A 56,506-nucleotide genomic window follows, 5' to 3' on the forward strand; every position below is an offset into this window, starting at 1 on the left:
CGGCGGTGTAAACGGGCTTGAGGAGCTTGACGATCTTGTCCCAGTCCTGGCGGGCGGCATAGCGGAAGGAGTTCCGCAGCAGGTGGACCACACAGATCTGTCCAGTCGTACCCTGCAGCACCTCTCCGGTCTCCTCGCAGGTAACCGCCGTCGGATCGGCTCCCGGTGGCGTCGCCTGACCTGCGGTCGACAGGCCCTGCTGGTTATGGCACACCTGCGCTGCGGCGACACCTACGCCCGCCTCGCAGCAGGTTTCCGCGTCGGGATCGCGACGGTCTACCGCTACATACGCGAGGCCGTCGATCTCCTGGCCGCTCTGGCGCCCACGCCGGAACAGGCCATGACGACCGTGCCGCTCCAGCTTCTCTTACTGGCGGGCGACGGCCGCGGACCGGGACGCCCGGCAGGCGGCCCGGCGTCGTCCAGGGCCTGCCGCAGCCGCTCCTCGGCGAGCTGCTGGTGAGGGGATGGGGGTGTAGGTCTCGGACGCAGGGCGGCCGGCGTCCTCCCAGCCCGTCAGCCAGTCGCGCAGGACGGCGAGGGACGGGGAGCCGGGGCGGTCGGCCCCGGTGCCGCCACCCTACGGGGTGAGGGCGATCCTCGGGGCGCAGGCTCAGGAGCGTGCGGACGTCTGAGCCAGGTCATCAATTCCGTGCGGTGAGCACCGGGGGCCCGAGTCCGAGCCGGCCTAGAGATGGTCTTCTCTACTTCTCGGTCTCAGCACCGTGCGTCTGAGGGGTGATAGGGGCATTGGGCGTGCGCCCGACGGCAGGCGGCGGAGGCGTTCCAGGCAGGGCAGGTCGGCCCAGGATGCGCCCTGGCGGCCGGGAGGATCTGGGGTGAGGGGGTGGCGGGTCCGGGGTCCGGCTACTGTCTTCGAGCCGCAGGGTGAGCAGCGGGCCGCTGAGGGTGCCCGTGTCGAGTACGGCCCCGGTATGGTGGACTACCGCTTCCAGCAAGGGAACCAGGCCGGGGTACTCCTCACCCGTTGCGTCGAGCCGTTCCTGGACTGCATCCCACCAGGGGTGCGGGGGCTTCGGTTTGGTGTGGGTGAAGCCAGGCTCGAACCGCTCGGTGCACTGTCCGTCACGCCAGTGAGCGAAGCCGTTCGTGCCGTCCCCTCCTCGCAGGACGCTGAAGGTTTCCCTGCCTTGAGACAGCGCGGACAGAGGGCCTGGCATCGCCCCCATCACCCCGTAGTCCTCAAAGCAGAACGACCAGGCACCCAGCGCCCCGACACGCAGCACCGAGCCCTCTGCCAAGCTGCTGTCATTCAGACGACCGGCTTGTTGTCGGGTGAGGAACTGAGCGGCTCGTGCATCAGCCCCGTACCGGGCGAGTACGTCTTCCGGTGTGATGCCGCGCGTAAAAGTTACGCACCACATCACGGCGCGCGGATCTTCGGCCCATGCCCACGGCCTGGTTGTGGAGTCTTGCACGTGCATCTCCTTTGGCTGGTACGGGCCGGGGCCCCGGGGATCGTCCTCGGGGCCCCACCGTGGTGGTGCTGTGATGTGCGTCAGGCGACGATGTTGACGTTGTACTTTTCGGTGTCGAGGACGCGCTGGTTCTTCACGAACGCACCGTACTTGCCGCCGGCGGACTCGTTGGAGTCCAGGGCGACGTGGCCGCGCACGCACGGCTCGTTGTAGGTGACCGGTTTGTCGGTGCGGGCCTCGTAGATCATCCACTGGCCGTTTTCGTACAGGGGGAGGATGTCTGCGCACTGGGCACCGTCGGTTCCCCCCTCGAACGAGCCGGCGAAGGGGAACTCATCGCACGAGTCGTTCGGAACGTAGTTGGGCATGGGTACGAACGGGTCGCTGCTCTGAGAACCGCACGTGCGTGCACGGTTGGCAGCAGAGAGGCCGTCTGCCCGGCTCAGCGGGGCCCAGTCACGCAGGTAGCCCTGGGCGAAGCTGTAGGCGGCGGCAGCCGAACCGTGCTTGGGGTCGGAAAGCGAGTACTCCAGGGTGGCCCGCCGCTCGGGAATGACGCAGCCGGGCGTTGCCAACTCGGCGTCGCAACGAAGCTTCGCCTCGCCCGGACTGTCCCAGTTCACGTTCGGTTGCGTGGGGATACTGCCGGTGGTGGTGACGTACATGTGGTACTTGGTCTGGAAGCTGTCCCGAGCGCCTGATGCCACGTTGCTCTTGTAGGTCACGGAGCCCGACGCTTGGGCACCGAGCCCCAGCGTCTTCGCCCCGGACCAAGGGCGGTTGGTGGTCGGAGAGCAGGCCGAGGTGCAGTTCACGTCGAAGGCGATGTTGAGGTTCTTCACCTGTCCGGTCACCGCGGTCACCTTGACGGTGATCAGCTCGTTCCAGGTGGTGCTGGTAGAACTGAGGTCCATGCTGCTCTTGACGTCCATCCGGCCGGTGCCAAGGACTGCGCCCTTGTCGCTGTAGAGCGTGTACGTGGTCTGCATGCCGTTCAGACAGATCCCGCCGGTCCGGGTCCAGCCCCAGTAGCCCGGCTGGGTAATGGCGCAGGCTTCAGCAGCGGCGACCTGCTCGGCAGTCCGCGCGGTGACGGTGCTGGCGCTCTCCAGCGGTTTGGTCTCGACGCATGCTTTGACCGCACCGCCCAGCGCGGCCTGTGCGGAGGAGGCGATGGGGGAGCATGACTCGCCGGTGCCGATCTTAACCTGGTTCTGTTCAGGCTCCGCCGGCGGGAGTTCAACGGGCTTGATGGTGCCGAGTGCCTGCTGTCTGTTCTCGGGCTGCTGCCCCTTGTCGGCGGCCGTGGCGCTACCGGTCACGGCGAGAGAGGTTACTGCTGCCAGCGACGCGGCTGCCGAGAGTATTCGCCGAGTGTGGCGATTCATCAGTTTCCTTCCGCAGAGCAATGATTCACGATGCCCGCACGAATGTGCGGAGACCGTGAGGGACCCTACGGATGGAAGTCGCATACGGGCGGGGCCTGGCTGAAGGTTGGCGCTCGACCTTCGATTCTTGGCCTATGCAACGGCCTTGCGGACAGGCGGATCTCGTGCTTGCGAGCCCGTCTCGGCCTGGCTGAACGTGCGGAGGTCCGCGCCCTCGGGGAGGTACTGCCGTAGCAGTCGGTTGGTGTTCTCGTTGGTTCCGCACTGCCACGGGCTGCGCGGTTTGCAGAGGTGATCGGCATGCCGTCGCGGTGGTGATGGCCTGGTGCTCGGCCATCTCGCGACCCCGGTCCCAAGTGAGCGTCCGTCGCAGCTGGAGCGGGATGCCGAGGAGGCTTCGGGTGAGGTGTGGGGCAACCTGCTCGGCCCTGAGGCCGTCCGGCAGCGCGACGATGGTGGTGTAGCGGCTGGTGCGTTCGACGAGCGTCGCCACACCGCCGAGGGTCGTGTGCCCATCACGGTCACGCCGTGGTCGAGCGCGGCCCGCTCGGCGGGCTCCAGCTCGGTAGTGCGGAGGAAGTCGGCGACCTTGCCCGGCATGTCGAGGGTGACCGGTAGCTCCGGGGCCGGGGCGTCGTGCTGGGTGGGTGTGGTGTGCTCGGGCAGGAGGTCGGCGACAGCGGTGCGGATGGCGCCACGACTGACGCCGTGTTCGCGGGCCGAGGCGGCGATGGACCGGCCGTCCAGGTACGCCGTCCGGACGGCATCAGTCTTCCCAGGCGTGATGGCAGGGCGGCGGCCGCCCCTGCTGCCGTTGGTCTCGGCGGCCCGCAGCCCGTCGTAGGTCAGCTCTCGCTGGAGATCGCCGGCGGCGGCGAGGGTCTGCACCATGAACTTCACGGTGGACAGCAGCTCGCCGGTGCGCGGGTGGCGGGCGGTGAGTTCCATCGCGGAGAACGCGCCGTCGTGGATGCGCAGGGCGAGGCGGTCGCGGTGGAGGACATCGAGCACGTCGAGGACGTACCCAGTGCCGGCTACAGGGCGGAACATCTCGGAGATGTGCACGGTGTCGCCCGGACGCGCGTACGCCAGCAGCTCGCCGAACTTCGGCCGCTGGAGGAGATGGAGGCGGCTGGAGGTGCCCGGGTCCTCCTTGAAGACGACTGGGTCCTCGAACCCTGCCTCGTCAAGGACAAGGTTCTGCCGGGCGGTCGACTGCTGGTCGGTCGCGACCCGCTTGTAGACCAGGTTCGCCAGTCGTGGGCCCCTTCGCGTTCATACAGCTTCTCCTTGGCCGAGCGGGCTCGCGTGAGCCGGTCGCACAGGCGGGACAGACGAGGCCAGTCGTCGGACGCGGCACCGCGGTCGATCGGGTCTGATGCAGGTTCGGGTGACAGGTTCGGTCACGCGGCCTGGAGGGCCGGCGTGGTCATGACGGTCTCGAATTCGGTGGGGGTCAGCCGGCCGAGTGAGGCTTGTCTGCGGCGCCGGTGGTAGGTCCGCTCGATCCAGGTCACGATCGCGATCCGGATTTCCACGCGGGTTGTCCAGACACGGCGGTCGAGGACGTTCTTCTGCAGCAGGCTGAAGAAGGACGACTCCATGGCCGCGTTGTCGCCGGCAGCTCCGACCCTCCCTATCGATCCGGCCGTCCGGTGGCGGTCAAGCGTCCGGACGAACTTCCGGGAGCGGAACTGGGCGAGTTCAACTTCAGGTAGGCCCCCGACACTGGTCGTCGACCCGAAGTCCCTGCCGGCTGCTCCCGCCCGGATCAGCCGGCAGGCCACATCTGGACCAGCCAGAACTCCAGCGGGTCGTGCGGCCCCTGCGGCGGGAAGACTCGAGCGCCAGGGTCCCTTCCAGGTGTTCCCGACCCCGGCACAAGACACGCAGGCAGTAGGTGCCGGACGGGACCCGGACGATGCCGTGCGAGACACCGCCCAGGTCCACGACCATCATGTGCTCCCTCAACGGCGCCCGAAAGTGGCGCTCGTGGTCCCAGTCGTCAGGGGTCCTGGACGCGGGACCGTCCCAGACCTCCAGGCGGACCAGGGGGTAGAAGTCGTTGTCGCTGGAGTTCAGCCTCAGACCGTCATCCGGGCGCAGAAGAGCATGGACGGAGCCCTTGTCTTTTCGGGGGTTCTCATGCGTCTGCCTCCGCCCGGCGCAGTTTTGAGCGGTCGCTGACCTGCCCACCTGTCCCCCTGGTGCGCCGGCCGGCTGATCAGCCTGCGCCCCGAAGCCCGACCCCCTGACCGCCATGCGGTCGTCTCGCGATATGCACCCATTCGGCCTGCCGTAATGGCGAGGCGTAGGGAGTCTGGTGAGGGTGGGGACCGGATCGGCGTCTGCCTCGTCCAGGTCAACCAACCTCCCGCGAAGGGGTCACCATGTCTGAACGCAATACCGCCATCCGCAGCCTGCACGATCTCGGTCTAGCTGCCTGGTTCGGAGGCTCGCTGATGGGGGCGATCGGCCTCAACGGCGCGGCCCGGGCCGAAGGCGGCACGGAGACGGCCCGAGACCGGATCGCTTCGGCGGGCTGGGCGAAGTGGACGCCGGTGAACGCGGCCGCGATCGGTGCGCACCTGTTCGGCGGCGGCGGGCTGCTCGCCATGAACGCCCACCGTGTCGCCACCCAGCAAGGCGTGGCCGCCTCCACTACGGCCAAGACCGTCGTCACGGCCGCCGCCCTGGCCGCCACCGCCTACGCCCGCATTCTCGGCAAGAAGGTCGAGCTGGCCTCGTCCTCCGACCCCGCCGACGCCGAGAAAGCGGACAAGCACCCGATCGACCTCGACAAGACCCGGCAGCAGTTGGCATACGCGCAGTGGGCGGTACCGGCCCTGACCGGATGCCTGGTGATCCTCAACGCCCTGCACGGCGAACAGCAGCGCCCGAGCGAGCAGATTCACGGCATGTGGGAGCGGGCGCGCTCGGCCACCCACCTGGTGTCATCGCACCACCCGGCGCACTGGGGCGGATGCGGCCGCCGTCGGCCGTAGCTCGACGCGGGCACGGTGCGGTGGTGACCTGTCGGCCAGAAATCATCAGTCGGCCCTCGTGCTCGCTGTGCCTGTCGAGCTGTTCAGGCGTAGCGGCGGGGACGTCGCCGGGGCGGCGGGCCTCAAGACCCTGCCACCGTGCGTGTCACGGCGGTGGGGCACCGCGAGAGCGTTGTAGGTGGCGTTGACGGCACACCGGGCACTCCCGGCTCCGGATGTTTCCTCCGCCGAGCAGCTTGGCCGCGAGGTTCATACGGCCAGACAGCATCGAACCCGCCGTGTCGGGCGGGGCCGATTGGCTGGGTGGTCGTGAAGGGCGGTCGCCTACGCGGCGAAGGGCTCCATGAGGCTTCAGCCGAACGATCGTCCTCATGGGCAATAGGTGAGGCCCGGGGACACTGTCCCCTCCACAACCACGCCTCCTGCAACCACACCCGGCGCCTGGTTGTTCCCCGGCTCTTGGGCTGCGGCAGTGCGGGAGCGAGAAGTGGCTCTGCGTCCCGGCTCGGGGGGAATCACAGGACGCAGAGCCGGGCACGGGAGGGCGGCAAGTCGGCCGACGGTGTGGATGCCGTACTCGTGCAGGGCTTCGGCCTGACGCGGGCCGATATCGTGCAAGGCCTCCACTGGTAGCGGGGCGAGCCAGTCGGCCACGTGGCCGAGCGTGACGGCGAGGACGCCGCCTGGCTCAGGAAGCTGGGCGGAAGCAGTGGCCGCGACGGTGATCGACGGGCCGATCCCGATACGGACGTCGACACCGAGGCGGGAGATCGTGCGGACCCGCAGCATCTCCCCCAGCCGCCGGGTGTCCGTGCCGTGGTAGCGCAGGGCGCCCTTCAGCTCCACCAGCGCAGCCGACGGCGGCAGCGCCTGCACCACCGGCGACAGCTCGGTGAGCGCCTCGAGAACCTGCCGGTAGGTCTCTACGGGCAGCCGGTCCGGGCAGCGCACATGCATCACCGTCGGCACCACACCCGCTGACGCGTGTCACCGTAGCGGGCAAGAGCGGCGACCGACGAAGATTCCCGGCATGGCCACCGAGCAAACCATCGCTCAGCCGCGCTCGACGCACTCCCTGCCCGTCGTGTTCGGCGCCGGGGCGGCCATCGGCGTGCTGGGAGGGACGATCGGCCTGGGCGGCGCGGAGTTCCGCGTGCCCCTGCTGATCAGCCTCTTCGGCTTTGCCGAGGATGTGGGTCAGGGGACGACAATCAGCTTTCCTACGTGCCTGCGCCGGGCGAGTTGTGCCTGGGATTCGCCTACCTGCCCGAGTGGGAAGGTTGCGGCGACGACCGGTCGGACGTCGCCGCGTCGGGCAATCTCCACCAGGTGGTCGAAGATCCGCGGCGTGTGCATGGTTGAGCCCACCAGCGAGAGATTGGCTAGGTAGAGTCGCCGCACGTCGATGTTGACAGCCCAGCCGTCGAGGGCCCCGGCAACCACCCAGCGTCCCCCGGCCCGCAGCAATCCGAGGCCGGGGCCGAGGACCGCGCCGGCAACGACGTCGACAACCGCGTCGTATCCCTCCGGTGCTGCCGCGACCGCGTCGGCGAGCACCTCATCCCGTCGCCGGTCCACCACAGCGTCGGCACCCGCGCTGCGAACGGCTTCCCCCTTGTCACCTCGCCCGGCCCCGGGCGGGGCACGGGCACCTCGCGCTCGGCGAGGAGTTTGAGGCGTCCTCGGAGGTGCTGCCCGGTTCGGCGGTGCAGAGGCTCAGGTTGTGAACGGCCCGCTGGGAGACGGGAGGTCCACCGACTGGTAGGTGAGTTCCAGTTCGCCCGCTCGGGGTGCTGGAGCCGTTGACGCCGTCGTGGCGGATGTGGACTTCGTGGGCCGCTTACAGGGTACGGAAGTCGCGGCTGAAGGTGGACAGCTCACCGATCAGCTCGCGCAGGGTCCGGTCGTGGGGTTCACGCCCGGCCTCGGGCGCGCAGCAGAGCGACGGTGGCCCCAGCGGCCGGCGTCCCAGTCGACGAAGAAGTCGCGGGGGTGTCGTCGAGGAAGTGGTATCGGGCTAAGTTGGGACGGCCGCTCTTGTCGGTGGTGGGGCTGTCGAACATCGGCGCGTGCAGGCGGCCGAGTGCGTAGTGGGCGATGATGTCCAGGCGGCCGTTGCGGATGAAGGCGGCGGACATCGTGATGGAGTCGAGCAGCCAGTGGATGCGTGGCGGGACGTCGACGTCGCGGCGCCGTGAGGGTGTGCGGCGTGCGGGCGGGCCAGGGCGAAGAGGTACGTTCTTCGTCCTCGTCGTGCTGGAGGGCTTTGGGCGACCGCCGCCGCGAGGACGTCTTCGGAGACGCCGCCGATGTGGCCCTTCTCCAGGCGGGTGTACGTCGCCCCGGCGTGAGCAGCGTCCGAAGAAAGCAAGAGCCCGCTCCCCAGCACCTCGCCTGACGGGAAGTCCCCCGGCAGGCCAGTACGGCCACCGGTCTGCCGGGGCTCCACAGCGAAAGTCGACTCATCCCTTCTTCCTGCGCAGCAGCCACAGCACGACACCGGCCCCGGCGGCCGCCAACAGCAGGGTGCGGTGGTCCCGCGCCAACTGCGCGCCCTGAGCCACCTGGGCGCGAACCGGCTCGGGGGCCCTGTCCTGGATCAGCTGACCGGCCTGGGCCGCCTTTTCGCGGACCTGCCCCGCCGCCTGGGTCGCCTTGTCCTTCACCGGGTCCGGCAGCTTGTCCTTCACCCGGGAGGCGGCCTCGGCCCCCTTTGCCTTCAACTCCCCGGCCCTGACAGCGGCTTGTTCCTTGACCTCGGCCGCCTTGTCCTGCGCGCGGGCCTTCACATCGGCCTTGTCCGTCAGAGCCTCGACCGTCTGCCCCAGCTCCTGACGGGTCTGCTCGGCCTGCTCACGCAGCTCCCTCGGGGTGGGGGCCGGGGAAGCGGCGGTCTCGTCGTGCGGCTGGGTCATCGCTGTGCACTCTCCTTGATCTCGGCCACGTCGGCCTTCACACTGTCGATCGTCTTCTCCGGGGTGGGCGGGGTGCCCTGCTCCACCTGCTTCTTGCCGCTCAGGGCCATGACCGCGCCGATCACACCCAGCACCGCGGTCACGATCAAAGCGGCAGCCCACACCGGCAGCGGCACCGCCAGGGCGGCGATCGCGGTGGCGACCAGCGCCTGCAGCGTCAAGAAGCCCACTACGCCGGCGGCGCCGAACAGTCCGCCGCCTTTGCCGTAGCGCTTGCCCTTCTCCTTCATCTCCGCCTGCGCCAGTCTCATTTCGCCGCGCACCAGCTCCGTCAGCTGCTGGGACGCCCGCTGCACCAGCTCACCCACCGGCTCGTCGCCGCTGTGGCTGCCTCTGCTCCCGGCGGAGGACGGCTGCATGGTCGACACGACGATCACCTCCCGTCTTTGTTCGTCTGGTCCATCCCGATGACCCTGGGCCCTCGGGGTGGTGCGCACGCGAGTACCCAAAAGGACCAGTTCAGGCCACCCAGTTGTTGCGGCGGTCTTGAGCGGAAAGCGTGGAAGAAGGGCCGACGGGTTTCAGGGACCCTGGGCCTTGGGGCGTCGCGGTGACTGCCTGGCCGCTGTGTCCGCGCCTGACCGGCAATCAGACATCGAAGGAACAGCTCCGGCCCACTCGTGCGGGTCCGAGTGAGCCGGGGCGTACGGGAGCGACCGGCCGGCGGTCGTACCGGTCCTCGTCGACGTCTTCGATGTCGATGTCTTCTCCGTACGGAGGCAGTACTCGTCAGTCGGCCCGAAGACCGACCGCCAGCGTCAGTTCGAGGACCCGGTGGGGTGATGCGAGATCCGGAAACAGCTCCCGCAGCTGCGACATCCGGTACCGGACCGTCTGGGGATGGATGAACAGCGCCGCCGCCACCTCCTCCCGTCTGCCCTGGTGCAGCAGCCACGCCCGCAACGTCTCCTCCAGCCGCCGTGCGGTCGCGACAGGCAAGGCCCGCAACGGTGCGAGGGCTCGGGCACGCAAGTCCCCGAACGCGTCCATGTCGGCGCTCAGCACCAGCTCGGGCAGGTGGTCCTCGGTGTCGCGAATATCGGAGGAGAGGGAGCGCGCGCGTACGGCGCGCGCGTACGAGGCGGATGCACGAGTCCATGGCCGGGCCGGACCGACCACGGCGGAGCGGTCGGTCAGCTGCCTCAAGAGATGTGATCGGTTCGCATCGGGGACGAGCAGCACGCCGGTGGCGTCGGGCAGATCGTCGAGGACCAGGGTGCTCGAGTCGAGCGCGCGGTAGGCAGGCCGGGCCTGGGCGGCGGGCAGCAGGACCGCGGTCAGCGAAACCGGAGGCTGCCACCCGGCCCGTTGGACAGAGGCGAGCAGCACGTCCGGGCTCGCGCCGGCGAGGAGGTCGCGGGCCAGGTGTTCCAGGTGGCGCTCCTGGTCCCTGCCCCGGGCGGCCAGTTCGTCGGCGTGGCCCGCGGCACTCGCGGCGGAGAGCTCGTCGATGTAGGCGAAGGTCAGCTCGGCGAACTTGGCGACCTCGGCGGCGGGCAGACCCGCGGGTACGGCACCCGCTGCCAGGCAACGCCAGGCCACGCGGGCGCCGACGCGGTAGGCGCTGAGCAGGGCGTCCATCGAACGGCCGTCGCGCACCTCGCCGCGGCCCAGCTCGTAGGCTGCGTCACCGCCGTCGCCGCCGGTGGCGTTGCCGCTGGCGAGGTCCAGGTAGTGCCCGAGGGCGGTGCGGACGGCTCGACGGATGGTGGCGCCCATGTGGCCCGAGAGGGCGTTGGCGTAGGGAGGGACCTCGTCGATGATCGCCTGGACGACCTCGTCGGCGGTGGTCTTCAGTGCGGCCCGAAGTGCGGTGACCGTCGTCTCATCCAGGGCCAGTTCGCCGGCCCTCCGGATTGCATGACTCACGTTTCTGTTCCCTGCGAACAATTTGGCCGATCAGATTTACGTCCTGCGGTCAGGACTTTACGCCCTGAGGCCAGCAAGCTGGAGTCATGACGAGTACAGCCCTGCGCAGCAGGGCGTGGAAACTGCTGGAGATGGTCACGACGCCGCTGCTGCCGTCGGACTACCTCGACCTGGTCAGCCCGCTGCGTGCGGGCGCCGATCTGCGCGGGCGCATCGAGGCCGTGCACCCCGAGACGGGTGACGCCGCGACTGTCGTGATCAGGCCGGGACGGGGCTGGCGCGGCCACACAGCCGGTCAGTACGTGCGGATCGGGGTCGACGTCGACGGGGTGCGCCTGTGGCGTGCCTACTCCCTCACCTCGCCGACGAGCCGCCAGGACGGCCGCGTCACGATCACCGTGAAGGCGATCCCGGACGGCAAGGTGAGCAACCACCTGGTCCGCAGGGCGAAACCGGGCACGCTGATCCAGCTCGACCAGGCGACCGGTGACTTCGTGCTGCCGCAGGCCAGGCCCGCCAACGTGCTCTACCTGACGGCCGGCAGCGGCATCACACCCGTGATGGGCATGCTGCGCGACACCGAGTTCAAGGATGTCGTCATGGTCCACTGCGCGCCACGGCCGCAAGACGTGATCTTCCGCAGCGAACTGCACGACCTGGTCGCGGACAGAAAGCTGCGGCTCACCGAGGTGCACACCGACACGGACGGCATGCTCGACATCACCCGTCTCGACGAACTCGTGCCCGACTGGGCCGAGCGCGAGACCTGGGCCTGCGGTCCGGCCGGCCTGCTCGACGCCGCCGAAGAGCACTGGAGCGAGCACGGCGTACAGGAGCGCCTGCACACCGAACGCTTCCGCCCCGGCATCGTCGTAGCCGGCGACGGCGGCGAGGTCACCTTCAGCGCCACCGGCAAGACCCTCGACGCGGACGGCGCCACGCCGCTGCTGGACGTCGGCGAGGAGGCCGGCGTGCTCATGCCCTCCGGATGCCGCATGGGCATCTGCTTCGGCTGCGTCACACCGCTCAAGGCGGGCGCCGTCCGCGACCTGCGCACCGGCGAGATCACCGAGGCCGAGCCGGGCGTCCTCATCCAGACCTGCGTGTCCGCCGCGGCGGGCCCCTGCGACATCGAACGGTAGGAACAGCTTGACCGCCATCGACCCCACCGGCCACCTGACCGCGGAGCAGATCGAGGAGCTCGGCCGCGAGCTGGACGCGATCCGCGACGAGGTGATCGCCAGCCGCGGCGAGAAAGACGCCGCCTACATCCGCAAGGTCATCTCGGCGCAGCGCAAGCTCGAGCTGGTCAGCAGGGGCGTGCTGCTGTTCTCGATCTTCCCGCCCGCGTGGCTGCTCGGCACCGCCGGTCTGTCCGTGGCGAAGATCATGGACAACATGGAGATCGGCCACAACGTCCTGCACGGCCAGTGGGACTGGATGCGAGACCCGAAGATTCACTCCACCACGTGGGAGTGGGATCACGTCTCGCCGGCCGAGCAGTGGAGGCACTCGCACAACGAGCTGCACCACACGTACACCAACGTGATCGGCAAGGACAACGACCTCGGCTACGGCATCATGCGCGTCGACGAGGACCAGAAGTGGCACCCGTTCCACCTCGGTCAGCCGCTGTGGAACTTCATCAACGCCTGCTTCTTCGAGTACGGCATCGCAGCGTACGACCTGGAACTCGGCAAGAACCTGCACAAGCGCCGCCGCAAGAACCCGGAGTTCCGCGCGCGGGCCAAGGCCGTGGGCCGCAAGATCCGCAAGCAGGTGCTCAAGGACTACGTGGTCCACCCGCTGCTGTCGGGCCCGTCGTTTCTCACCACGCTCGCCGCCACGTTCACCGCGAACCTGGTCCGCAACCTCTGGTCCCACTCGGTGATCATGTGCGGGCACTTCCCCGAGGGCGTGCAGGTCTTCGAGCGCCGGTCGATCAAGGGCGAGACGCGCGGCCAGTGGTACCTGCGCCAGATGATGGGCTCGGCGAACATCAGCGGCAGCAGGGCCATGCATGTCATGACCGGCAACCTGTCACACCAGATCGAGCACCACCTGTTCCCGGATCTGCCGAGCAACCGGTACGCCGAGGTCGCGGTGAAGGTGCGCGCGCTGTTCGAGAAATACGAGCTGCAATACGTCACGGGGCCGCTGCCCAGGCAGGTGTTCTCCGCGTGGCGCAAGGTCTTCCGGCTCTCGCTGCCGAACAAGAAGCCCAAGGTCAAGACACCGGACCGCGAGCAGGAACTCCTCGCGGCCTGATTCCCGGTATTGCGCTCCACGGTCGTGTACCGGGAGAGTTCCCGCCAGGCGCGCGTGCACTGGCCCGAAGAACTCGCGGCGGAGCTGCGCCGGACGGGGGTCTGGCGCGGCCGGCCGATCGGTGACTTGCTGCACGAGTCGTGCCGACGCAACGCCGAGCGGGCGGCGGTGTGTGCGGCGAGCGCCGGACGACCCACGCGGAGCTGTCCCGGCGGGCGGACGGACTGGCGGGCAGCCTGATCCAGCTGGGCATCAAGCCCCTGGACCGGGTGGTGGTGCACCCCCCAATGAAGCTTCCCCTTGATCGTGGACACCTGGAGGATCGGCAGGCCCTCAATCGCTCAGGGTCAACCGGGTCACATCCGGCATCTCCCAGATCGCCTCCCTGTCGTCGGCCGTAGCCAGGCCGCTTTCCACGAGGAGCCGGAGCCATCTGTCCCGATAGCGACCGCGCCGGTCACGTTCTGTGACAATGCCCGGCCCGATCATGGCTGCGACAAGCTGGGGATAGGCCGGACCGAGAACGAAGCGGTCGAAGAACGTGACGATGTCGTTCGCGAACACCAGGACATCGATCGTTTCGTCCGGGTGCTTGTACAGGTGGATGTAGTCGTCGATATCGCAGTAATAGACGTCCCCGTCGTCGAGGTCCAGCCATATACGGGAGGCGCACTCGATGTCCTCCGGGGCGCGGTGACGCTCGCAGCCGATGGCCAGGGGACTGCCCAGCGGGCAATACGGAACGATCGCCCAGGTGGCCCACACGGCTGCGCTCTGGATCTCGTCGGGCTGGAAGAAGCGGAAGTGGTTGGCGCCCAGCCGCGAGAAGAGGCCGAACACTTCGGTGACCCCCTGCGGCAGCTCCGCAACGGGCTCCGGGTTCGTTGTCCCCTCGATGATCACCCCGAAGCCGTGCTCGGCCTCCACCTGCCCGATCAGCTGAAGCTTGGAGCGAATCCGCTCCAGCCCTTCCCGGCGCCCCTCGTCCATCGGGCATCCCCTGTTCTCTTGGTCTCGGCGTGAGGAGTACGGCGGAATGGGGAGCATGCTGAGCCGGGTCGAACGCCGCACCCAGTTCCTCTCGGGGGCCCTGGCTCATCCAACAGTTCAGTCGCAGCAGTCACAACAACACTTGCACGGGTTGCAGCAGCCACCGCCACCACAGCAGCCGTCACCCGAGCCACCGCCCGAGCCACCAGAGCCAGCGGACCCGCGATCGCCTCCGCCCGAACCTCCCGACGAGCCCGAGTTGCCACCGCCCCGGCCACCGAACCATCCGTCGCCTCCGGAACCGTGCTGGCCTGAGCCGCCGTTGCTGCTGCCGTCGTCGAACTGCCAGGGCTCTCCGTCCTCGATGCAGATGCAGCAGTTGCGGCACACCCCACAGCCGTTGCACAAAGGGCGCCACTGGCCACACCGCCGGCACAGCCCCTCCGACGGCCGACCCGACGCCATCGAGGCACCCTCCGGGGCCGCGCTCGCCGGCGCCCCTGTACCGCAGGCCGTGCCGGTCTCCGGAGGTGTTTTCCTCGCCGTACGGCGTCCCAGCCAAGGCAGCATGCGTGAGCCCTGTACCCGGTGGCGCTGCTGGTGGTGACGATGCCGGGGGTTGAAGACGCGCTCGACGGCACGCTGCAACTCATCGTCCAGAAGGGCACGTACCAGTTGCCCGTCGACGAACTCGACTTCGGCCAGGGCGAGTCGGATCCCGCGAACGGCGTCGTTACACAACCGACGCACTTCGGCGCGGTCCGTGCCGGTCACGGCGATCGGGTTCCACGCGTCTGACGCCTCGTCCGCGTCCAGGTCCTCCATCGCGTCCAGCATGTGCGCCAGCCGGCCGAAGAGACGACCGGCCTCCGCCAGCGGTTCGGCATTGCCTGGGCGGTCGGCGAGTACAGCGGTGTGCGCGAAGGCGGCGGCGGTCGCCGTCTCCGTGGGCTCGGTGATCGTCAGCAGCGAGCTGCCGAGGCCGGCCAACCGTTCGATCTCCAGTTGACGTTCGACCGCGCCGAGCAGCACCGCGGTGTCGAAGCCGAGCCGTTCACCGCCCGCGGTGCTCGCACGGTCCCAACTCTGGGCGATCCGACGTGCCGCCAGCGTCACCGGGCGACGTCCCAACAGGCCGTCCCCGTCAGCCACATGGTCACGTATCCTCGCCGTGGCCAGTACCAGCGACACCGTCGCCGCCAACCGCGCTCCTTCACCCTGTGCCACGTCCGCCGACCGCATCCCACGGAGCGGGCACGGACCGGCACCTCGCCGCCAGCCGCCGGTACGCTCCGACTGCGCTTCGGTCAGCACAGAGATGATCAGGCCGTCGTAGTTGGTGGCCACCCGTGCGAACTGCCCGTACTCGCCGCGCAGCGCCAGGCACAGCCCACACAGATGCGCCATCCACTCGGTACGCATGCCCTCGCCCAGGCGATGACGGCATGGCCTGATGATTCCGAACACCGAACTTCTCCCCCGCAGACACAGCTACTCGGGCAAAGCCCGGTGAGCTGCTCATGGACACACGACCGCGCGTGGCGCACGACCCCGATGTGACGTCTGTGCGCGGCGACATCCTAGACGCAATGCCCCTGACTGTGCAGGTGGTTCGAACCCCTGACATGCGCAAATGCTGTCGCTCGAGCGCGCCCGTGGTCTGTGATGCGGCCGGCCTGAAGCTGGTTCCGTGATGGCGGGCACCTCGCCAAGGCCGGCGCCGCACAGGACTCCGGACGGGGATCTGTGCCGGGCGGGCAGGCCGCCCGGCACAGCCTGCTTCAATCCTCCGCCTGGTCAGCCTTCCCGGTGGAAGACCACCTCCGGGAACGCGGCAGTCGGCCCGTCCATTGACATCCTCTCCCGCCTGACGGGGAGAGATTCCCGCCTACCGTGCCGTTGAAGGCTGTGACGGCGACGACCATCGTCGGCGATCTCGACCTGCCGCCGACCACAACGGCTCGCCGGGCCATCGCGAGGCTCGTGACCGACGCCCATGCGCTGGCCCAGGACGCGACCGATCCGGAAAACGCGGTGGACGACGTCCTCGGATGATCAAGGCGGCCTGGGAGGTCACCCGTCCCTCGTGACGCGTACAAGGAACCGCTCCACGGACAGGACAGAAGCGAGCCGGTGAGGTCTCACCGGTCTCCGGCGAGGGCGGCGCTCGTCCGCGTGCCCTGACGGGCCCGCCACACGCAAGGCCTCGCCCTGTCACTCAGGGAAATGCACCCCAATGGCCCCCTTCTCGTCCTTCTGCTGAGCACGTCGCCACGACCGCCATTAGCGTTTCCGACAGACGGAGGGCCCGTCATGAATGAACTCGGACGAGATGGCGTCACCACCAGGGTGAGCGTGGCGAGGATTCCCGGTGATGCCACCGCGGGGCGTTTCGCACCTTCTCGTCCACGGCCCCGGGAACCGCCCGGGTGCCCCTCCCTCCGTCAACCGACCCGACACGGCACCGTCCGGCTGCGTCGACTTCGGACGAAGTCTGGCGGCACTGACCCTGTTCATTCCCACAAACACGGAGGCGACCATGGGCTTCGCCGGCCGACCCTTCATATTCTTCGCCGTTGCGGTGCTCGGCTGTTCTGCCGGGCTCACCCTCATCGGGCCCGCGTCGGCCGACGTGGTCCCCTCGGAGACACCTCCGGCCGCGGCACCGCGCCCTGACGACGGCTCCTCGGCGAACAGCCGCGCCATCCACGTAGAAGCTCGACTGAACGTCGGCGAAGAGCTCGATCTGGGGGCGGCGGGCCGCAGTGTCGGCGACCAGTTCGTCTTCAGCGGGAACCTGACGTCGACCGAGGGACGCAAGGAACGCGTCGTCGGGCGCATCGGTGGGTTCTGCGTCATCACCGACCTCGAACGCAACGCGGGACAGTGCGCGTCGACCGCGGTGCTGCCGGAAGGTCAGATCACCGTTCAGGGCCAGCAAGTCGGAATTCCCGCACCGGTTCCGGTCGTCAACGCGATCACCGGAGGCACCGGGGAGTTCCATCGGGCTCGTGGTCAGGTGATGCAGCGGGTGTTGACGCCGGCGACCTGGCAACTCACCTTCGAACTCTCCGACGTGCGGCCTCACCGGCCCGAGGACGGTCGCCTTCCGGCCGAGGCTCCGACGCCCGTGCGTCCGTCCTTCCCCGGCAAGTAGCCGCGTCGAGCAGTACCGACGCCGCCCGCGACGCGGCGACGGGAACAACCGTTCCGACCCGCACCCGGCATCGGACAGTCCCGTCACAGGCCCTTCCTGGTCGTCTTTCCCTGAGCCACCAGGCGGAGAGGCGTCATTCGGACCGGTGCCAGCACAGCCCCGGTCGACCCTGAGGCGCGCCGGTTCGATGACGGTGCGCAGCACCTCGGGAACACGCAAGCCATCACCACACGTGGAGACGTCGTGATCAAGAACTTCCGTACGCTCACAGGTTGGGGTGTCGTCGTGGCGGCCACCGCCACGGCCGTCACGGCCACGATCGGCGCAACCGCCGGTGGCCCTCCGAACCCGTCGCCGACCGACCCGCAAGCCCGCCCCACGGCCGGTCAGGGGAAGGAAACGCGGACCGAGTCCCAGCCAGCGACGCGCCGGCGGATCGCCTCATCGGTCCTGGACGAGGACCTCAAGTTCACACTCACCGCTCTGAGGTCGCGGACCGACCCGCTCGCGGCATCCCTGCGCCTCCAGGTCTTCACCTTCGAGAACGGCGCGTGGAGGGAATCGGACCGTGCTCTGGTCGGCAAGGCGGATTCCTGGTTCTGGTTCCCGCTCACCGGCCGTCACGCGGTGTGTGAGTTCTCCACCTCCGGTGCGGAACCCGCACCGGTTGCCGTCAGCGTGCTGATCACGCCATCGATCGGCTGTTCACCGACCGAGAACTTCCGCATCGACAACGGCCGGATCGTCCCTGTCCAACAACCGCCTCGGCAGGCGACTACTCACCCGCGAAAGGCGCTGGAGGGGCTCGCCTCCATGCCGACCCACGCCACGGAGACCAAGCCGGCCCGTTGATCCCTGCGGAAGTCTGTGCAGCAAATGGTGGAACTCCGTCGGCTTTCTTCAGCGGCGGCCGGCGGTGAGTCGGACGGAGCCTCATGATCATACGTTCAGCGGACCACTCCGGTCTCTCGGAGACCATCTCGTCGTAGTACGACCGCCAGCGCCTGCCCGTCAGGCGGCAGCCGGGTCCGACAGCAGGGGGTTCGACGGCCTCGGAGAGCAGGACCTTGGTGCGTCAGGCCGAGGTGACGGCGGCACGAGCGAGAGCCGCCGTCTCCTGCGGCGTACCGTCGATCGGGATGGCCGCGCCTGTTTCGTCGTCGCCCAGTGGTTCACAGTCGGCGAACTGTGTACGGAGCAGCTCGGGCGGCATGAAGTGGCCCTGTCGTGCGGTGATCCGCCCGGCGATCAGCTCGGGCGAGCCATCGAGGTGGAGAAAGAAGACGCGTGACGCGGCGGAAGCCAGCCGATCACGGTAGCGGCGCTTGAGCGCCGAGCATGTCACCACGCCTCCGCCTTCCACATGGCCGGCCAGCCATCGTGCGATCTCCTCCAGCCAGGGGCGACGGTCCTGGTCATCGAGCGGGTGCACTGGTCGTCGGCGGCATGCTTGCGGACCATCCCGAACGCGCCCCCAGGAAGTCCTGGAAGGTGCGGTGGCAGAAGTCGATTGTCTCAGCGGTCGGGGCGCGCAGTAGACCACTGCGATTGAGCAGGTGGGCCAGGACCGTCTCGGGGTCACCCAGAGCCGCCATCTCGGGCAGGGCGGGCAGTGCCTTACGGATCTCGGCGACCGCGCGGTCCCGGGTCATCTCCGTTCGGCCGTCCTTGATCAACCAGTAGGCGAGCCGTTGGAGGATCTGGAGTTGTGGCTCCTCCCTGAGCTCGGGCCTCGTCACCCCGCGCTCGGGGTCACGGCGGGTGAGGAGCATGCCGAGCGCGGCCTGGTACAGCTCCTTGCGGCCGATCGGCAGGAAGCCGTGGCGGTCCCGGTGCAGGGCGCAAATCGGGGCGCACATCAGTGGGTTGGTGGCGAGTCGTCCCAGATCGGGTTTGGTCCGGATGGCGTCGAGGAGCTGGCTCTCGTAGGAGGCCAGTGCCTCGTCCTCCTCGGACACGCCCGTGCGCGCGGCCTCGTGGTCTTTCCGGATCCGGCCTCGCCGCGCAGAAGAACGCGGTCGTGACCGGCGAGGGCTTCGTCCACGGGCTGGTGTCCCTGCCGGAACCGGGGGTGTCGGCGCAGGAAGTCCTCGTACGCGTCCACGGGCGACGTGGCCTCCAGACGCATGTACGCCACGTCCAGCGGCCACTTGCCGGGTGAGTTGAGCAGGTCGATGCCGTAGATCTGCAATCGGCCGTGCTTCTTGGTGATGTACGAAAGGAAACGTCGCTCGAAGCGGCGTCACGGCCGTCCGGACGTGGGGTGCGCGTGATCAGCACGTCCAGTTTGGCGATGAGTTCGGCCTGATCCCGGCTCTGCTCCACGAGCGTGCGGGCCACGAAAGTCGAGCGCTGCGTGAAGAAGTTGATGATGTGAAGGCAGGCCCACTCCGTGAGGGAGTCCAGGAACAGCGAGGCGTCCGCGGACAGGCACCGGGTGGCGGCCTGAAGGTGAAGTGTGCGGGCCAGTTCCCGGTAGCCGAGCCGTACCGCCTGCACGTCGTCCATCTCGAGCTCGCCCAGCACAAGCAGCCTGGCCGTCAGCGCATCCGTGACCGCCGTCTCCTCGTCCCGGGGGAAGGGCGCCTCTCCCGGCGACTCCGCCGCCTGGCGGACCAGGCGTGCCGCGAGCACGCGCTCGTCCTTCTCGGTCAGGCTCCGCTTCTCGCCACGGAAGGAGACGAGGCTTGACAGTCTCACCGGTCTGTCGACCAGCCCGGCGCCCGGCCCCTCCTTCACGAGCAGCTTCTGCACCAGCGGAGCGACCACGCTGGAAGCCAGGCGTGTGCCGATGACTGCGGGATCCATCCGACGCCCCCCCCCAAGCCTGTGAACCGCTTCGGTCAGGGTAGTCGGCGTCGCGTGGCGGCGGACCCTGATCGGGAGATCATCGGCGGGCGAGCCGCGGCTCCACCGGTCACCTGGGCCGCATTCTCTTCGCCGCGGGTGCCCGCCGGGTCTTACGTCTCGGGCGCTGTGCCGGACGCCCGCGGTGGCTACAACGCCTGGACCGGACCCCAGCCGCGCCCCGGGCACCTCGTGTTTCCAGGGCACGCACCGTCAAGGACCCGCGCGTGCGCTAGCGGCGCCCGCCGCATACGGCCTTGTCGATCAGGCGGATCGTCGCAGCGACCTGATCCGTGAAGCGCTCCTTGTCGCCGTAGCGGGTGGTGAAGACCGCAGCGGCGGCCGACGCCCGGCCGTCCGGGGTGACGGCGGCCTCGGACACCGTTCCGAAGGAGGTGCCACCGTGGTACCAGACGCCGTGGTCGCAGCCCTCGGCCGGACGCCACGCGATACCGAGTCCGTAACGCGCCTTGTCACTGCCCGCCATGCCGGGCGCGGGCACGGTGGTGCGCATCTGCTTCAGCTGATCGGCAGGCAGCAGGTCGCCGGTCATCAGCGCACGCAGGAAGGTGTTCATGTCGGCGGTCGTGCTGACGATGCCGCCGTCCGCACCGCCGTCCACCGAGACCGTGGTATCGGTCAGATCGTCCCGTCCGGGGAACTGTGTGTAGGCGGTGGCCGTGGGCCGGGGAACGTAGGCGGAGGTGCCCAGTGTCAGGGTGTGGCGGAGACCGAGGGGTTCGATGATGCGCTCGTGGACCTCCTGCGCCCAGGGGCTGCCCGTGACGCGCTCGATGATCAGGCCGGTCAGCACGTAGTTGGTGTTGGAGTAGGCCCAGCGGGTCTCCTTCTCAGGCTTCTTCGACGCGTCGGCCTCCGGCAGCCAAGCCGGGTGGGCGTGACATGGCCAACGCCACCTGCTGTTCGGGGGTTCGCGCCGTGAAGCGCTGCGAACGGAAGCGTTCGGGCGTCAGGTCGGCGGGATCGCCGAACAGCACGTCCGTGTAATCTGCCAAACCGCTCGTGTGCTGAAGCAGGTCGCGCACCGTGATGCGGCTTCCGTCGTTGCCGTGGCCGGCGACCATTCCCGGAAGCCACTTCTCAACCGTGTCGTCGAGACGCAACGTGCCCTCGGACACCAACTGCAGGGCGACGACCGCCACGAAGGTCTTGGTGTCGCTGCCGATCCTGTAGTAGGCGTCGAAGGGGATCCTTCCGCCCTCGTCCAGGTCGGCCACCCCGGACCACGCCTGGCGGACGCGCCCCGCACCGTCTTCCGTCCGCACCACGAGGCCGGAGGCACCTGTGTCGCGTACCGCATCAGCGTCCCGCTGCAAGCGGGGGGCGTCCGCCGTATCCGTCTCGCCGTCCTGGGCCCAGGCTCCTGGGCCGGGGACGGTGGCCACTCCCAGGGCACCCACAGCGGCCATGACCAGCGCCACACCTGCGCGCGCCTGACGACGGCACTTCTTTCGTACCTTGATTGCCATGACTCAGACGCTACGCAGCGTCACCTCACCGGGAACATCCGGCAGCCTCGAGTCCTCAGCCTCGGGTTAACCCGAACGCGGGGTCAGCCTGCGCCGGCGATGTCCGCCCAGAGGGGCGGTGTGCCGCTCTTGCGGTCGCATGAGGTGCAGGTCATCGCCCCATGCGTCCAGCACCGCCCCGAGTCCGGCTTCTTGGACCGCGTACTCAACGCGGGCGAAGAGGTGTCGTTGCAAGGACACGTCACCCGTGGCCGAGATGCGGTCCACGGCACGGAGCACCGGGCCGGGCCGGCGGTGGCCGCCGGTGGGCAGCCCCGTCCGTGCCCGGCCCGGGCGCTACGGTCGCCCGCGAACCGGGTGAGATCGGTGCGGGCGTCGTCGGCGAGGACCACGTACAGGTCGTGGTCGGAGTACGCGGTCGCCACGCGGTCGTGGGCTTGGGAGCCTCTCAGGACGAGGCCGACGACGGATGGATCGGCGCAAGCGAGTTCCACGAAGGCGTCGTAGGTGAGGGGTTGCTGAGTAGCCATGGTGCGGGTCTCCGGTGACGTTTCGACGGGTATGCCTGATGGGGCGCCCCGTTGTGGGGCGTCCGGCACCGTTCGCGACTGCACGCGGCAGTCGCACCGAAGATCAACGCACCTGTTGACCTTATGGTCCAAGGGGGGCCTGCGGAGGGTTGGGGGTGTCCCGTCAGACGCCGGGGTCAACTTCTGGGTGCGTGAACCGTACGGGCTTTCCCAGCGACCGGGCGTAGGCGATCTCGGCTCGGGTGCTGTCTCCGATGTAGTCGCCGACTACGAGCACCTCATCAGCGAGTCGGATCTTCGCCCGGTGCAGATCGTCGAGTCGAAGCTTCAGCTCAGCGGCCTTGACAGGATCTGACCAGAGTTCGTGCGGCGACTTCATGTCGCACCCCGGCTTGACGACGATCCTTCCCGCTTCGGTCTCCCTCACATCGGCCTCGGTCATCTCGGGCATGAAACGGGTGGAGCCACAGATCACGACGATAGGCGGGAGGCTCAACTGCTCCTTCGCGTCGGCGAGTTTCTCTTCGGGGGTGAACGGTTGCGGGTGGGACACTGGTCCTCCTGGTGGTGTTTGTCGAAGGGGTGCCTGCGGAGACGAGAACGAGGATGTCCAAGATCGCGCCTACTCTGTCGTCACCACAAACCGACATCGGCCGCTTCGACGCCGATATCGACGTCATCGGCCCACCCGAGCTCGCCACCGCCTTCGCGGACCTCGCCGCCCGCTACGCCAAGGCCGCCCGCACCAAAGGTCCACACGACGGTCGAAAGCGGTGAGAACGGCACCCACCACGGAGGTCCCGCCGGCAACTCAGCGCGACATCCCGCAGCAGTTTCTCCAGGTCGCGTCCGGCGTCGGTGGGGTGGGGGACGGCTGATCTCTGTGGGGCGGGAGGCACTGCACCCCTGCCCTCAAGGCCCGCGAACGCATGTGTCATACTCGAGCGCCGATCATGGCAGGAAACGACCGGGGGGCCGTGTGTACGCCGTCTCTCTGGACGCCCCTTATCTGGACACGGATGCGGATCAACTCTGCTTCTCGCTGGGCCTCACGGAGCGTCCAGCGCTAGCAGAACGTGTGGTGTCGCTCAGTGGGCTGGACGTGCGTTTGCGGCTGCTCGGGGCCTCGCACCAGGTGTTCGCCGGTCCCGTGCGGGAGACGGTGGCCTGTCTGCAGGGCGCGGTGAGGGGGCTGCCCGAGGAATGCATCCGACAGCTGCCGGGCTGGGTCTACGACTTCGGCGCCACCACGCGCCGGCTCGCCCCCGAGGAGTTCAGCGCCGAGGTGGCACGGGTCCTCGGCCGGGCCGCCGACGCCGAGCACAGTTTGTGCGGGGTCTTCCCGGGTTCGCCGGAGGCGGTCACGGCCGTGGTCGTCGAGTCGGTCGAGGGACCGCACGGCCCCGGGCTTGTATGGCGCACCTGGCACACGTATCCGCAGAACGGCCAGATCGTATCGACGCACAGCCGGCTGGAGGCCCGATGAAGAGCGCCCGACTCGTTCGCGCAGCGGTGGCGGCCGTGCTGGCCGCGCCCCTGCTCACCGCCTGCTCCAGTGACGCGGACAACAACGCGGTCCCACGCGAGTGGATCAGGGACACGTATACCGCCACCGGGGGGAACTGGCTCGACCCGGACAGCGCCCCGCGCGAGGTCGCCCAGGCGATCCACAACGAGCGGGCAGAACTGGATCGTGCCTCCGGGGACCGCATGGAGTTCCTGCGCTACGGCGACGACATGGTCACCGTCTCGCCGTACCGGAGCGGCAGCCTGATCCAGATCGAGGACTACCGCAACGGCTACCACCGCCATCAGCGGCACCTCACCTACTGGCCGGACCCGGACGGCGGGAGCTTCCGCGGCGGCGGCCCCGGTGAGGGGAAGTAACACCCGCTGACCGGCAGGTTCACCCGCTGACGCATCCGACGTTCCTCCCGCACACCACCACCGGATCACGCCCCAACCCCGCCTCCAAGAAAGGCAATGCAGTGACCGAGATTTTCGAGTCGACCGGCCAGGCCCTGCTCTACGGAGTCGTGGGCCTCGTCGTGATGGCCGTCGGCTTCATCGCGCTCGACCTCGTCACGCCGGGCAAGCTGTACCACGTGGTATGGACCGACCGGAACCGCGGCGCGGCCGTCCTGCTGGGCAGCCAGTCCGTCGCCGTGGGTCTGGTCATCATGAAGGCCATCGAGGCGAGCGAGTCCGAACAGGGCCTCGGCTACGGCCTGGTGAGCACGCTGCTGTACGGCCTGGCCGGGGTGCTGGTGATGACCGTCGTCGGCATCGTGATCGGCGTGTTCACGCCGGGCCAGATGGGCGCGGTCGTCTTCGACGACCAGGACAGCCGTCCGCACCCCGCCGCCTGGGTCCAGGCCGGCATGTACCTGGGCACCGGGTTCATGGTCGGCGCGGCGATCTCGTAACGGCGCCACTCGATGAGCGCTCCCACCGTGCAAGACCGCGACACCACCGCGACACCCTCCCGCCCCCCGGTCGTCGGGCCCACCCGGGGGGCACGTTTCCTTTTGCTGTTCGCCGTCTTCCTCTGCGCGGCCTGCGGTCTCGTGTACGAGCTGGCCCTGACCGCGCTGGGCAGCTATCTCATCGGCAACTCGGTGCTCCAGACCTCCGTGGTGATCTCCGTGATGGTGTTCGCCATGGGGCTCGGTTCCCTCGCCGCGAAACCCCTGCGCCGGCGCGCGGTGGGCGCGTTCGCGCTGGTGGAGGGTGTGCTCGCGCTGGTCGGCGGGCTGTCGGTGCTGGTGCTGTACGCGGCGTTCGCCTGGCTTCAGCTGTACATGCCCGCGATGATCGTGGTCGCGGTCGCCGTCGGCCTGCTGATCGGTGCCGAGATTCCGCTGCTGATGACCCTGCTCCAGCGGATCCGGCGGCAGGAGGCGGGCAGTGCGGTCGCCGACATGTTCGCCGTCGACTACATCGGAGCGCTTGTCGGCGGCCTGTGCTTCCCGCTGTGGCTCCTGCCGACGTTCGGACAGCTCAAGGGCGCGCTGGTGATCGGCGGGGTGAACGCGGTGGCCGGGGTCATCGTGGTGGTGTTCATCTTCCGCCGGCAGATCCGGCGCTGGGTGCGCAACGCCCTGCTGGCCGGGGTGACGGCGGTGCTGGTCGTGCTCGGTACGGCGTACGTGTTCGCGGACGATCTGGAGGTGAGCGCGCGCCAGCAGATGTACCGGGACCCGATCGTCCACGCGGAGACGACGCCGTACCAGGAGATCGTCATCACGCGCTCCACGGCCTTCACCGGCGAACCGGACATGCGGCTCTTCCTCAACGGTGATCTCCAGTTCAGCTCCGTCGACGAGTACCGGTACCACGAGTCCCTGGTCCACCCTGCGCTCGCGGGCTCCCGCGCCAACGTGCTGATCATGGGCGGCGGTGACGGGCTCGCCCTGCGCGAGGTGCTGCGCTACGACGACGTACGGCACGTCACTCTCGTCGAACTGGACCCGGCGATGACGCGGCTCGCGCGCGACTACGAGCCCCTGCGCGACCTCAACGACGAGGCGTTGAGCGACCCGAGGGTCGAGGTCGTCAACGCCGACGCCTTCAACTGGCTGCGCAGCGCCCGGCAGCCTTACGACGCGGTCGTCATCGACTTCCCCGACCCGGACACAGCGGCACTGGCCAAGCTGTACTCGGTGGAGTTCTACCACCTGCTCGGGCAGGTCCTGACACCGCAGAGCAGGGTGATGGTGCAGAGCGGGTCGCCATTCTTCGCGCCGAAGACGTACTGGTCGATCGCGAAGACGATCGAGACGGCCGGCTACTCGACCGCCCAGTTCCAGGTCGACGTACCGAGCTTCGGGAACTGGGGCTTCGTCCTGGCCACCCCGGGCGACGGTGCGCCCCCACCGCTGCGGCTGGCGCCGGACAGCCCGCGACTGCACTATCTGGACGAGGCGGTCCTCCAAGCGGCCAGTGTGTTCCCCGTGGACCGCCGCCGCCAGGACGCACGGCCGAGCACGCTGATGGATCCGGCCGTACTTGAGTACGTGCTGGACGAGTGGCGGAACTACTGACGCTCGTCCGCGACATGCCTGGTGGGCAAGGACGGGTTCGCGACTGCTTCTACGACGCTCCGGGCGTCGGCGGGCTCACATGCTGGGGGGTGCGGCCGACCTGGCGGCCTGTTCGATCTTCGCGCGGTGGGCTGCGCGGGCCTTCTCGTCGACCGGCTTCTCGTATTCCGGGCGCAAGCCGGTCCGGCCGTCGAGGCCCTCGCGCAGGATGTCGGCGTGCCCGGCGTGCCGGATCGACTCGCCGAGGACATGGATCATGACGGCGAACAGGTTCGTGTCGGCATGAGGCTCCGGCCACCACGGCGCATGGCCGGGGGCGTCGAGAGGAAGCTCGTTGATCGTCGCGTCGGAGTGTTCCCATGTGCGCCGGTAGAACTCGATGATCTGATCACGGGTCTCGTTCTCGGTCGCCCACAGATCGCTGCCGTCGGAGTCCTGCCACCGGGGCAGAGGTTCCGCGGACGGGCGGTCGAAGACCTCACCGAAGTACCTGGCCTCGACGGTGGCCACGTGCTTGACCAGGCCGAGGAGGTTGGTTCCGGTCGCTGTCAGGGGTCGGCGGGCGTCGTATTCGGACAAGCCGTCGAGTTTCCAGAGCAGCGCCTCACGGTCCCGCCGCAGTCGTCCGTGCAGGTTGTCCTTGGCAAATTCCTCGATCATGCGGGAGGAGCCTGCCATCTGCTGCTCGTGGTCTCAAGATCTGGTAGGTGGCCCGCAGCGGTCTACTTGGGGCGAGGCCCGGAGGAGTAGGAGTGGGGCTACAGCACCTCCAAGGTCCCGGTCTCCGTGTCAAAGCTGCGCAGAGTGACGAGCCGGGCCGACAACGGGGGCGCCGGAAGCAGTTCGGGAATGCGCCGACCCGCGAAGGCTCCTGCGCGTCGGGTACGGCCGAGGGTGATGTGCGGACTCCAGCGCCCGGGTTGGTGGAACGGGCTGAGGCTCCCGGGCGGGCTGTCCGAGACCACCGCCTCCCACACCTTGCGCTGCAGACCGGCCATCGCGGGGTCGGGGTCCAGCGACCAGGCCAGCACCGAGGTGGGCCGCTCGAAGCGGACCAGGCCGGTGAAGCGCACCGGCAGCGGCAGAGCGGCCGCCACCTCGGCGAGCTCCCAACGGATGGGAGCGGTCAGTTCCGGGCATGCCGCCAGGGTCAGGTGCGGACGGTTGGTCGGCGAGCGGTGGCGTGCCTGACTGGGCAGCCCCGCGTCCGCGAGCCGCCGCCAAGCCTCCAGAACCGTCAGCTCTGCCGCCTCGTCCAACAGAAGCTCGACCGTGCGCACCACCCCAGCCTACCGGCGAAGTGGACTAGTCCCCGTCGGCGCCGGGATGGCCGGAATGGGGAGCGGCGCGGTGTCGTATGCGCAAGGGCAGCACGTACCAGCAGAGGCCGAACCACAGCATGACCCCGACGACGAGCACTTCGGCGAGGACGCCGGGCACCACGAAACGCAGGATGAGGAGCAGCGTGCAGCCGATGGTCAGCGCGAGCAGGACCATGCCGCACATCATCAGGCGGCAGGCGGCCTCCACCACTTCGTTCTTCATCCGCTGGCCGGACAGGAAGCGGTGGATGGAGACGGGCGCTATGAGGGCTCCGGTGGCCGAAGCGCCGAGTACCACGGTGGTGACGTAGATGACGTGGTCCACCGTTCCGAGTTGCCGGAAGAGTGGAGTGAAGGCCACGCTCAGCAGGAAGCCGAAGAGGATCTGCACGCCGGTCTGCGTGACCCGTGTCTCCTGCAGCACCTCGTTCCAGCGGCGGTTGACCCGCTCACGCGGGGACTCGGGTTCTTCGGCACCGGTTCTCGGTCCGTGGCTGTCGTGGTGTGCGCAACGCGCGGTTTCCTCCTTCGCCGACGTGGCCGACTGTTCCGTCATTGTCATGACACCCTCCCGTTCAACAGGTCGACCGTCTGCCCCGTCTTCGCCGGTTTCATGCTTCAGTTCGTTCCCGGCCCGAACCGCTCCTTGTATGCCGACGGAGTGATGCCGGTCTCGCGGCGCATCAGGGTGCGGAGGCTGGCGGCGGTGCCGAGCCCGCTGCCCCGGGCCGCCACCTCGAAGCGGTGCTCACCCCGTTCGATCAACCGGCAGGCTAGGGCGAGCCGTTCGCCCCTGAGCCATGTCAACGGTGTCGTGCCCAGCTGTGCCCGGAAGCGGCGATGCAGCGTCGCCGCACTGACCGCCGCACGTGCCGCGAGGTCGGAGACCGTGAGGGGTGAGTCCAATCGTTCCTGGGCCCGGGCCAGGACGGGCGCCAGGGACTCGTCCGGCACGTCGGGCATGGGGCGCTCCACGAACTGTCGCTGTCCGCCGTCCCGGTGCGCGGCAAAGACCAGGCGTCGGCTCACGGAATTGGCGACCTCCGCGCCGTAGTCGCGGCGGACCACGTGCAGCCCCAGGTCGAGCGCTGCCGCGCTCCCCGCAGCGGTGAGGATGTCGCCGTCGTCCACGAACAGGACGTCCGCTTCCAACCGGACGGAGGGGAAGCGGGCCCGGAAGAAGCCCGCCCACTTCCAGTGCGCCGTGGCCCGCCGGCCGTCGAGGACTCCGGCCTCCGCCAGGGTGAAGGCGCCGCTGCAGAATCCGATCAGGCGCGCACCGCGGGCATGCGCCTGTCGGATGGCATCGAGGACGGCGGGGCGGCGGGACTCCTCGACATCCGGGTGGTTGGGGACGATCAAGGTGTCCGCCGTGTCGGCCGCCGTCAGGTCGGCGACGCCGGTGAGGGTGAAGAACCCGTCTCGCATCAGGGTGCGGGGCTCGGGGGGTGTGCACCGTCTGCGCCGTCCGCGTCGACGGCGTGCAAGGATTCTTTCGCTGTGTGAACATGTCGCTCGCCAAGGCCACTTCGACGTCGTGCTCAGTCCGGGGCGGATACCGGCGGCCAGCGCCTCGTCGACGGCAGGGGACGGCGGTCTCCAGGCCGATCTGGGCGTCGGAGGTGGGTGCGAGCGACACCGTGGTCCCCGTCTCCCCCATCGCCTGCCATGCCAACAGCCGTCGGGCCTTAGAGGTCATCTCATTTGGCGAGTCGACGGAAGCAGATGAGGGTGCAGGCGATGCTCGTGAAGGCCAGGAAGTGGTCGGCTTTGCGCTCGTAGCGGCGGTGGAGGCGGCGGCAGCCGGCGAGCCAGGCCATGGTGCGTTCGATGGTCCACCGGTGCCGTCCGAGCCGCTGCGAGGTCTCGACGCCCTTGCGGGCGACGCGGTGCCGGATGCCCCGCTGGGCCAGCCATTGCCGCAGGTGGGCGTAGTCGTAGCCCTTGTCGGCGTGGAGCTTTCGGAGCCTGCGCCGACGGGGTCCCCGGCGGGAGCGGACGGGCGGGATGCCCTTGACGAGCGGGATCAGGGCCTGGCTGTCGTGGACGTTGGCACCGGAGATCCCGACGGACAGGGGCAGACCGGTTCGCTCGGTGATCAGCTGTCTGGCGCGGCCCCGGTGCGCTTCCGGGCGCACCACTCTTATGCAGTAGTGGCGTCGTGTAGTGATAGCGCCTGGTCCGCGGACCCTGCGCTCATGCTCTATGAGCTGGCCTGGCCTTGCCGCTCAGCCCTCGAGTGGTGCAGTCGAGTCCATGTCGAGTGGCACGCCGCCCGTCAATGTCGGAAGCTGAGGCGGGACGTTGTCCTGGTGGTGGCATAAATGTGCGCTCGTGCAATCGGCCGCATCGTAAATGCTGATCACATCAATCGCGAGGAGCTGGCATGCTGGAGAACCCTGCCGAGTCCCTGACGTCCGTTTCGGCTGAATCCAAGGTCACGCAGCGCATGAAGAGCGCCTCGTCGGTCGAAGACCGGACTTTGACGGATCACGAACGGATACTCGCCGAGATACTCGCTGGCGTTCTGAGCATTGAAGAGGTGCCGGTCGACAGCAACTTCTTCGATGACCTCGGTGCCAACTCAATGGTGATGACACAGTTTTGTGCTCGCGTCCGAAAAAGGGCAGACTTGCCTCCGGTTTCCATTAAAGACATCTACCGCAATCCGACGATCCGCAGTCTGGTGTCAGCGCTCCCCGATACCACAGCACAGAAGTCGATTTCCGTAGTTGCACCCGCTTCGGAGAATTCAGCGACCCCAACGTTGCCGGAAGGAGTTAATCCTCTCGGCACGCTCGCCTACACACTCTGCGGACTGCTACAGTTCCTGCTTTTCCTGGGGTATTCAGTCCTCGCTGGACTTGTCATCGCCCGCGGCTACGCTTGGGTTTCTGCCGGCTCGGGTGTGACGGAGCTCTACCTGAGGTCGGTCGCTTTTGGTGGGGCTGCCTTCGTCGGTGCATGCACTTTCCCCCTCATGGCCAAGTGGATTCTTATCGGACGATGGAAGTCATGCGAATTCCCGGTCTGGGGTTTCGCCTACATCCGCTTCTGGACCGTCAAGGTTCTGCTCCACGCCAACCCAATCCTCTTCCTCGTCGGTAATCCTCTTTACGTGCTTTATCTCCGTGCCCTAGGTGCACGAATCGGCAAAGGCGTCACGATCCTCTCACGCAGCGTTCCAGTCTGCACCGACTTGCTGACGATCGGTGCCGGCACGGTGATCCGCAAGGAATCATTCTTCCTCTGCTACCGGGCTCATGCCGGCCGTATTCAGACAGGTTCGGTTACTCTGGGTCAGGATGTCTTCGTCGGTGAGAAGACCGTGCTCGATATCGACACAATAATGGGCGACGGGGCACAGCTTGGCCATACGTCCTCCTTGCACAGCGGCCAGTCGGTTCCGCACGGTCAGCGGTGGCACGGGTCTCCGGCGCAGCCCACGGAGGTGGACTACGTGAGAGTGCCTCCCGCCCCGTGCGGCAGACTGCGGCGGGTCGCTTTCGGCCTCACCACGGTAGGTCAGTTGTTCTTCCTCGCCGCGCCACTGGCCGTCGGGGGTCCGTACATGCTGGTGACGCAGGTGCCGGCGGTGGATTACTGGCTTGGCCTGGGCGCGGCGGAGTCTGGATCTGCCGGCCTTTTCGTCAATGCGCTGACCGTGTCCTCCGTTCTATTCTTCGGCTTCGTTCTTCTTGGCCTTGTGGTGTTGTTCACCGTTCCACGCTTGCTGAATCTGGTGATCAAACCCAACAAGGTATATCCACTGTACGGCTTCCATTACTCGATACACCGGGCGATCACACGCATCACCAACGTCAAATTCTTCAAGTGGCTGTTCGGTGACAGCTCCTACATCGTCCACTATCTGCGCGGCCTCGGGTACGATCTGTCGCGTGTAGAGCAAACGGGCTCGAACTTCGGCACGGAGGTGCAGCACGAGACGCCGTATCTCTGCTCCGTAGGCAGCGGAACGATGGTCGCTGACGGCCTGTCGATCGTCAATGCGGACTTCTCGAGTACATCTTTCCGAGTGTCAAGAGCGTCGATCGGGCGGCGTAACTTCCTCGGAAACAACATTGTTTATCCTTCGGGAGCGAGAACGGGTGACAACTGCCTTCTCGCGACAAAGGTGATGGTTCCCCTCGACGGTGAGATACGAGAGGGTGTGGGCCTGCTCGGCTCGCCGTGTTTCGAGATTCCCCGGTCGGTCGAGCGCGACTCCAGGTTCGATCACATGCGGACCGGGGAAGCCATGTCCCGTAATCTTGCCGCGAAGAACCGCTACAACATCCGGTCAATGGCCCTCTTCTTGATCGTGCGATGGTTCTATGTTTTCGTACTCACGGTGCTCGCGTTCGCCCACGCTGAGCTATACGATTCTCTGGGGTGTTTGGCACTCGCGGGATTCCTCGTTCTCGGTCTTTTTGTCACGCCCCTGTACTTCGCGCTGATGGAGCGAGCCATCGTGGCCTTCCGCGGGCTGCAACCGCGCCTGTGTTCCATTTATGACCCCTATTTCTGGTGGCATGAGCGCCTCTGGAAGGTGCCTGACGAGTACCTCGACGTTTTCAACGGCACGCCGTTCAAGAACGTGATCTGGCGGCTCCTGGGTGTTCGGCTAGGCAGGAGGGTCTTCGACGACGGCTGCTATCTGACGGAACGAATGCTGACCACCATCGGCAATGACTGCACCCTCAATGCCGGGAGCAAGATCCAGTGCCACTCGCAGGAGGACGGCACCTTCAAATCCGACCGCAGCACGATCGGTGACGGATGCACGGTCGGTGTCGGCGCCCACGTTCACTATGGCGTGACGATGGGTAACGGCTCGGTGCTTGGGCCCGACTCCTTCCTGATGAAGGGCGAGGAAGTACCGGCGCACGCACGATGGGGTGGAAACCCCGCCGCGGAACTGAGAGAGGCCTCCGGGCACCAGACGGTCCGGACGCAGCAGGTGCAGCAGAAGTAGCCCTGGTCTGGGCGGCAGACATGGTGCCTACAGCAAGGAGAGGGACCGATCGATGGGAACGCGAGTGGATGAGGACCGGGAGTTCTGGCGCGGTGTGCTTATGGCCGGCGGATCTACCACGATCCCCCGGTGGACGCTTCGTCCGACGAAGGGCATCGACGAACACGTGGCCACCATCTCGGACGACGTCATGGACGCCTTGCACCGGTTGACGCAGGACCTCTCGATCCCGCTCGATTCCGTGCTGTTGGCCACGCACGCCAAAGTCCTCGCCACGCTGTCCGGCGAACGCGACGTTACCACCGGCTACGTCGCCGATACGGGTGGCCGACCGTTGCCGTGCCTGCTGACGACCGCGCCGAAATCGTGGCGGGCGCTGTTGGTGAGCACCCATCGCGCCGCATCGGAACTGCTGTCACACAAAGACTTTCCGGTGGACCAGCTCAAGCGCAAGCTGACTCTGACCGGGCCGTCGGTCGAAACCGTCTTCGATCCGCATCCGGCCTCAGGTTCCCGGCCGATGGACGTAGGCGCCGATCTCCCCGAAGGCACCGTGCTGTGGGTCAGATTTTCGACACCCGGTGGCCACCCCACGCTGCGACTGCGTTACCGGACCGAGGTACTGGACGCTGACTGCGCCGGTAGAATCGTTGGTTACCACCTCGCCGCGCTAGCGCTCATCGCGGCGAACCCGGACGCCGAGCACGCGCAGCAGAGCCTGCTGTCCGCCGACGAGGTCCGCTTCCAGCTCGAGGACCTTGCCGGACCGCGCCGTACCCTGCCGAACTCCCGAATGCACGAGCTGTTTGAACAGCAGGTGAAGCTGCACCCGGATGACCTGGCCGCCGTGCACGGCAATCTGCAATGGACCTACCGGCAGCTCAACGCACGTGCCAACCAACTCGGACGAGCACTGCTGACGCGCGGGCTGCGACGCGAAGGTGTCGTCGCGGTGGTGACCGAGAGGAACCTGGAGTGGATGGCGGCCGTCCTCGCGGTGTTCAAGGCCGGGGGCGTGTACCTGCCCGTCGAACCTGGCTTCCCGGCTGACCGCATCGCGGCCATGCTCTCCCGCGCCGAGTGCGAGCTCGTTCTCACCGAACCCGGAAGTACTGAATCCCTCGACCAGGCCCTGGCTTCGGTACCGGAAGCCCAGAAGGTCCTCATTGGGACGGTGTACGACGAGGGCCATGCTGACGACGACTTGGGCATCGCAGTCGGACCGGACCAACTCGCTTACATCTTCTTCACCTCCGGCTCCACGGGAGAGCCCAAGGGCGCAATGTGCGAGCACACGGGCATGCTCAACCACCTCTACGCCAAGATCGACGATCTCGGGATCGACGCAGGGCAGGTGGTCGCCCAGACAGCCCCCCAGTGTTTCGACATCTCACTGTGGCAACTGCTCTCCGCGCTCGTGGTCGGTGGACGGACCCTCCTGGTCGAACAAGAGGTGATCCTGGACGTCAAGCGATTCGTCGACACGATCGCGCGTGGCCGCGTCTCCGTGCTCCAGGTCGTACCCTCCTACCTCGAAGTCGTCTTGGGCTACCTGGAACAGCGCCCACGCGAACTGCCCAGCCTGCGCTGCGTATCGGTCACCGGCGAGGCAGTGAAGAAGGAACTCACGCAGCGCTGGTTCGCGGCCGAGCCCGACATCAAGCTGGTCAATGCATACGGGCTGACCGAAACGTCCGACGACACCAACCACGAAGTCATGTCCCGGGTCCCGGACCGCGAACGAGTCCCGCTCGGTTTCCCCGTGAACAACGTACACGTCTACGTCGTCGACGAGCAGCTGTCACTGGTCCCCCTCGGTGCCCCCGGGGAGATCGTCTTTTCCGGCGTCTGCGTGGGGCGTGGCTACGTCAACGACTCCGAACGCACTCGGCGATCGTTCATGCCCGATCCGCACCGTCCGGGAGCCCGGCTCTACCGCAGCGGCGATCACGGACGCTGGCTGCCCGAGGGCAAATTGGAGTTCCTCGGACGCCTTGACACCCAAGTCAAGATCCGAGGCTTCAGGATCGAGATCGGCGAGATCGAGAATGCCCTGCTGGGGGTGTCCGGAGTCCGTGACGGCGCGGTGGTGGCCGCCGAGCTACCCGACGGGAATAAGCAACTGATCGCCTTCTACTCCGCGCCCAAGTCGCTTCCGGTCGAGGACCTGCGGGGCCGGCTGAGTGAGTCCCTACCCCAGTACATGATGCCGTCGGCCTTCCACTGGCTCGAAGGAATGCCGCTGACCTCCAACGGCAAGACCGACAAGCGAGCACTGGCAGCGCTGGCCGCGAGCGAACCCCGCACGAACGAGAGCTTCGAGAAAGGCCGTCACGCGCCGGATACGCCGACCGAGCGGCGGCTGGCGGCCGCGTGGACGCAGGTGCTCGGCATTCCGCAGGACCGGATCGATCGACGGGACCACTTCTTCGACCTGGGTGGTACGTCGCTGACGGCCGTGAAGCTGGCGATCACCCTGGACCGCACGGTGTCGCTCAAGGACGTAACCCGTCACCCGGTTCTCGCGGATCTGGCCGCGCTGGTGGACGGCAGGACCGATGAGCAGACCGCGCTGCTTCAGCCCCTGAGCGCAGTGGATGAGGCGCCGACCGCTGCCCTGGTGTGCTTCCCCTATGCCGGCGGCAACGCCGTGAACTTCCAGCCGATGGCCAAGGCGATGCGGGGCAGCGGAATCGCGGTCTACGCCGTTGAGCTGCCCGGTCACGACATGACCGCCGAAAGTCAACCGTTCATGCCCCTGGAGGATGTGGTGGCGCAGGTCGTCGCCGAGATCACCGAACGGAACCTGACCGGAATTCTGCTCTGGGGTCACTCCTCGGGCGCTGCCTTCGCTGTGGCGACTGCCAGAGAGTTGGAGAAGCGCGGGCTGGACTTGCAACGAGCGTTCCTCGGTGCGCAGATGCTGGGCACAGCGTCCGAACGGAACGCTGCTGCCGCGGATCTCATGAGGCAGAGCAGCGCAGAGATCGCCGCGAAGTTGAGTGCAGACAGCGGTTACACCGAGCTCCATGAGATGGATGCGGAGCGTGCCGAACATGTTGGCCGTGCCTACCGGCACGACTGTGTGTCCGCGCACCGCTATCTCGCAGACCTCCTTGACGCTCCCCCCGCGGTCAGGCTGTCCGTACCGGTCACCGTGATCGTCGCCATCGATGACCCGATCACAACTGATCACCAGAGTCGACACCGCGACTGGGAACTCCTCGCTACCCGGGTCGACTTGCGCCAATTGGAAAGCGGCGGCCATTACTTCCTGCGCACCCGTCCGGCCGAGACAGCACAGGCCGTACTGCAGACCGCCGAGCTACTGCCGTCCTCCTAGGCGAACCACACAGCCGCCCACCGAAAGGAAAGCGAAGTGACTTTCAGCACCCCGGCGTCTCCGCTCGGTGACGTCCAGTTGCAGCCCGGACGGCCTCCGATGCTGAGGACCGAAAGTCCCGTCCACGCGCCGAGCTGGGCAGCCGAGCACCGCGATGCGCTGCGCGCCGTAGTCGCCGAACACGGTTGCGTTCTGATTCGCGGCCTCGAGCTGCCTGACGTAGCCGAGACCAGTGCCGTCTTCGAGCGGCTGAGCAACCAGCTGGTAAGGGAGCGTGAACCCTTCGCACCGCGACGGACCTACGCGGGCAGTGTGTACTCCTCGACGCAGTGGCCGCCGAACCAGCCGATGTGCATGCACCACGAGCAGAGTTACACCCTGGAAGTGCCCTCCCTGATGCTGTTCGCCTGCCTGACCCCGGCCGACGAGGGCGGGGCGACGGGAGTGGCCGATGCGGCCACCGTGATCGAGCAACTGCCCACCGAGTTGACTGACCGATTCCAGCGGGAAGGCTGGCTGCTCACTCGCAGCTACAACAACGAGATCGGCTCATCCGTCTCCGAGGCGTTCGGCACTGACGACCGGGAAGCCGTCGAGAGCTACTGCCGAGCCAACGCCATCGAGTTCGATTGGCAACCGGACGGAACCCTGCGCACCAGGCAGCGCCGCAGCGCAGTGGTGCGACACCCACTTACCGGTCGACGCTGTTGGTTCAACCAGATCGCGTTCCTCAACCAGTGGACACTGGCCCCTGAGGTCCGCGAGTACCTCTTGGAGGTTTACGGCCCCGACGGTCTGCCTTTCGACACGCGCTTCGGGGACGGCGACCCGATCGGCGAGGACGTGGTCCAGCTGCTCAACAAGGTCTATGAGGCCAACACGGCGCGCGAGCCGTGGCAGGCGGGCGACCTGATGCTCGTCGACAACATCCGCACCGCGCACAGCCGCGAGCCCTTCGAGGGGTCGCGCGAGGTGCTTGTCGCCATGGCCGACTCGGTGCGACTACCCGACCGCACGCCGACCGCCGAGGTGACCGCCCGATGACCAGCAGCCGCCCTGCAGCCCCCGTCCCCACCGCCGTGCCGGCGTCCGCGACGCTGGAGACGCCCGCGGTCCCGCCCTTCGCCGTGATCTCCGGCGCCCAGGTTCAGCAAGCGCTCAAAGGGCGTGAAAAGCAGATCATCGCGTTGGTCGAAGCCACCTACCGGTTGCATGGCGCCGGCAAGTCGGTGAACCCCCCCTCGTACTTCCTGCGATTCCCCGATCGCCCATCCTCCCGAATCATCGCGCTGCCCGCGTCGATCGGCGGACACGTGCAAGTGGATGGCATGAAGTGGATCTCCAGCTTCCCGGAGAACGTACCGGCCGGTATCCCCAGGGCCTCAGCCGTGCTGATCCTCAACGACCAGAAGACCGGCTATCCATTCGCCTGCCTGGAAAGTTCCGTCATCAGCGCCACCAGGACAGCCGCATCGGCAGCGCTGGCCGCGGACCGACTCACTCGCAACCGCACACGGCCCACGCGCGTCGGGTTTCTCGGAACGGGCCTGATCGCCCGGTACGTCCACACGTTTCTCGCCAACGACGGCTGGTCGTTCGACGAGATCGGCGTGCATGACCTGTCCGCCGACAGCACCGCCGGGTTCTGCGGCTACCTCGAGCAGTTGGGCACCACAGGCCGGATTACGGTGCACGACAGCGCCGAGGGGCTGATCCGCGACAGCGACCTGGTGGTCTTCGCCACCGTCGCAGCTGAACCGCACGTCAGCGACCTTGCGTGCTTCTCACACAATCCAGTGGTCCTGCACGTGTCGCTGCGTGACCTCGCACCGGAGATCATTCTCGCCTCCGCCAACATCGTCGATGACGTCGAGCACTGCTTGAAGGCCAACACCTCCCCGCATCTGGCCGAGCAACTCAGCGGCGGCCGGAGCTTCCTGACGGGCACATTGGACGACGTGATGGCCGGGCGGGTGAGGGTGCCGTCCGACCGGCCAGTAGTGTTCTCGCCCTTCGGTCTCGGGGTGCTCGACCTCGCGGTCGGCAAGTACGTCTACGACGAAGTGAGCCGCTCAGGGGAACTGCACGTCATCGACGACTTCTTCCATGAACTGCGCCGGTACGGGTAACCGTCAGCGCTTCGCCCAGCCACGCGGCGGGTTACGTCCTGCACCCGCAGACGGGAACCACCCGCAATGGCCGGCGGGACGTTACTGAACGTGCTGCCGCAGAAGATGAGGAGAACGTCGTGCCAGTGATATCGGCTCCCCATGCGTTCAATGAGCCGCAGCTGTTTGTCGACCTTCGGTCGATCTTCGGGCGCTCACTGTTCCTGAAGTGTGAAGGCTTCAACTTCGCTGGCTCGATCAAGCTCAAAGCAGCTGTCGAGATGGTAGAGGCCGCCGAGCGTGAGGGACTGATCAAGCCAAGCTCCATCTTGGTCGAATCCTCGTCCGGCAACCTCGGCGTGGCGCTGAGCATGATCGCGGCGAGCAAGGGCTACCGGTTCCTGTGCGTAACGGACTCCAGATGCAACCTGTCGACCAGACTCCTGATGGAGGCATTGGGCAGCCGCGTGCACACTGTCGCCGACTTGGGCACAAACGGCGGCTTGCTAAGTGCACGGATCGACCATGTCCGGGCGCTATGTGCTTCCGACAACCGCTACGTGTGGCTCAGTCAGTACACGAACCCGAGCAACTGGCAAGCCCACTACCGCAAGACGGCACCAGAGATCGCCCAGTACTTCCCGGACCTGGATGTCCTGTTCGTCGGAGCGGGCACCACCGGAACTCTGATGGGCTGCGCACGCTACTTCCGCCAGTGGCATCGGCCGGTGCGCATCGTCGCGGTGGACACCGCAGGATCGGTCATCTTCGGTGGCGCACCAGGCCGCCGTCTGATCCCCGGACTCGGCATGAGCCTGCGTCCCCCCTTGCTGGACGAGTCCTACGTGGACGAGGTGATACACGTGGAAGAAACGGACACCGTCCGTGCCTGCCACCGCTTGGCCGGACGCGGCTTCCTGTTCGGCGGCTCCACGGGAACGGTCGTCAGCGGTGCCATGCGTTGGCTGACTGAGCACGGCTCAGATGACCTGACGGCGGTGGCCATCGCTCCGGATCTCGGGGAGCGCTATCTCGACACCATCTACCAGTTCAACTGGCTGCGGGATGTGTACGGCGAGGATGTACTCGAGGCCGACGCCACGGCTGACTCCTCCTGGGCAGCCAAGCCCGAACCAGCGAGCCACAGAAGCCGCCCGCGCCACCACCGGCAAACCCATGACACCGACGGCGATCCGTACCGCCGGCCCGGCAAGGCGTAAGGGGTGTTGCAGAAGGCTGTGACGGGGCATCTCCCTTGCATGGCTGGGGTGGTGAGGGCCGGGCGGGTGGGGGCGGAGACGTTCACCGGGCTGCGGGTCGACCAGTTGGGTCGGCTACTGAGGGCCGTCGAGAGCGTGGTCGCGAGGGCTGTGGGTGAGGCCGTCCATGGCGGCTACCGCCGGCCGAGCGGGTGCTGCTGGTGGCGATGTCGCAGGTCATCGTGGACGCGGAGACGCGCCTGGTGGTGGCCACCGCCCGCCCGGTGCCCGGCAACACGGCGGACGCGAAAGCCTGGCGGGACTGCGGGCCGGCCGACCACTGCGAAGGTGTGACGGCCTCGGCGACGGCGCCTACATCAACACCCCGTGGGTGATCACGCGGTGAGGGGCAGGTCGTGCACGCGGGCGACGGCCTGTGGGCACGGAGCGTTCCCCCACGTCTCAGGTGAGGGCCGGCATGCGGGGAACAGGTGGCGAGCATCGCATGTGGCGCTGGTGGCGGGCCTGGACGAGTACTACCGCACGAACCTCAGCGCGCACCCGGGACGCCCTGCTCAGCACGCTGTCCGTTGCGTCGATGGGCTCCAGGACGCTGGGATCCCGGCCGGCCGGGCAGGCACCCGCCGAGCACACCCCGGCCGGGCACGCACCGGCCGTGACGGCCGACGGCCGCACTCCGGCCATGGCCGACGGCTCGCGCGTCGTCCTGTGGGACATGAGTGATCCGCGACTGCCCCGCCGGCTCGGCGCCCTCGACGCGGACGGAGTCGGCCTCAACGCGATCGAGTTCACCGGGGACGGCGCCACGCTGGCCGGGACGGGTGTCGACCGTGTGCTCCGGCTGTGGGACGTGACCGACCCGCGGAATCCGGTCCTGCTGTCCAACGGCCCACAGGCCACTCCGGCCCTCTCTACTCGATCGCCGTACGCCGCGACGGCCGCATGGCCGCCACCAGCAGTTACGACGACATCATCCGCCTGTGGGACATCACCGACCCGGCCCGCCCCCGGCTGGTGGACACGCTCACCGGGCACGAGGGGAACGTCAAACCGGTGGCGTTCAGCCCCGACGGGAGGACCCTGGCGTCGGGCTCCGACGACCGCACCGTCCGCATCTGGGACGTGACCGACCCGCGGCACACCGTCCCCGTCACCGTCCTCGAAGGCCACCGGCATTTCGTGGACGCCCTCGCGTTCAGCCCGGACGGCCGTACGCTGCTGAGCAGGAGCGACGATCGTACGGAAGCTGTGGGACATCAGCGCCCTTCCCCGGCACCGGCACCTGGGTGAGCTGGCGAGACATGCCGATATCGTCACCGGCGTGGCCTTCGCCCCGCACGGCCGTACGGCGGTGACCGTCGGCGTGGACGGCGCGGTGAACGTGTGGGACGTGACCGACCGCGCGCGCCCCGCCCACCTGGCCCACCTCACCAACCCCCGCGGGACGGTGAAGGAGGTGCGTCCGCTCGCCTCGAACGGCACCTTGCTCACCGTGACGGCCCACTACAGCGTCCAGATCTGGTACACCGACCTGGAGCCGGGCGCTCGCCGACGCCTGCGACCGCATCCGGACCACCATCGGCCGCGACGAATGGGCCCGCCACTTGCCCGGCCTCGACTACACCCCGCCGTGCCCACGCCACGCGTGAGGCCGGCGCGGCGCAAGTAACAAACACCCTGCTCAACGCGGTCGCAGCCAGCGCGACCGCCCTGGGCCGCGCCCCCTCGGCCGGTCGCTGATACTGGACAAGTGGGCAAACTTCGGCAATACGTCCGAATGAGCCGACGGGACGCCCGAGTGCCGCCGAAGGCCAGGCCGCCCGACTCCGGCCAGGAGGCACGTCGCGGTGCGGCCGGCCGGCACGCCCTGTCCTTGCTGAGGCCGCGCAGCGTCGCCGGTCAGGTCTTCCTTCTGCAACTGGTTGTCGTCCTGGTGCTCATCGCCACGGCCGTGGTGGCGCTCGTGATCCAGGACCGCAACACCGTGATCGAGGAGGCCGGCGACCGGTCGCTGGTGGTGGCCGAGTCGTTCGCGAAAGCGCCGGGCACCCCGGAGGCGATGCGGAGCGACGACCCGACCGCGGCACTTCAGCCACGTGCCGAGGAGGTGCGCAAGGAGACCGGCGTCGACTACGTCGTGGCGCTGAGTCCTTACGGCTTCCGCTGGACCCACCCGGACCCCGACCAGATCGGGAAGCATGTCTCCGCCTCCTACGGCGAGGCGCTCGAAGGCAAACCCCACCAGACCACCTTTGACAGCAGTCTGGGGAAGGCGGTCGACTCGACGGTGGCAGTGTTCGACGAGGAGGGGACCGCGGTCGGTCTGGTCACCGTAGGGGTGACGGTGGACAAGGTGGCCAGTGTGGTGCAGCACCAACTGCCGGTGATCTTCGCCGCCGGCGGTGTCGCGCTGCTGCTGGCCGCGGGCGGATCCGCACTGGTCAGCGGGCGCTTGCGGCGGCAGACCCGCGGTCTGCTGCCGGTGGAGATGACCCGTATGTACGAGCATCACGACGCGGTGCTGCACGCGGTCCGTGAAGGCGTGATCATTCTGGACGGTGACGGAAGGCTGCTGCTGGTCAACGACGAGGCGCGCCGGCTGCTCGCACTGCCGGCGGATGCCGAAGGCCGTCCGGTCACCGCGCTCGGGCTGAGCCCCGCCCTGGCCGGACTGCTGGAGTCGGGCCGGGCGGTCACCGACAAGGTCTTTCTCGCCGGGGACCTCCTGCTCGCGGTCAGCCTGCGGCCGGTGGGCCCGAAGGGGGGTGTCGTCGCCACCTTGCGCGACACCACGGAGCTGCGCGCCCTCGCCGGCCGGGCGGAGGTGGCGGGCGGGCGCCTGCAACTGCTCTACGAGGCCAGCACGCGGATCGGTACCACCCTCGACATCAAGCGCACTGCCGAGGAGCTGACCGAGGTGGCGGTGCCGCGCTTCGCCGACTTCGCCACGGTCGAGCTGGTCGACCCCGTACTGCTGGGCGGTGAACCCACGGGGGAGCCGATGGAGATGCGCCGCATCGCAGCCGCCGGCATCCAGGACGGGGCGCCCCTCAACCCCGTCGGGACGCGGTTGCACTACGTGCCCGAAAACCCGGTCTCCGTGGGCATGACCACCGGCCGGCCGGTCCTGGTGCCGCGCCTCGCCATGGCCGAGGAATGGCGTGCCCAGGACCCGGAGGAGACCCGTACGGTCATCGAGTACGGCATCCATTCCATGATCTCGGTGCCGCTCCAGGCGCGCGGCCAGTTGCTGGGCGTGGTGGAGTTCTGGCGTTCGGAACAGGACCCCTTCGAGCCGGACGACCTGTCCCCCGCCGAGGAACTCGCCGCCCGGGCGGCCGTGTGCATCGACAACGCGCGCCGCTACACCCGCGAGCACACTACGGCCGTCACCCTCCAGCGCAGCCTGCTGCCCGGCACGCTCCCCCAACTCTCCGCCCTGGAGGTCGGGCACCGGTACCTTCCCGCTCAGGCGGGGGTGGGCGGCGACTGGTACGACGTGATCCCGTTGCCGGGGGCCCGGGTGGCCCTCGTGGTCGGCGACGTCGTGGGACACGGACTGCACGCCGCCGCGACGATGGGCCGGCTGAGAACCGCGGTGCACAACTTCGCCTCCCTGGACCTGTCCCCGGACGAGCTTCTCGCGCACCTGGACGACCTGATCTCGCGAATCGACGAGGACGCCGCAGCCGAGGGGAACACCGAGACCGTCACCGGTGCCACCTGCCTGTACGCCGTCTACGATCCGGCGTCGGGACGGTGCGTCTTCGCCCGGGCCGGCCATCCGAGCCCGGCGCTGGTGTCCCCCGACGGCACCGTGACCTTTCCCGACATCCCCGTCGCCCCGCCACTCGGCGTGGGAGGGGGGCTGCCGGTCGAGACGGCCGAGCTCCAGCTGGCCGCCGACAGCCGGCTGGTCCTCTACACCGACGGCCTTGTCGAGGCCCAGGGCCGTGACATCGACGTCGGGCTGGGCAGGCTGAGGGAGGCTCTGGCCCGTACGGACGGCGCCTCACCGGACGAGACCTGCCGGGCGGTGATCGAGGCGATGCTGCACACCGGGTCGAGTGACGACATCGCCCTGCTCGTCGCACGCACCCGGCGGCTGGACCCGGGACAGGTCGGGGAGTGGGAGGTGCCCGAGGACCCCGCCTCCGTGTCCCGGATCCGCGCCGAGGCCACCGCCATGCTGGAGTCCTGGGGGCTCGGCGAGGTGGCCTTCACGACCGAGCTGATCCTCAGCGAACTGGTCACGAACGCCATCCGCTACGGAGCGAGCCCCATCGGGCTGCGGCTACTGCGCGACGGCGACAGCCTGATCTGCGAGGTCAGCGACGGCACGAGCACCTCCCCGCACCTGCGTCGGGCGGCCACCACCGACGAAGGGGGCCGTGGTCTGTTTCTGGTGGCGCAGCTGTCGCGCCGCTGGGGCACCCGGTACACCGACAGAGGCAAGATCATCTGGGCTGAGCAGGGGCTGGATGCCGGTGCCGCGGAGGATATCAGCGGTCTGCTGATGGCGGACCTGTGAGGCGGGGCGGGCGCCGGGCCGTCGCTCATGCCAGCGGTGCCGCACCCGGCGCGGTCAGGGACCGTCGTCGACCCTGAGGTACGGGATCTTGACGGGGTCCTGACCGAAGGCGGCCCCGAGGTACACGGCCGACAGTTTGGTGAGCGTCCCATCGTCGATCAACTGCTTGATGACCCGGTCCAGTTCCTCCTTGTCGGCCGACCCCTTGGGGTACAGGGCGCCGTAGCTCTGGCCGGTCCGGTACTGGCCCACGAGGCGCACCTTGTTCTCCGTCTTCTGGGGATACGCCAGCAGGATCGTCGTGTCGTGGACGACCGCGTCGATCCGCCCCTGCTCCAGCGCCTCGACCATCTCCGGGTCGTTGGCGAACGCGGTCACCGGCTTGGTCGGCCTGATGCGGTTGGCGACGAACTCCTCGCCCGTGGTGCCCTCGGCCACTCCCATGCGGGCGTCGCGGATGTTGTCCTCGTTGATCTCCTCACCGTCCCTGATCAGCAGTCCCAGGGTCGAGGAGAGGTAGGGCGGGGAGAAGTCGGCGACCTTGCTCCGTTCCGGGGTGATCGTAATCTGCGCGAGGGCCAGGTCGAAGTCCCTGGTCCGGCCGGAGACGACCTCCGGGAAGGGGGCGTTCTTCACGGTCACCCGGTCGAGTCCGGACCGGTAGGCGATGTTGGCCGCCATGCAGTACTCGTAGCCGCCGGTGATGGAGTCCGGTGTGTCGCCGTTCCACCAGCCGGGCGCAGGCAGGGTCGTCTTGACCGTGAGGGCGCCCTCCGTCTCGGGGGACAGGTCGAACTCCCCGTACTCCCCAGAGACCTGGCAGTCACCGTACTCGACGTTCGGCGACTCCGACCCGCCCTGGTCGCAAGCCGGAATCACGGCGATGAGCGCCACACCGACAGCGCTGGAGACGATCGCTGCCGCGGCGCGCATCATTGCACCTCCGGTACAGACAGACTCCTTGGGTCACCATAAATCATGCCGAACGATACGGCCGCCGGAACCAGGTGGGACGGTCCCGGCAGGGTGCTCCGCTCCGGTGACAGTCGGGGGCGGGCGGGCGCGGCCACGCGACGGATCCCCCGGGGCCTGCTGTGGTGGGCAGAACCGAGTATGACGATCAGAGGAGTGACGCCGTGCCCTCACAGGGTTCCGACCTCTCGTACACCGTGCCGGGAATGAGCGGGCAGGACAGCAGCCGGATCGTGGCGCTGCTGCAGCAGCGCCTGCACGCGCTCAACGATCTTCATCTGACGTTGAAGCACATCCACTGGAACGTCGTCGGCCCGCATTTCATCGCGGTCCACGAGATGCTGGACCCTCAGGTCGACCAGGTACGGGCGATGACCGACGACATCGCCGAGCGGATCTCCACCCTGGGCGGTGAGCCCAAGGGAACTCCCGGTGCCCTGGTCGACGAGCGCACATGGGACGACTACTCGATCGGCCTGGCGGAAGCCATCGAGCACCTGGGAGCCCTGGACGTCGTCTACACGGGTGTGATCAAGGACCACCGCGAGGCCATGCAGGCCACCGAGACGTCGGACCCGGTGACCCAGGACATCCTCATCGAGCAGTTGCGGGGCCTGGAGCTGTTCCAGTGGTTCGTGCGGGCGCACCTGGAGTCCAGCGGCGGCAAGCTCAGCACCCGCGGCGCCACCACGGAGAGCGACGCTGCCGAGCAGGCCGCGGACCAGGCTCGCGAACAGCCCTGACCCCGGGCGGGAAGACTGCGGCTGGGCGGTCAGCCGAAGTCGTCCGGGACGATGCGAAGCTTGTCCGCGATGCGGGTGAGGGCCTTCTGGTCGGTGGTGCTGAGCGCGTCCAGAACGATGCGGCGTACGGAGCGCAGATGTGTAGGCGCCGCCCAGTGGACGACGCCGAAGCCGGAGTCGGTGAGTTCGGCGAGGGTGTAGCGCCCGTCGGCCGGGTCGGGTGACCGTACGACCCAGCCGCGCTGTTCACAGCGTTTGATGACGTTGGACAGACGGGAGAGCGACCCGCTGGCGAGGAAGGCGAGTTCTCCCATCCGCAGCCTGCGCTGCGGGGCCTCGGAGAGGTGGCTGAGCACGAGGTACTCGAACAGACTGAGCCCGTGTTCCTGCCGCAGCGGCGACTCCAGCTTGCCGGGCAGCAGCAGGACCAGGGAGATCAGCCCCGTCCACGCGGCCTTCTCCTGCTCGTCGAGCCACCTCGGCTCCTCGTCTTCCTGATGCCCGTCCGTACTGCTCACGGACCCTCCCGTGCTGTTCATGGATCTTCCGATTCCGCCTCGGCGGCCGCGCGCCGATCTGGACCGAGACCGGAGTCACGGCCCTCGGCCTCGCCGCGATGCGCGTGGAGATCCGCGTCACCGCCGTCGTCGGCTGCACGTCGTCCGAATCCGGTGTCAGCGCAGTTGCTCGGCCAGTCCGACGATGATGCCCTCGGGGCCGCGGAGGTAGCAGAGCAGGTGGCTGTCCTCGAACCGGGCGATTCCGCCGACGAGTTCGGCGCCGTGAGGGCGCAGGCGGGCCACGGTGTCCTCGATGTCGTCGACGGCGAACATGACGCGGTGCGTGCCCAGGACGTTGTGCGGCCGGTCGCGCGGCCCGGCACTGGTCGCCGCCGGGCTGCGGTACTTCGCCAGCTCGAGCCGGCTGTGACCGTCCGGGGTTCGGAGCATCGCGATGTCACAGCGGACGCCGTCGAGTCCGGTGCACTTGTCGGCGAAGGGGCCCTCGATGTCCGCCCTGCCCTCCAGCTCCATTCCGAGTTCCACGAAGAACCCAATGGCGGCGTCCATGTCCTCGACGACGATGCCGACGTTGTCCATCCGCTGGATCGCCATGACGGGTTCTCCTTCTGCCTCGGGCGGCCGGTGGTGGCCGCTGACGTTCCTGGGACGGAGCCGGTGGCACGTTCTCGACATCCGCAGACCACCGAACCTCGGAAAGGTCCGGCTCGCATCCGCGCCCGCTGCCCTCACGGCCCGAGGGCCCGGAGCAGCATCGGCAGAGTGCGGTCCAGAGGGGTGGTCAGCCCTCCCTCGCCCGCGCTGCCGGGGAATCCAGGATTCCTGTGCCCCTGTCGTCAGCGTTAGTCCCCTACGTCACTTCCGCTTAGGGTGGGTAGAGGGACGAAACCCAGCACAGACGCACCGACGACCACGGAGGTGACCGTCATGGCCGAAACCTCGAACCGCGTCGACACAGAGGCGAAATCCCGGGCCGAGAACGAGAACCCTTTGCGCGGGCGGAGGGGGGCCGACGTCCCTCCGGGCCAGCGCGGGAACACCACCGTGGCCGACGCCGTCGTCGCGAAGGTGGCCGGGATGGCCGCCCGTGAGATCCCCGAGGTCCACACCCTCGGAGGCGGAGCGGCCCGGGCGCTGGGAGCCGTGCGCGAGCGCGTGCCCGGTCGAGGGCCCGGCGTCACCCAAGGAGTCAGTGTCGAGGTCGGGGAACGCCAGGCGGCCGTCGACCTGCAGGTGGTCATCGAGTACGGGGCGTCGATCACGGACACCGCCGGAGACGTCCGTGCCAACGTCATCGCAGCCGTGGAACGGATGACCGGCCTGGAGGTCGTGGAGGTGGACATCGCGGTGAACGACGTCCACCTGCCGGACGAGGAGGAGCCGGAGCAGGAGGAGCGACGCGTGGCCTGAGCGGCCGGCCACGCGCACGGCCCGGTCCCGCCCGTCAGTCGTCGTACGACAGGCCGTGCCCGGAGCGGTAGAGGACCTTGGCCGGGTCGTCGGCCTGCTGAATGGGGACGGGCAGTCCGCCGCGAGGATCGACCCGGCCGGCGATCACCCGGGCGGCGGCGCGCAGTTCCACCTCGGTCCAGCAGTAGGAGGCCAGGGAGGCCGGTACGTCGCCGAGGTGGGCGATGTCGTAAGGGTGGCGCACCGCGAGGTGGATGACGGGGACGCCTGTGGCGAGCAGCCGGGAGACCAGGGTGCGCTGCGTGCTGGTTGCGCCGACGTTGTCGGTGGTGACCACCACCGCGTCGCGTCCGCGTGCCGCGGCCACGGCCGCGTGGATGGTCGCCGCGTCGGGCGCCCGGCCGATGGCGAGGTGAGTGGTGCTGTAGCCCAGTTCGTCAAACGCTTTGGCCAGCTCGGGCACCGTGGTGCGGGTGTCGTCGGTCGGGAAGGCCGGGCTGGCGCCTACGACGAGCAGCTTTCGCTGCCCGTGGCGCAGCGGGAGCGCCTGGTCCTCGTTGACCAGCAGGGTGGTGGTGCGCTCGGCGATCCGGGCGGCGGCGCGCGTGTGCCTGCGGGCGCCGACGACCCGGTCGACCTCCCTCGGGGAGACATAGGGGCTGCGGTTGAGCAGACCGACCTTGTCCTTGACCCGCAGGATACGCAGGACCGACTCCTCGAGCCGGGCCTCGGTGATCTCGCCGCTGCGGACGGCGGCCAGGACGCCGTTGTAGGCGACGGCGATGTCCGGTGGGAACAGCAGTTGGTCGGCACCGGCCTTGAGGGCGAGGACGGGCACGCGGTCGTCGCCGTACTTGGTAGTGGAAGCGGACCCAGACCTGGAGATGGTTCCGACACCACCGGGCTGGGACGGACCGGGCAGTGGAGCGCGCGGATGGTCTCCCATCCGCACGAACGAGGGGGCGCACCGTCCTGCACTGGAGCTCCGGCGAAATCAGTGCCAAGAACCCCACCGACATACTGATCGGCAACAATCGCCATATCGCCGGCCGGCTCGAGGCAAGGGCTCAAGGCGACGACGGCGTGTATTACCACCCGTGATGCATGTCCCACTGTTCCGGGCGGGCGCCGGGTCTTGCGAGGAGCGGCAGGCGGGGGAAGCGTGACCGGGGCGCCGGGTAGACGTGCGCAGGTCAGGGTTTGCGTGCCAGGCCGGCGGCGATGAGGCGTTCCCATACGGTGAGTTCGCGCTCACCGCTGCTGTTGAAGGGGCTGTCAACGGCGTCAGGACGCCACAGAGGTGCGGGAACTATGCCCGGGTCGAGAATGTTCAGGCCGTCCAGCAGGGATGCGATCTCCTCGTCCGACCGCCACCGGCCGCGGCCGAAGGTGTCCTGGAGGACCTTCTCGGCCTCAGCCGTCTCCGGGTTGTTGCCGGAACGGAAGTGGCTGACGAAGAAGTAGCTGCCGGAAGGCACGTGGTCGCGCCAGTACCGGACGATTCCGGCAGGGTCCTCGTCGTCGTTGACATGGTGCAGGATGGCGCTGAATATGACGGCCACCGGGCGGTCGAATTCGATGAGCTTCAGGGTGTCGGGGTGTGTACGGACCTGCTCGGGTTCGCGGACGTCGACGGGGACGATCCGGGTCCATTCGTTCTCCTCGAGGAGCGCGCGACCGTGGACCAGCACCTGCGGGTCGGTGTCGACGTAGACGACCCGGGCCGTCGGGTCGTGCTGTTGCGCGACCTGGTGAACGTTGTCGACGGTCGGGAGACCGCTGCCCAGATCGATGAACTGCCGTACCTCGGTGGTCGTCGCGATCGTCCGGATCGCCCGGGTCAGGGCCGCGCGGTTCGCGAAGGCGATCGCCACCGAGCCGGGGAGGTCGCGCTTGAAGACGTCACCGACCTGACGGTCCACCGCGTAGTTGTCCTTGCCGCCCAGCAGATAGTCGTAGACGCGGGCGATGCTGGGCTTCGTGCGGTCGATGGACGAGCCGCCTTCTTCCGTCATGCGCCCTATTCTTCCCCGCGGTATTGCCCGTTGACCACGCGTTCGGTGAGAAAGGCCGCCGCGTCGGGGAATGTACCGGTAGACCGGCTTGATCTGGAGGACGTCACGTGACCGAGGAATCCGCTGCCTCGATGGCGGCACGCAAGCGCGTCAAGACCGACCAGCCGCACACCGCCCGCATCTGGAACTACTGGCTGGGCGGCAAGGACCACTACGAGGTCGACCGGGTCGCCGGAGACCGGATCCGTGCGCTGCACCCGGGCATCGGTGACTACGCGCTCGCCGATCGCCAGTTCCTCGGGCGCGCCGTGACGTACCTCGTCGACGAATGCGGGATACGGCAGTTCCTCGACATCGGCACCGGCCTGCCGACGGCCGACAACACTCACGAGGTCGCTCAGCGCATTGCTCCGGAATCCCGGGTCGTCTACGTCGACAACGACCCCATCGTGCTGGCTCACGCCGATGCCCTGCTGACGAGCACGCCGGAGGGCAGCACGGCCTATCTCGACGAGGACCTGCGCAACGTCGACCGGATCCTCGAACAGGCGGCGCACACCCTCGATTTCAGCCGACCCGTCGCATTGGTACTGCTTGGCGTGGTCATCTTCGTCGAGGAGGACAAGGAGGCGTTCGGGATCGTACGCCGTCTGATGGACCGGCTCCCCGCGGGCAGTCACCTCGTCCTCTCGCACACCATCACGCGGCCCGACATGCCCGACGTCGACGCCGCGGTGGCGTTCTGGAACGAGCACGGCACACCGAAGCTGACCCAGCGCACGCCGGCCGACATCGAGGGCTTCTTCGACGGGCTCGAGCTTCTTGCTCCGGGCGTGGTCTCCTGCAACCGCTGGCGACCGGACGACACCGAGGGCGATCTGCCTGCCGAGGTGGCCATGTTCGGCGGCGTGGGACGCAAGGCCTGACCGGGGGCAGCGCCAGGCGGTGGTCAGGCCATGCGCAGGTCGATCCAGGGCACCGTGTCGCCCTCGCGCAGCAGATAGCGCTCGATCTCGACGAAGCCGTGCTGTTCGGCGAAGCGCAGCCCGTCGGGGTTGCCGGCCAGCACCACGGTCTCGATCACCTGGGCGTTCAGGGCGCGGGCCTGGCTCAGGGCGCGTTCGTAGAGTCGGGTGCCGAGCCCCCGGCGGCGGAACTCCGGCAGGACCCGGGCGATGACCGTGGCGGTGGCGCCGTTGTCCTCGGTGGGCGGGCGCACGGTGGTGCAGCCGATCAGGACGTCGTCCAGGTAGGCGACCTCCATGCGGTTGCGGCCGGTGCGGGCGCGAACGTCGTCGAGCGACAGCACGTCGCCGGGGATGATCAGGTTGTGGACGTACTGCCAGTCGCGGATCGAGGCGTCGTCGTCCACCGCTTGTATGCGAAGGTCGGTCACCGGCCCAGCAAACCGGTGCCCGCCGCGGCCCGTCAACCGCATATGCCTTGAGGGGAAGTGCAGGTCCGCGAGCCGCCGTGGGCAGCGTCGTGTCCCGACCGATGAGATCGGCCTCCCGGTTCGGTCGTACCGATGACGCCCTCAGCGGGAAGGGAGTTGTGATCATGAAACTGACGACCGTCACGAACATTTCCGTCGACGGAGTGATGCAGGGGCATCGGCGGATCGACGTGGAGACCGGGCAGGGGGGAGATGCTCCGGACGGGAAGGGCAGCGGCGGATTCGAGCGCCTCGGATGGGCCCCGCCGCTTCTCGACGACGCGGCCTCGGCGTTCATCGTCCGGACCTTCCAGCGCGCCGACGCGTTCCTGTTCGGCCGGCGGACCTACGAAATCTTCGCCGGCTCCTGGGGCGCGGGCATGGATCCGGGGAACCCCGTCGGAGAGGCGTTGAACTCGCGGCCCAAATACGTCGTCTCGAACACGCTCAGCGATCCGCGGTGGGCGGGCACGGCCGTCCTGTCGGGTGACGTCACCAACGCCGTCGAGGAGCTGAGGGCCGAGCCGGGCGGCGAGCTCCAGGTGTGGGGCAGCGGCACCCTGATCCGCTGGCTGCTCGATCACCGGCTGGTCGACGAGTTGGTGCTGCTCACCTATCCCGTGGTCGTCGGGCAGGGCATGCGGCTCTTCCCCGCCACCGGCTCGGACCTGGGACTCGAACTGGTCGACTTGCAGTCCACGCCGAAAGGGCTGACGATCCAGACGTACCGCACCACCGGCCGTCCCGAGTACGAGACGGACACTCCCTGAAACGCAAGGCGCCGACCTCGGTTACCGGCTCATCGTTTCCGAGTCCTGACGGACGCGGTAGCTGAGGTAGACGATCTTCGAAGCGAAGGTGCGGGTCTCGACGAGTTCGAGGTCCACCCGGCGCTCGTCCCGGGGGAAGAACGGAATGCCTCCGCCGACCAGCACCGGATAGACCATGGCCCGGTACTCGTCGATGAGACCCGCCGCGGCCGCCTGGGCGGCGAGCGTCGCGCCGCCGATCGCGATCTCGCCCTCCCCCGGCTCGGCCTTCAACCGCTCGATCTCCTCCGCCACACCGCCGGATGCCAGTCGGGCACCGCCCTGCACCGCCGACAGGGTGGTGGAGAAGACCACCTTCGGAAGCGGATTCCAGAGCGCGGCCCACTCGCGCTCCGCGTCGTCGAACGACGCCTCCTGCTCGGGGTCCTCCCAGTAGAGCATCGTCTCGTACAGCCGTCGTCCCAGCAGGTGGACGTCGACCTGGCGGATCTCGTCGATCCAGAAGCGGAACACCTCCGGCTCGGGCTCCGTCCAGTTGAACTCGCCGTCCGGTCCGGCGATGTATCCGTCGAGCGAGACGTTCATCGAATAGGTCACTCTGCGCATCGGAAGTCCTCCTCGGTCGTGGGCCCGACAGTACGACCGCCGGACACGGCAGGACTCATCGCGGCAGCGCGCATTCGTTTGAATCCCCGCCCGCGGCCGAGGCCCGAGGAGCGAGGGACCGCGTCGCCGCGTCCGGTCACCACGCGGCGATGATCGGTGCGTCCGGTTCGTGCCGCCGCCAGGACTCGTTGAGGCGCGAGAGCCGGGCCGCGGCGGCGATGCCGTGCAGGGAGGAGACCTTGCCCTCGCTCACTCCGAACGCCACGATGCCCACGACCCGGTCGTCGACCACGGCGAGGACGGCCGGGGAGCCGTTCACCCGCGCGATGTGCATCGCCGGTGAGCCGCCTGCCAGCCGCCGCTTCGCCTCCGTGGGCCTGAAGCCGGCCCGCACGAAGGAGGCGACCCGTTCGCGCGTCCTCAACCGCAGGAGCCGCCTGCCCAGTCCGGCACCGTCCGAGACCGCCGTCACGTCGTCGGTGAGCAGCGCCACCAGCCGTTCGGTGCGCCCCGACGTGGCAGCGGACAGGAACTCCTCGACGACCCGGCGCGCGGAGGCGGGGTCGGCTTCGCCTCCGCGGTGGCGCTCGGCGGTGACCCGGATCCGGGCCCTGTGCACGTGCTGCTGGCTCGCGGACTCGCTGATGTCGAGGATCCCGGCGATCTCGGCGTGGCTGTACGAGAACGCCTCGCGCAGGACGTAGACGGCCCGCTCGACCGGCGAGAGACGCTCCATCAGAATCAGTACGGCCAAGGACACCGATTCGCGCTGCTCGAAGGAGTCGGCAGGGCCGAGCATCGGGTCGCCCTCGAGGAGCGGTTCGGGCAGCCAGGCACCGGCCGCGCGCTCGTGGCGGGCCTGCGCCGAGCGGAGCCGGTCGAGGCAGAGGTTGGTGACCACCTTGGTCAACCATGCCTCCGGTACCGCGATCCGTTCCCGGTCGGCGGCCTGCCAGCGCAGAAACGCGTCCTGCACGGCGTCCTCCGCGTCCGCCGCGGAGCCGAGCAGACGGTACGCGAGCGAGGCCAGCCGGCCCCGGCCGGCCTCGAACCGATCGATGGCTGCGGCTTCCATGCGGGACAGCCTACGCAGCGGCCCTCACACCGGCCCGCTCGGACGCTGTCGCCAGGCGGCGCTTGCGCTTCGGCATCCCGAAGGTCGGGTGGGCGATTCCCCACCCGGCCCCCATGAGCACGCCCGACTTGAGCCGTGCGGCGGTCCGGCCGCCCAGGTACCAGTGCTTCGACCGGGCGTCCCCGTCCACCATCTGGAAGATCGCGTCCCGTCGTCCGAGGCTGATGTGGTTGCCGTAGTACTTCAGCCCGGTCACCGGGACCTCGCCGCCCGTGAGGCGGGCGATGATGGCGGCGGTCGCCTGCATGTTGGTGAAGCCCGCCGAGGCGCAGGACATGGGCAGTGGCCGGCCGTTCTCGCCGATGGCGTAGGCGGCGTCACCGGCGGCGTAGACGTCCGGGTGCGAGACCGAACGCATGGTGCGGTCGACGACGATCCGGCCGGTCTCCGTGACGTCCAGTCCGGCGGCGGCCGCGATGGGGTGCACGGCGAACCCCGCCGCCCACACCGTTGCGTCGGCCGGGATGGCGGTACCGTCGGCCGCGATCGCCCGGGTCGCCTCGACGGCTTGGATGCGGGTGTACTCGTGGACGGTGATCCGGAGCCGGTCGAAGGCCCGGCGCAGGTGAAGGCGGGCCTTCGGGGAGAGCCAGGCGCCCGGCTCCTCACCGGCGGCCAGCGCGACCGAGAGGTCGGGCCGGGATTCGGCGAACTCGGTGGCGGTCTCGATGCCGGTCAGTCCCTCACCGACGACCAGTACGGTGCCGCCCTGTCCCAGACCGGCGAGGTGCTCGCGCAGACGCAGCGCGGAGGTGCGGCCCGTTACGTCGAAGGCGTGATCGGCCACTCCGGGGACTCCGTGGTGGGCGACGGAGCTGCCGAGGGCGTAGAGAAGGGTGTCGTAGGTGAGCTCGTCGTCGCCCTCCTCACCGGTGACGGCGACGGTCCTGCGCCCGGGGTCGATGCCGGTGACACGCGCCACGCGCAGCCGCACCCCGGTGCCCGCGAACACATCGGCGAGCCGGCGGCACGGGACGGCCTGTCCGGTCGCGAGCTGGTGGAGCCGCATCCGCTCGACGAACTCGGGCACGGCGTTGACGACGGTGATCTCGGTGTCGGCCGGCGAGAGCCTGCGGGCCAGGTTCCCGGCGGCGAAGGCTCCGGCATATCCGGCGCCCAGGACGACGATGCGGTGCTTCATGACGCTGCTCCTGTCTCGTTCGCGTGCCCCTTGAACGAGACGGCCACCCGATTGCTGACAGGAACCGGATGTGACGCCGGTCACCAACCAGGGGGTGAGCGGCTGGGCCCCCGGCAGGTGGGTTGGGGCTGGCCGAGCGCCCAGGACCAGCGCACCGTCATCGGGTAGGAGCCGGGGCGGTCCCCGCCTCCGAGCGGCCGGAGTTGGTCAGCGTCCTCGTGCGCAGCACGCCGTGGTGCAGGGCCGGCCGGCCATGCGCACCGTCAGGACTCGGGGCGGATGACGGAGCGGACGCAGCCGTCGGTCTTGTGCTTGAACATGTCGTACGCCGTAGCCGCCTCGTCGAGCGAGAACGAGTGGGTCGCCAAATGCGCCGTTTCGATCTCGCCCGCGGCCAGCCGCTCCAGGAGCATCGGAATGTAGCGCTGCCCGTGCATCTGCGCGCCGCGCACCGTGAGCCCCTTGTTGATCACCGCTCCAAGGGGGAACTTGTCGACGGCGCCCACGAAGACACCCAGGATGAACACGGTGCCGGCCTTGCGGCAGGCGTGGATCGCCTGTCGTACGGCGGTCGGCCGGTCGGTCTGGAGCCGGAGCTGCTGCTTGGCCTGGTCGTACAGGTACATCGGGCTGTCGCTGTGGGCTTCCAGGCCGACGGCTTCGATGCACACGTCGGGGCCGCGTCCGCCGGTGCGCTCGCGCAGCTCCGCGGCGACGTCCGTGGTGGTGTAGTCGATCGTCTCCGCGCCGACGTACTGCTCGGTCATAGCCAGCCGCTCGGGGATGCGGTCGATGGAGATGACCCGTTCGGCGCCCTTGAGGATCGCAGCCCTGGCGGCCATCTGCCCGACGGCACCACAGCCCCAGACGGCGACCACGTCACCGGGCTTCACCCCCGAGAGGTCGGCGCCCATCCACCCGGTGGGCGCGGAGTCGGAGGCGAACAGGGCGCTGGTGTCGTCGAGGCCCTCGGGCACGTGGAAGGCGCCGTAGTCGGCGAAGGGGACACGGACGTACTCGGCGTGGCTGCCTCGCAGGCCTCCCATGGCGTGGGAGTAGCCGAAGACGCTGCCGGTCTCGTAGCCGAACAGGGCCTGGCCGATTCCTGGGTTCGTGTTGGTGTTGTCGCACAGGGACCACAGGTCGTTGACGCAGTACCAGCAACGCCCGCAGCCGACGAACGAGCAGACGACGACCCGGTCGCCCACGGAATGCCGGCGCACGGCGGAGCCGGTCTCCACGACCTCGCCGAGGAACTCGTGGCCGATCACGTCACCGGCGCGCATGGCCGGGATGTAGCCACCGATGTGATGGAGGTCGGAGCCGCAGGTGGTGCCCGCGCGCAGCCGCACGATGACGTCCTGGTCGTTGCGCAGCGTCGGGTCCGGTACCTCCTCGACGGACAGCTTGTTCACGCCTTCCCAGCACAGTGCCTTCACAGCGCTCCCTCCCCACCGGAGCGACGGGTGAACAGTTCGACCGGCTTGCCGCCCGGTGTGGGGCGGGTCGTCGGCGGTGTGTCGGGGAGCAGCACCTCGCCCGCCTCCAGCAGGGCCTTGGTGTCGCGCAACGCACGCCGCAGGTCCTGCCTCGGGTCCTTCCCGGCCAGCCGCGCGGGCAAGGAGGCCGACGCGGCCGGCACCGGCTCCTTGAAGCGTGCGGCCAGTTCCGTGCCGCGGTCGCCGGGTGCCTTCCGGACCCGGACCTCGATCCGGTCCGCGAATTCGTCCAGCGGAGCCGGCAGCTTCTCGTCGGACCCCACGTCCTCGGGCGGCCGGTAGATCGTCACGGTGAGCCAACGCTCACCCGCTCGGTCGTCGGACCGGTGCGCCGACCGGGTCCGTCGTACGGCCTCGGCCCCGGCGGCCAGGACCGGAACGGTCCACCACAGCTTCTTCATGGGACGACCTCCGCTCCGGTGTCCGAGCGTCACCGTCCGGCGCCGGGCGCCTTGGCCGCCGGAATGAAACGGGCGTGGGCCCGTCCGGCAGCGGGCGTTCGCTGCCGGACGCGTAGGTGCCTTCGGTCTGCCGCAGCCGTCGCCTCAAGCGGTCCGCGAGGTGGCCGTCACCTGTCTGGTCCATGGGACCGGTCCTTGTCCGTCCCCGCCGAGGCGCCGACCGCTGCGCTGCCGGCGAACCCGTCCGTCCCGTTGTCCCTGCGCAGGCCGATCTCCACGTTCCCGTCGACGATTCGGGTGTCGAACGCGGGCTGGGGTGCGATGGCGGGGCCCCGGACGTTCCAGCCGTCCGACAGCC

At 68.5% G+C, this 56,506-nt stretch carries 50 protein-coding genes and 14 pseudogenes (1 of these 64 cut by a window edge); 25 read left to right on the plus strand and 39 right to left on the minus strand.

Annotation, left to right across the window (positions count from 1 at the left end):
- Positions 1–100, minus strand: a pseudogene (locus AB0L56_RS20525) (transposase); the annotation flags it as partial.
- Positions 101–112: 12 nt separating this feature from the next.
- Here AB0L56_RS20525 and AB0L56_RS20530 point away from each other — a divergent pair.
- Positions 113–322, plus strand: a pseudogene (locus tag AB0L56_RS20530) (transposase family protein); the annotation flags it as partial.
- 382 nt (positions 323–704) lie between these two features.
- On the opposite strand, the gene AB0L56_RS20535 reads toward AB0L56_RS20530, so the two are convergent.
- The 5 genes and pseudogenes from AB0L56_RS20535 to AB0L56_RS20555 form a co-directional block, all read right to left on the minus strand.
- A complete protein-coding gene (locus AB0L56_RS20535; protein ID WP_365425112.1) occupies positions 705–1,445 on the minus strand; it encodes a DUF6461 domain-containing protein in 741 nt (246 codons plus the stop codon).
- A 74-nt stretch (positions 1,446–1,519) separates the two neighbouring features.
- Positions 1,520–2,761 carry a hypothetical protein gene (locus AB0L56_RS20540; RefSeq protein ID WP_365425114.1) on the minus strand — a complete coding sequence of 414 codons (1,242 nt, stop codon included), beginning with the start codon at positions 2,759–2,761 and terminating at the stop codon, positions 1,520–1,522.
- Positions 2,762–3,028: 267 nt separating this feature from the next.
- Positions 3,029–3,212 (minus strand): annotated as a pseudogene (locus AB0L56_RS20545) (IS30 family transposase); the annotation flags it as partial.
- 485 nt (positions 3,213–3,697) lie between these two features.
- A pseudogene (locus tag AB0L56_RS20550) lies at positions 3,698–4,084 on the minus strand (recombinase family protein); the annotation flags it as partial.
- A gap of 146 nt (positions 4,085–4,230) precedes the next feature.
- A pseudogene (locus tag AB0L56_RS20555) lies at positions 4,231–4,527 on the minus strand (IS3 family transposase); the annotation flags it as partial.
- 690 nt (positions 4,528–5,217) lie between these two features.
- Between AB0L56_RS20555 and AB0L56_RS20560 the strand changes: the two are divergent.
- A complete protein-coding gene (locus AB0L56_RS20560) occupies positions 5,218–5,832 on the plus strand; it encodes a hypothetical protein (protein WP_365425116.1) in 615 nt (204 codons plus the stop codon).
- Between the two features lie 369 nt (positions 5,833–6,201).
- Here the strand turns inward: AB0L56_RS20560 and AB0L56_RS20565 are convergent, their stop codons facing one another.
- The 6 genes and pseudogenes from AB0L56_RS20565 to AB0L56_RS20590 all read right to left on the minus strand — a co-directional run bounded on the left by AB0L56_RS20565 (position 6,202) and on the right by AB0L56_RS20590 (position 10,676).
- Positions 6,202–6,792, minus strand: coding sequence for a hypothetical protein (locus AB0L56_RS20565; RefSeq protein WP_365425118.1), 591 nt, complete (start codon positions 6,790–6,792; stop codon positions 6,202–6,204).
- A gap of 237 nt (positions 6,793–7,029) precedes the next feature.
- Positions 7,030–7,446, minus strand: a pseudogene (locus AB0L56_RS20570) (zinc-binding dehydrogenase); the annotation flags it as partial.
- A gap of 299 nt (positions 7,447–7,745) precedes the next feature.
- On the minus strand, positions 7,746–7,970 hold the full coding sequence (locus AB0L56_RS20575) for a hypothetical protein (protein WP_365425120.1): 225 nt from the start codon (positions 7,968–7,970) through the stop codon (positions 7,746–7,748).
- A gap of 324 nt (positions 7,971–8,294) precedes the next feature.
- A complete protein-coding gene (locus AB0L56_RS20580) occupies positions 8,295–8,747 on the minus strand; it encodes a DUF3618 domain-containing protein (protein ID WP_365425121.1) in 453 nt (150 codons plus the stop codon).
- Entirely contained in the window at positions 8,744–9,166 is a 423-nt protein-coding gene (locus tag AB0L56_RS20585) for a phage holin family protein (RefSeq protein ID WP_365425336.1), read from the minus strand. The genes AB0L56_RS20580 and AB0L56_RS20585 overlap by 4 nt, the downstream gene beginning before the upstream one ends.
- Positions 9,167–9,536: 370 nt before the next feature.
- On the minus strand, positions 9,537–10,676 hold the full coding sequence (locus AB0L56_RS20590) for a helix-turn-helix domain-containing protein (protein ID WP_365425123.1): 1,140 nt from the start codon (positions 10,674–10,676) through the stop codon (positions 9,537–9,539).
- A gap of 86 nt (positions 10,677–10,762) precedes the next feature.
- Between AB0L56_RS20590 and AB0L56_RS20595 the strand changes: the two genes are divergently transcribed.
- Together AB0L56_RS20595 and AB0L56_RS20600 are read left to right on the plus strand one after the other, a co-directional pair.
- Complete coding sequence (locus AB0L56_RS20595) at positions 10,763–11,818, plus strand: ferredoxin reductase (RefSeq protein WP_365425125.1); 1,056 nt, start codon at positions 10,763–10,765, stop codon at positions 11,816–11,818.
- A 7-nt stretch (positions 11,819–11,825) separates the two neighbouring features.
- Complete coding sequence (locus AB0L56_RS20600; RefSeq protein WP_365425127.1) at positions 11,826–12,944, plus strand: acyl-CoA desaturase; 1,119 nt, start codon at positions 11,826–11,828, stop codon at positions 12,942–12,944.
- Between the two features lie 333 nt (positions 12,945–13,277).
- Here AB0L56_RS20600 and AB0L56_RS20605 read toward each other — a convergent pair whose 3' ends face one another.
- Both AB0L56_RS20605 and AB0L56_RS20610 read right to left on the minus strand, forming a co-directional pair.
- Entirely contained in the window at positions 13,278–13,934 is a 657-nt protein-coding gene (locus AB0L56_RS20605; protein ID WP_365425129.1) for a hypothetical protein, read from the minus strand.
- A 117-nt stretch (positions 13,935–14,051) separates the two neighbouring features.
- Positions 14,052–15,401 (minus strand): DUF5685 family protein, encoded by a 1,350-nt coding sequence (locus tag AB0L56_RS20610; protein ID WP_365425131.1) that lies wholly within the window; start codon positions 15,399–15,401, stop codon positions 14,052–14,054.
- Positions 15,402–15,842: 441 nt separating this feature from the next.
- Here AB0L56_RS20610 and AB0L56_RS20615 point away from each other — a divergent pair, with 441 nt between their 5' ends.
- From AB0L56_RS20615 to AB0L56_RS20625, 3 genes are all read left to right on the plus strand, one after another.
- Complete coding sequence (locus AB0L56_RS20615; protein ID WP_365425133.1) at positions 15,843–15,989, plus strand: hypothetical protein; 147 nt, start codon at positions 15,843–15,845, stop codon at positions 15,987–15,989.
- A 484-nt stretch (positions 15,990–16,473) separates the two neighbouring features.
- Positions 16,474–17,091 (plus strand): dirigent protein, encoded by a 618-nt coding sequence (locus AB0L56_RS20620; RefSeq protein ID WP_365425135.1) that lies wholly within the window; start codon positions 16,474–16,476, stop codon positions 17,089–17,091.
- A gap of 243 nt (positions 17,092–17,334) precedes the next feature.
- A complete protein-coding gene (locus AB0L56_RS20625; protein WP_365425137.1) occupies positions 17,335–17,943 on the plus strand; it encodes a hypothetical protein in 609 nt (202 codons plus the stop codon).
- 124 nt (positions 17,944–18,067) lie between these two features.
- Here AB0L56_RS20625 and AB0L56_RS20630 read toward each other — a convergent pair.
- The 7 genes and pseudogenes from AB0L56_RS20630 to AB0L56_RS20660 form a co-directional block, all read right to left on the minus strand.
- Positions 18,068–18,166: pseudogene (locus AB0L56_RS20630) on the minus strand (HNH endonuclease); the annotation flags it as partial.
- On the minus strand, positions 18,167–18,523 hold the full coding sequence (locus AB0L56_RS20635) for a hypothetical protein (RefSeq protein ID WP_365425139.1): 357 nt from the start codon (positions 18,521–18,523) through the stop codon (positions 18,167–18,169).
- A gap of 34 nt (positions 18,524–18,557) precedes the next feature.
- Positions 18,558–19,899 (minus strand): annotated as a pseudogene (locus tag AB0L56_RS20640) (hypothetical protein); the annotation flags it as partial.
- Between the two features lie 271 nt (positions 19,900–20,170).
- Positions 20,171–20,752, minus strand: a complete 582-nt coding sequence (locus AB0L56_RS20645; RefSeq protein ID WP_365425141.1) for a serine hydrolase domain-containing protein — start codon at positions 20,750–20,752, stop codon at positions 20,171–20,173.
- A 37-nt stretch (positions 20,753–20,789) separates the two neighbouring features.
- On the minus strand, positions 20,790–21,428 hold the full coding sequence (locus AB0L56_RS20650) for a serine hydrolase domain-containing protein (RefSeq protein ID WP_365425143.1): 639 nt from the start codon (positions 21,426–21,428) through the stop codon (positions 20,790–20,792).
- 66 nt (positions 21,429–21,494) lie between these two features.
- Positions 21,495–21,958 (minus strand): annotated as a pseudogene (locus AB0L56_RS20655) (hypothetical protein).
- 163 nt (positions 21,959–22,121) lie between these two features.
- Complete coding sequence (locus tag AB0L56_RS20660) at positions 22,122–22,511, minus strand: hypothetical protein (protein ID WP_365425145.1); 390 nt, start codon at positions 22,509–22,511, stop codon at positions 22,122–22,124.
- 95 nt (positions 22,512–22,606) lie between these two features.
- Here AB0L56_RS20660 and AB0L56_RS20665 point away from each other — a divergent pair.
- From AB0L56_RS20665 to AB0L56_RS20685, 5 genes and pseudogenes are all read left to right on the plus strand, one after another.
- Positions 22,607–22,735: pseudogene (locus tag AB0L56_RS20665) on the plus strand (WYL domain-containing protein); the annotation flags it as partial.
- 202 nt (positions 22,736–22,937) lie between these two features.
- A complete protein-coding gene (locus tag AB0L56_RS20670; RefSeq protein ID WP_365425147.1) occupies positions 22,938–23,444 on the plus strand; it encodes a DUF2617 family protein in 507 nt (168 codons plus the stop codon).
- Positions 23,441–23,845 carry a DUF4247 domain-containing protein gene (locus AB0L56_RS20675; protein WP_365425149.1) on the plus strand — a complete coding sequence of 135 codons (405 nt, stop codon included), beginning with the start codon at positions 23,441–23,443 and terminating at the stop codon, positions 23,843–23,845. The genes AB0L56_RS20670 and AB0L56_RS20675 overlap by 4 nt, the downstream gene beginning before the upstream one ends.
- A 101-nt stretch (positions 23,846–23,946) precedes the next feature.
- A complete protein-coding gene (locus tag AB0L56_RS20680; protein WP_365425151.1) occupies positions 23,947–24,384 on the plus strand; it encodes a DUF350 domain-containing protein in 438 nt (145 codons plus the stop codon).
- 12 nt (positions 24,385–24,396) lie between these two features.
- Positions 24,397–26,001 carry a polyamine aminopropyltransferase gene (locus tag AB0L56_RS20685; protein WP_365425153.1) on the plus strand — a complete coding sequence of 535 codons (1,605 nt, stop codon included), beginning with the start codon at positions 24,397–24,399 and terminating at the stop codon, positions 25,999–26,001.
- Positions 26,002–26,076: 75 nt separating this feature from the next.
- Here AB0L56_RS20685 and AB0L56_RS20690 read toward each other — a convergent pair whose 3' ends face one another.
- The 6 genes and pseudogenes from AB0L56_RS20690 to AB0L56_RS20715 all read right to left on the minus strand — a co-directional run bounded on the left by AB0L56_RS20690 (position 26,077) and on the right by AB0L56_RS20715 (position 29,470).
- Positions 26,077–26,661, minus strand: coding sequence for a DinB family protein (locus AB0L56_RS20690; protein WP_365425157.1), 585 nt, complete (start codon positions 26,659–26,661; stop codon positions 26,077–26,079).
- Between the two features lie 98 nt (positions 26,662–26,759).
- Complete coding sequence (locus AB0L56_RS20695; RefSeq protein WP_365425159.1) at positions 26,760–27,281, minus strand: 2'-5' RNA ligase family protein; 522 nt, start codon at positions 27,279–27,281, stop codon at positions 26,760–26,762.
- A 25-nt stretch (positions 27,282–27,306) separates the two neighbouring features.
- Positions 27,307–27,885, minus strand: a complete 579-nt coding sequence (locus AB0L56_RS20700; protein WP_365425161.1) for a DUF6328 family protein — start codon at positions 27,883–27,885, stop codon at positions 27,307–27,309.
- A 56-nt stretch (positions 27,886–27,941) separates the two neighbouring features.
- Positions 27,942–28,784: pseudogene (locus AB0L56_RS20705) on the minus strand (helix-turn-helix domain-containing protein); the annotation flags it as partial.
- A gap of 37 nt (positions 28,785–28,821) precedes the next feature.
- Positions 28,822–28,995: pseudogene (locus tag AB0L56_RS20710) on the minus strand (amidohydrolase); the annotation flags it as partial.
- 28 nt (positions 28,996–29,023) lie between these two features.
- On the minus strand, positions 29,024–29,470 hold the full coding sequence (locus tag AB0L56_RS20715; protein ID WP_365425338.1) for an IS5 family transposase: 447 nt from the start codon (positions 29,468–29,470) through the stop codon (positions 29,024–29,026).
- A 302-nt stretch (positions 29,471–29,772) separates the two neighbouring features.
- Between AB0L56_RS20715 and AB0L56_RS20720 the strand changes: the two genes are divergently transcribed.
- From AB0L56_RS20720 to AB0L56_RS20760, 9 genes and pseudogenes are all read left to right on the plus strand, one after another.
- The gene (locus AB0L56_RS20720; RefSeq protein ID WP_365425340.1) at positions 29,773–32,298 is read left to right on the plus strand and encodes a Pls/PosA family non-ribosomal peptide synthetase; all 2,526 of its coding nucleotides are present in this window, start codon (positions 29,773–29,775) and stop codon (positions 32,296–32,298) included.
- A gap of 52 nt (positions 32,299–32,350) precedes the next feature.
- Positions 32,351–35,641 carry an amino acid adenylation domain-containing protein gene (locus AB0L56_RS20725; protein WP_365425163.1) on the plus strand — a complete coding sequence of 1,097 codons (3,291 nt, stop codon included), beginning with the start codon at positions 32,351–32,353 and terminating at the stop codon, positions 35,639–35,641.
- Positions 35,642–35,677: 36 nt separating this feature from the next.
- The gene (locus tag AB0L56_RS20730; RefSeq protein WP_361032144.1) at positions 35,678–36,685 is read left to right on the plus strand and encodes a TauD/TfdA family dioxygenase; all 1,008 of its coding nucleotides are present in this window, start codon (positions 35,678–35,680) and stop codon (positions 36,683–36,685) included.
- Complete coding sequence (gene sbnB, locus AB0L56_RS20735) at positions 36,682–37,770, plus strand: 2,3-diaminopropionate biosynthesis protein SbnB (protein ID WP_365425165.1); 1,089 nt, start codon at positions 36,682–36,684, stop codon at positions 37,768–37,770. The genes AB0L56_RS20730 and sbnB overlap by 4 nt, the downstream gene beginning before the upstream one ends.
- Before the next feature lie 119 nt (positions 37,771–37,889).
- Positions 37,890–38,969, plus strand: a complete 1,080-nt coding sequence (gene sbnA / locus AB0L56_RS20740) for a 2,3-diaminopropionate biosynthesis protein SbnA (protein WP_365425167.1) — start codon at positions 37,890–37,892, stop codon at positions 38,967–38,969.
- 39 nt (positions 38,970–39,008) lie between these two features.
- Positions 39,009–39,330: pseudogene (locus AB0L56_RS20745) on the plus strand (hypothetical protein); the annotation flags it as partial.
- A 482-nt stretch (positions 39,331–39,812) separates the two neighbouring features.
- On the plus strand, positions 39,813–40,259 hold the full coding sequence (locus AB0L56_RS20750) for a hypothetical protein (RefSeq protein WP_365425169.1): 447 nt from the start codon (positions 39,813–39,815) through the stop codon (positions 40,257–40,259).
- A gap of 31 nt (positions 40,260–40,290) precedes the next feature.
- Entirely contained in the window at positions 40,291–40,638 is a 348-nt protein-coding gene (locus AB0L56_RS20755; RefSeq protein WP_365425171.1) for a hypothetical protein, read from the plus strand.
- Positions 40,639–40,746: 108 nt separating this feature from the next.
- On the plus strand, positions 40,747–43,500 hold the full coding sequence (locus tag AB0L56_RS20760) for a SpoIIE family protein phosphatase (RefSeq protein ID WP_365425173.1): 2,754 nt from the start codon (positions 40,747–40,749) through the stop codon (positions 43,498–43,500).
- A gap of 54 nt (positions 43,501–43,554) precedes the next feature.
- On the opposite strand, the gene AB0L56_RS20765 is transcribed toward AB0L56_RS20760, so the two are convergent.
- Positions 43,555–44,433 carry an ABC transporter substrate-binding protein gene (locus AB0L56_RS20765; protein WP_365425174.1) on the minus strand — a complete coding sequence of 293 codons (879 nt, stop codon included), beginning with the start codon at positions 44,431–44,433 and terminating at the stop codon, positions 43,555–43,557.
- 203 nt (positions 44,434–44,636) lie between these two features.
- On the opposite strand from AB0L56_RS20765, the gene AB0L56_RS20770 reads away from it, so the two are divergent.
- Positions 44,637–45,215: a DNA starvation/stationary phase protection protein gene (locus AB0L56_RS20770; RefSeq protein WP_361032120.1), complete on the plus strand. Its 579-nt coding sequence runs from the start codon at positions 44,637–44,639 to the stop codon at positions 45,213–45,215.
- A gap of 29 nt (positions 45,216–45,244) precedes the next feature.
- Here the strand turns inward: AB0L56_RS20770 and AB0L56_RS20775 are convergent, their stop codons facing one another.
- Together AB0L56_RS20775 and AB0L56_RS20780 are read right to left on the minus strand one after the other, a co-directional pair.
- Complete coding sequence (locus AB0L56_RS20775; RefSeq protein ID WP_365425177.1) at positions 45,245–45,754, minus strand: MarR family winged helix-turn-helix transcriptional regulator; 510 nt, start codon at positions 45,752–45,754, stop codon at positions 45,245–45,247.
- A 135-nt stretch (positions 45,755–45,889) separates the two neighbouring features.
- The gene (locus AB0L56_RS20780; protein WP_365425179.1) at positions 45,890–46,330 is read right to left on the minus strand and encodes a VOC family protein; all 441 of its coding nucleotides are present in this window, start codon (positions 46,328–46,330) and stop codon (positions 45,890–45,892) included.
- Between the two features lie 333 nt (positions 46,331–46,663).
- Between AB0L56_RS20780 and AB0L56_RS20785 the strand changes: the two genes are divergently transcribed.
- The gene (locus tag AB0L56_RS20785; RefSeq protein ID WP_365425181.1) at positions 46,664–47,146 is read left to right on the plus strand and encodes an Asp23/Gls24 family envelope stress response protein; all 483 of its coding nucleotides are present in this window, start codon (positions 46,664–46,666) and stop codon (positions 47,144–47,146) included.
- A 34-nt stretch (positions 47,147–47,180) separates the two neighbouring features.
- Here AB0L56_RS20785 and AB0L56_RS20790 read toward each other — a convergent pair.
- Positions 47,181–48,005 (minus strand): annotated as a pseudogene (locus AB0L56_RS20790) (glycoside hydrolase family 3 protein); the annotation flags it as partial.
- Positions 48,006–48,339: 334 nt separating this feature from the next.
- On the minus strand, positions 48,340–49,161 hold the full coding sequence (locus AB0L56_RS20795) for an SAM-dependent methyltransferase (protein ID WP_365425183.1): 822 nt from the start codon (positions 49,159–49,161) through the stop codon (positions 48,340–48,342).
- Between the two features lie 131 nt (positions 49,162–49,292).
- Here AB0L56_RS20795 and AB0L56_RS20800 point away from each other — a divergent pair, with 131 nt between their 5' ends.
- A complete protein-coding gene (locus AB0L56_RS20800; protein WP_365425342.1) occupies positions 49,293–50,087 on the plus strand; it encodes an SAM-dependent methyltransferase in 795 nt (264 codons plus the stop codon).
- A gap of 23 nt (positions 50,088–50,110) precedes the next feature.
- Here the strand turns inward: AB0L56_RS20800 and AB0L56_RS20805 are convergent, their stop codons facing one another.
- A complete protein-coding gene (locus AB0L56_RS20805) occupies positions 50,111–50,557 on the minus strand; it encodes a GNAT family N-acetyltransferase (protein WP_361032108.1) in 447 nt (148 codons plus the stop codon).
- 164 nt (positions 50,558–50,721) lie between these two features.
- Here AB0L56_RS20805 and AB0L56_RS20810 point away from each other — a divergent pair, with 164 nt between their 5' ends.
- The gene (locus AB0L56_RS20810) at positions 50,722–51,366 is read left to right on the plus strand and encodes a dihydrofolate reductase family protein (protein ID WP_365425185.1); all 645 of its coding nucleotides are present in this window, start codon (positions 50,722–50,724) and stop codon (positions 51,364–51,366) included.
- Between the two features lie 21 nt (positions 51,367–51,387).
- Here the strand turns inward: AB0L56_RS20810 and AB0L56_RS20815 are convergent, their stop codons facing one another.
- The 6 genes from AB0L56_RS20815 to AB0L56_RS20840 form a co-directional block, all read right to left on the minus strand.
- Complete coding sequence (locus AB0L56_RS20815; RefSeq protein ID WP_365425187.1) at positions 51,388–51,972, minus strand: dihydrofolate reductase family protein; 585 nt, start codon at positions 51,970–51,972, stop codon at positions 51,388–51,390.
- A 136-nt stretch (positions 51,973–52,108) separates the two neighbouring features.
- Entirely contained in the window at positions 52,109–53,047 is a 939-nt protein-coding gene (locus AB0L56_RS20820; protein WP_365425189.1) for a sigma-70 family RNA polymerase sigma factor, read from the minus strand.
- A gap of 10 nt (positions 53,048–53,057) precedes the next feature.
- A complete protein-coding gene (locus tag AB0L56_RS20825; protein WP_365425191.1) occupies positions 53,058–54,248 on the minus strand; it encodes an FAD-dependent oxidoreductase in 1,191 nt (396 codons plus the stop codon).
- Between the two features lie 263 nt (positions 54,249–54,511).
- Entirely contained in the window at positions 54,512–55,663 is a 1,152-nt protein-coding gene (locus tag AB0L56_RS20830; RefSeq protein WP_365425193.1) for a zinc-dependent alcohol dehydrogenase, read from the minus strand.
- A 20-nt stretch (positions 55,664–55,683) separates the two neighbouring features.
- Positions 55,684–56,148 (minus strand): hypothetical protein, encoded by a 465-nt coding sequence (locus AB0L56_RS20835; protein ID WP_365425195.1) that lies wholly within the window; start codon positions 56,146–56,148, stop codon positions 55,684–55,686.
- A gap of 167 nt (positions 56,149–56,315) precedes the next feature.
- On the minus strand, positions 56,316–56,506 hold the end of the coding sequence (locus tag AB0L56_RS20840) for a Rieske 2Fe-2S domain-containing protein (RefSeq protein WP_365425197.1). The gene runs 781 nt beyond the window's last position; 191 of the gene's 972 nt are visible here — the last part of the coding sequence; its start codon lies beyond the right edge, outside the window — the gene reads right to left on this strand; its stop codon occupies positions 56,316–56,318.

Origin of the sequence: Streptomyces sp. NPDC052079 (genome assembly GCF_040680275.1) — a bacterium.
Taxonomy (GTDB): Bacteria; Actinomycetota; Actinomycetes; order Streptomycetales; family Streptomycetaceae; genus Streptomyces.

Excerpts from the sequence above, each read along its gene's own strand:
- AB0L56_RS20535 (WP_365425112.1), bottom strand. The coding sequence starts at position 1,445 with ATGCACGTGCAAGACTCCACAACCAGGCCGTGGGCATGGGCCGAAGAT.
- AB0L56_RS20560 (WP_365425116.1), top strand. The coding sequence starts at position 5,218 with ATGTCTGAACGCAATACCGCCATCCGCAGCCTGCACGATCTCGGTCTA.
- AB0L56_RS20575 (WP_365425120.1), bottom strand. The coding sequence starts at position 7,970 with ATGTCCGCCGCCTTCATCCGCAACGGCCGCCTGGACATCATCGCCCAC.
- AB0L56_RS20580 (WP_365425121.1), bottom strand. The coding sequence starts at position 8,747 with ATGACCCAGCCGCACGACGAGACCGCCGCTTCCCCGGCCCCCACCCCG.
- AB0L56_RS20585 (WP_365425336.1), bottom strand. The coding sequence starts at position 9,166 with ATGCAGCCGTCCTCCGCCGGGAGCAGAGGCAGCCACAGCGGCGACGAG.
- AB0L56_RS20595 (WP_365425125.1), top strand. The coding sequence starts at position 10,763 with ATGACGAGTACAGCCCTGCGCAGCAGGGCGTGGAAACTGCTGGAGATG.
- AB0L56_RS20605 (WP_365425129.1), bottom strand. The coding sequence starts at position 13,934 with ATGGACGAGGGGCGCCGGGAAGGGCTGGAGCGGATTCGCTCCAAGCTT.
- AB0L56_RS20620 (WP_365425135.1), top strand. The coding sequence starts at position 16,474 with ATGGGCTTCGCCGGCCGACCCTTCATATTCTTCGCCGTTGCGGTGCTC.
- AB0L56_RS20650 (WP_365425143.1), bottom strand. The coding sequence starts at position 21,428 with ATGGCAATCAAGGTACGAAAGAAGTGCCGTCGTCAGGCGCGCGCAGGT.
- AB0L56_RS20675 (WP_365425149.1), top strand. The coding sequence starts at position 23,441 with ATGAAGAGCGCCCGACTCGTTCGCGCAGCGGTGGCGGCCGTGCTGGCC.
- AB0L56_RS20685 (WP_365425153.1), top strand. The coding sequence starts at position 24,397 with ATGAGCGCTCCCACCGTGCAAGACCGCGACACCACCGCGACACCCTCC.
- AB0L56_RS20690 (WP_365425157.1), bottom strand. The coding sequence starts at position 26,661 with ATGATCGAGGAATTTGCCAAGGACAACCTGCACGGACGACTGCGGCGG.
- AB0L56_RS20700 (WP_365425161.1), bottom strand. The coding sequence starts at position 27,885 with ATGACAATGACGGAACAGTCGGCCACGTCGGCGAAGGAGGAAACCGCG.
- AB0L56_RS20720 (WP_365425340.1), top strand. The coding sequence starts at position 29,773 with ATGAAGAGCGCCTCGTCGGTCGAAGACCGGACTTTGACGGATCACGAA.
- AB0L56_RS20725 (WP_365425163.1), top strand. The coding sequence starts at position 32,351 with ATGGGAACGCGAGTGGATGAGGACCGGGAGTTCTGGCGCGGTGTGCTT.
- sbnB (WP_365425165.1), top strand. The coding sequence starts at position 36,682 with ATGACCAGCAGCCGCCCTGCAGCCCCCGTCCCCACCGCCGTGCCGGCG.
- AB0L56_RS20760 (WP_365425173.1), top strand. The coding sequence starts at position 40,747 with ATGAGCCGACGGGACGCCCGAGTGCCGCCGAAGGCCAGGCCGCCCGAC.
- AB0L56_RS20765 (WP_365425174.1), bottom strand. The coding sequence starts at position 44,433 with ATGCGCGCCGCGGCAGCGATCGTCTCCAGCGCTGTCGGTGTGGCGCTC.
- AB0L56_RS20775 (WP_365425177.1), bottom strand. The coding sequence starts at position 45,754 with ATGAACAGCACGGGAGGGTCCGTGAGCAGTACGGACGGGCATCAGGAA.
- AB0L56_RS20780 (WP_365425179.1), bottom strand. The coding sequence starts at position 46,330 with ATGGCGATCCAGCGGATGGACAACGTCGGCATCGTCGTCGAGGACATG.
- AB0L56_RS20785 (WP_365425181.1), top strand. The coding sequence starts at position 46,664 with ATGGCCGAAACCTCGAACCGCGTCGACACAGAGGCGAAATCCCGGGCC.
- AB0L56_RS20795 (WP_365425183.1), bottom strand. The coding sequence starts at position 49,161 with ATGACGGAAGAAGGCGGCTCGTCCATCGACCGCACGAAGCCCAGCATC.
- AB0L56_RS20800 (WP_365425342.1), top strand. The coding sequence starts at position 49,293 with ATGGCGGCACGCAAGCGCGTCAAGACCGACCAGCCGCACACCGCCCGC.
- AB0L56_RS20810 (WP_365425185.1), top strand. The coding sequence starts at position 50,722 with ATGAAACTGACGACCGTCACGAACATTTCCGTCGACGGAGTGATGCAG.
- AB0L56_RS20815 (WP_365425187.1), bottom strand. The coding sequence starts at position 51,972 with ATGCGCAGAGTGACCTATTCGATGAACGTCTCGCTCGACGGATACATC.
- AB0L56_RS20820 (WP_365425189.1), bottom strand. The coding sequence starts at position 53,047 with ATGGAAGCCGCAGCCATCGATCGGTTCGAGGCCGGCCGGGGCCGGCTG.
- AB0L56_RS20825 (WP_365425191.1), bottom strand. The coding sequence starts at position 54,248 with ATGAAGCACCGCATCGTCGTCCTGGGCGCCGGATATGCCGGAGCCTTC.
- AB0L56_RS20835 (WP_365425195.1), bottom strand. The coding sequence starts at position 56,148 with ATGAAGAAGCTGTGGTGGACCGTTCCGGTCCTGGCCGCCGGGGCCGAG.